General features: G+C 45.9%; 50 protein-coding genes and 2 pseudogenes (1 of these 52 running past the window's edge). 27 read left to right on the forward strand and 25 right to left on the reverse strand.

Annotation, left to right across the window (positions count from 1 at the left end; translation table 11 throughout):
• Nucleotides 1–457 precede the first annotated feature (457 nt).
• Nucleotides 458–1,197: pseudogene (locus tag NI461_RS06640) on the reverse strand (IS982 family transposase).
• A gap of 476 nt (nt 1,198–1,673) precedes the next feature.
• Between NI461_RS06640 and NI461_RS06645 the strand changes: the two are divergent.
• From NI461_RS06645 to NI461_RS06685, 9 genes and pseudogenes are all read left to right on the forward strand, one after another.
• Nucleotides 1,674–2,648: an alpha/beta hydrolase gene (locus NI461_RS06645; RefSeq protein ID WP_174659092.1), complete on the forward strand. Its 975-nt coding sequence runs from the start codon at nt 1,674–1,676 to the stop codon at nt 2,646–2,648.
• A 366-nt stretch (nt 2,649–3,014) separates the two neighbouring features.
• Nucleotides 3,015–4,130: a bifunctional 3,4-dihydroxy-2-butanone-4-phosphate synthase/GTP cyclohydrolase II gene (ribBA, locus tag NI461_RS06650; protein ID WP_174659091.1), complete on the forward strand. Its 1,116-nt coding sequence runs from the start codon at nt 3,015–3,017 to the stop codon at nt 4,128–4,130.
• An 18-nt stretch (nt 4,131–4,148) separates the two neighbouring features.
• Nucleotides 4,149–4,619 (forward strand): 6,7-dimethyl-8-ribityllumazine synthase, encoded by a 471-nt coding sequence (gene ribE, locus NI461_RS06655; protein WP_151205653.1) that lies wholly within the window; start codon nt 4,149–4,151, stop codon nt 4,617–4,619.
• Between the two features lie 4 nt (nt 4,620–4,623).
• Entirely contained in the window at nt 4,624–5,073 is a 450-nt protein-coding gene (nusB, locus tag NI461_RS06660) for a transcription antitermination factor NusB (RefSeq protein WP_151205652.1), read from the forward strand.
• An 18-nt stretch (nt 5,074–5,091) separates the two neighbouring features.
• Nucleotides 5,092–6,009: a thiamine-phosphate kinase gene (gene thiL / locus NI461_RS06665; RefSeq protein ID WP_253156839.1), complete on the forward strand. Its 918-nt coding sequence runs from the start codon at nt 5,092–5,094 to the stop codon at nt 6,007–6,009.
• The gene (locus NI461_RS06670; protein WP_174659089.1) at nt 5,987–6,517 is read left to right on the forward strand and encodes a phosphatidylglycerophosphatase A; all 531 of its coding nucleotides are present in this window, start codon (nt 5,987–5,989) and stop codon (nt 6,515–6,517) included. The genes thiL and NI461_RS06670 overlap by 23 nt, the downstream gene beginning before the upstream one ends.
• A 9-nt stretch (nt 6,518–6,526) precedes the next feature.
• Nucleotides 6,527–7,891 (forward strand): bifunctional UDP-N-acetylglucosamine diphosphorylase/glucosamine-1-phosphate N-acetyltransferase GlmU, encoded by a 1,365-nt coding sequence (gene glmU / locus NI461_RS06675; RefSeq protein WP_174659088.1) that lies wholly within the window; start codon nt 6,527–6,529, stop codon nt 7,889–7,891.
• Nucleotides 7,892–7,902: 11 nt separating this feature from the next.
• Complete coding sequence (gene glmS, locus NI461_RS06680; protein ID WP_151204689.1) at nt 7,903–9,741, forward strand: glutamine--fructose-6-phosphate transaminase (isomerizing); 1,839 nt, start codon at nt 7,903–7,905, stop codon at nt 9,739–9,741.
• Nucleotides 9,742–9,893: 152 nt separating this feature from the next.
• Nucleotides 9,894–10,106 (forward strand): annotated as a pseudogene (locus NI461_RS06685) (heteromeric transposase endonuclease subunit TnsA); the annotation flags it as partial.
• A 461-nt stretch (nt 10,107–10,567) separates the two neighbouring features.
• Here NI461_RS06685 and pyrE read toward each other — a convergent pair.
• Nucleotides 10,568–11,218: an orotate phosphoribosyltransferase gene (gene pyrE, locus NI461_RS06690; protein ID WP_151207218.1), complete on the reverse strand. Its 651-nt coding sequence runs from the start codon at nt 11,216–11,218 to the stop codon at nt 10,568–10,570.
• Nucleotides 11,219–11,258: 40 nt separating this feature from the next.
• On the opposite strand from pyrE, the gene NI461_RS06695 reads away from it, so the two are divergent.
• Nucleotides 11,259–12,077 carry an exodeoxyribonuclease III gene (locus NI461_RS06695; protein ID WP_174659087.1) on the forward strand — a complete coding sequence of 273 codons (819 nt, stop codon included), beginning with the start codon at nt 11,259–11,261 and terminating at the stop codon, nt 12,075–12,077.
• Between the two features lie 517 nt (nt 12,078–12,594).
• Entirely contained in the window at nt 12,595–12,957 is a 363-nt protein-coding gene (locus NI461_RS06700) for a Spx/MgsR family RNA polymerase-binding regulatory protein (protein ID WP_151207259.1), read from the forward strand.
• Between the two features lie 56 nt (nt 12,958–13,013).
• Here the strand turns inward: NI461_RS06700 and NI461_RS06705 are convergent, their stop codons facing one another.
• Entirely contained in the window at nt 13,014–13,451 is a 438-nt protein-coding gene (locus NI461_RS06705; protein WP_151204686.1) for a DUF2147 domain-containing protein, read from the reverse strand.
• Nucleotides 13,452–13,606: 155 nt separating this feature from the next.
• Between NI461_RS06705 and NI461_RS06710 the strand changes: the two genes are divergently transcribed.
• Complete coding sequence (locus tag NI461_RS06710; protein ID WP_174659086.1) at nt 13,607–14,518, forward strand: alpha/beta hydrolase; 912 nt, start codon at nt 13,607–13,609, stop codon at nt 14,516–14,518.
• A 58-nt stretch (nt 14,519–14,576) separates the two neighbouring features.
• On the opposite strand, the gene NI461_RS06715 is transcribed toward NI461_RS06710, so the two are convergent.
• Nucleotides 14,577–15,146, reverse strand: a complete 570-nt coding sequence (locus tag NI461_RS06715; protein WP_174659085.1) for an FMN-dependent NADH-azoreductase — start codon at nt 15,144–15,146, stop codon at nt 14,577–14,579.
• A gap of 263 nt (nt 15,147–15,409) precedes the next feature.
• Here NI461_RS06715 and NI461_RS06720 point away from each other — a divergent pair, with 263 nt between their 5' ends.
• Nucleotides 15,410–16,609: a GGDEF domain-containing protein gene (locus NI461_RS06720; protein WP_174659084.1), complete on the forward strand. Its 1,200-nt coding sequence runs from the start codon at nt 15,410–15,412 to the stop codon at nt 16,607–16,609.
• Between the two features lie 17 nt (nt 16,610–16,626).
• Here the strand turns inward: NI461_RS06720 and dsbD are convergent, their stop codons facing one another.
• The 4 genes from dsbD to NI461_RS06740 all read right to left on the reverse strand — a co-directional run bounded on the left by dsbD (nt 16,627) and on the right by NI461_RS06740 (nt 20,291).
• Nucleotides 16,627–18,456, reverse strand: coding sequence for a protein-disulfide reductase DsbD (gene dsbD, locus NI461_RS06725; RefSeq protein ID WP_253156866.1), 1,830 nt, complete (start codon nt 18,454–18,456; stop codon nt 16,627–16,629).
• An 18-nt stretch (nt 18,457–18,474) separates the two neighbouring features.
• Entirely contained in the window at nt 18,475–19,242 is a 768-nt protein-coding gene (locus NI461_RS06730) for a transporter (protein ID WP_253152093.1), read from the reverse strand.
• 23 nt (nt 19,243–19,265) lie between these two features.
• Nucleotides 19,266–19,808: an ankyrin repeat domain-containing protein gene (locus NI461_RS06735; protein WP_174659082.1), complete on the reverse strand. Its 543-nt coding sequence runs from the start codon at nt 19,806–19,808 to the stop codon at nt 19,266–19,268.
• Between the two features lie 126 nt (nt 19,809–19,934).
• Nucleotides 19,935–20,291 carry an HPF/RaiA family ribosome-associated protein gene (locus NI461_RS06740; RefSeq protein WP_174659081.1) on the reverse strand — a complete coding sequence of 119 codons (357 nt, stop codon included), beginning with the start codon at nt 20,289–20,291 and terminating at the stop codon, nt 19,935–19,937.
• Between the two features lie 1,111 nt (nt 20,292–21,402).
• Between NI461_RS06740 and NI461_RS06745 the strand changes: the two genes are divergently transcribed.
• From NI461_RS06745 to NI461_RS06755, 3 genes are all read left to right on the forward strand, one after another.
• The gene (locus NI461_RS06745; RefSeq protein ID WP_174659080.1) at nt 21,403–22,128 is read left to right on the forward strand and encodes an outer membrane protein OmpK; all 726 of its coding nucleotides are present in this window, start codon (nt 21,403–21,405) and stop codon (nt 22,126–22,128) included.
• 329 nt (nt 22,129–22,457) lie between these two features.
• Nucleotides 22,458–23,183, forward strand: coding sequence for a hypothetical protein (locus NI461_RS06750; RefSeq protein WP_174659079.1), 726 nt, complete (start codon nt 22,458–22,460; stop codon nt 23,181–23,183).
• A 61-nt stretch (nt 23,184–23,244) separates the two neighbouring features.
• Nucleotides 23,245–23,955, forward strand: coding sequence for a phospholipase D family protein (locus NI461_RS06755; RefSeq protein ID WP_174659078.1), 711 nt, complete (start codon nt 23,245–23,247; stop codon nt 23,953–23,955).
• Between the two features lie 119 nt (nt 23,956–24,074).
• Here NI461_RS06755 and parE read toward each other — a convergent pair whose 3' ends face one another.
• Nucleotides 24,075–25,955, reverse strand: coding sequence for a DNA topoisomerase IV subunit B (gene parE, locus NI461_RS06760; protein ID WP_174659077.1), 1,881 nt, complete (start codon nt 25,953–25,955; stop codon nt 24,075–24,077).
• Between the two features lies 1 nt (nt 25,956).
• On the reverse strand, nt 25,957–26,550 hold the full coding sequence (locus NI461_RS06765) for a YqiA/YcfP family alpha/beta fold hydrolase (protein WP_174659076.1): 594 nt from the start codon (nt 26,548–26,550) through the stop codon (nt 25,957–25,959).
• A gap of 239 nt (nt 26,551–26,789) precedes the next feature.
• On the opposite strand from NI461_RS06765, the gene NI461_RS06770 reads away from it, so the two are divergent.
• Entirely contained in the window at nt 26,790–28,121 is a 1,332-nt protein-coding gene (locus NI461_RS06770) for an alpha/beta hydrolase (RefSeq protein WP_253156840.1), read from the forward strand.
• 34 nt (nt 28,122–28,155) lie between these two features.
• On the opposite strand, the gene NI461_RS06775 is transcribed toward NI461_RS06770, so the two are convergent.
• Together NI461_RS06775 and gshA are read right to left on the reverse strand one after the other, a co-directional pair.
• The gene (locus NI461_RS06775) at nt 28,156–28,683 is read right to left on the reverse strand and encodes a disulfide bond formation protein B (RefSeq protein ID WP_174659074.1); all 528 of its coding nucleotides are present in this window, start codon (nt 28,681–28,683) and stop codon (nt 28,156–28,158) included.
• Between the two features lie 21 nt (nt 28,684–28,704).
• Entirely contained in the window at nt 28,705–30,282 is a 1,578-nt protein-coding gene (gene gshA / locus NI461_RS06780; RefSeq protein WP_174659073.1) for a glutamate--cysteine ligase, read from the reverse strand.
• Between the two features lie 213 nt (nt 30,283–30,495).
• On the opposite strand from gshA, the gene NI461_RS06785 reads away from it, so the two are divergent.
• From NI461_RS06785 to NI461_RS06795, 3 genes are read left to right on the forward strand one after another with little or no spacing between them, the layout of a single operon-like run.
• Nucleotides 30,496–31,035 (forward strand): DUF924 family protein, encoded by a 540-nt coding sequence (locus tag NI461_RS06785; RefSeq protein ID WP_151205615.1) that lies wholly within the window; start codon nt 30,496–30,498, stop codon nt 31,033–31,035.
• Nucleotides 31,036–31,086: 51 nt separating this feature from the next.
• Nucleotides 31,087–31,638 carry a hypothetical protein gene (locus NI461_RS06790; RefSeq protein WP_151207187.1) on the forward strand — a complete coding sequence of 184 codons (552 nt, stop codon included), beginning with the start codon at nt 31,087–31,089 and terminating at the stop codon, nt 31,636–31,638.
• 11 nt (nt 31,639–31,649) lie between these two features.
• The gene (locus NI461_RS06795) at nt 31,650–32,951 is read left to right on the forward strand and encodes a DUF445 domain-containing protein (RefSeq protein ID WP_174659072.1); all 1,302 of its coding nucleotides are present in this window, start codon (nt 31,650–31,652) and stop codon (nt 32,949–32,951) included.
• Nucleotides 32,952–33,047: 96 nt separating this feature from the next.
• Here NI461_RS06795 and NI461_RS06800 read toward each other — a convergent pair whose 3' ends face one another.
• Nucleotides 33,048–33,335: a DUF2798 domain-containing protein gene (locus NI461_RS06800; protein ID WP_151205460.1), complete on the reverse strand. Its 288-nt coding sequence runs from the start codon at nt 33,333–33,335 to the stop codon at nt 33,048–33,050.
• A gap of 270 nt (nt 33,336–33,605) precedes the next feature.
• Here NI461_RS06800 and argS point away from each other — a divergent pair, with 270 nt between their 5' ends.
• Entirely contained in the window at nt 33,606–35,396 is a 1,791-nt protein-coding gene (argS, locus tag NI461_RS06805; RefSeq protein ID WP_253156842.1) for an arginine--tRNA ligase, read from the forward strand.
• 311 nt (nt 35,397–35,707) lie between these two features.
• Nucleotides 35,708–36,322, forward strand: a complete 615-nt coding sequence (locus tag NI461_RS06810; protein ID WP_174659070.1) for an SPOR domain-containing protein — start codon at nt 35,708–35,710, stop codon at nt 36,320–36,322.
• A gap of 678 nt (nt 36,323–37,000) precedes the next feature.
• Here the strand turns inward: NI461_RS06810 and NI461_RS06815 are convergent.
• The 7 genes from NI461_RS06815 to NI461_RS06845 form a co-directional block, all read right to left on the reverse strand.
• Nucleotides 37,001–37,201 carry a hypothetical protein gene (locus tag NI461_RS06815; protein WP_174659069.1) on the reverse strand — a complete coding sequence of 67 codons (201 nt, stop codon included), beginning with the start codon at nt 37,199–37,201 and terminating at the stop codon, nt 37,001–37,003.
• A gap of 62 nt (nt 37,202–37,263) precedes the next feature.
• Complete coding sequence (locus NI461_RS06820) at nt 37,264–37,497, reverse strand: hypothetical protein (protein WP_151205464.1); 234 nt, start codon at nt 37,495–37,497, stop codon at nt 37,264–37,266.
• A 109-nt stretch (nt 37,498–37,606) separates the two neighbouring features.
• The gene (locus NI461_RS06825; protein WP_151205465.1) at nt 37,607–37,822 is read right to left on the reverse strand and encodes a cold-shock protein; all 216 of its coding nucleotides are present in this window, start codon (nt 37,820–37,822) and stop codon (nt 37,607–37,609) included.
• Between the two features lie 455 nt (nt 37,823–38,277).
• Nucleotides 38,278–39,393, reverse strand: coding sequence for a molecular chaperone DnaJ (gene dnaJ, locus NI461_RS06830; protein WP_151207175.1), 1,116 nt, complete (start codon nt 39,391–39,393; stop codon nt 38,278–38,280).
• 102 nt (nt 39,394–39,495) lie between these two features.
• On the reverse strand, nt 39,496–39,873 hold the full coding sequence (locus NI461_RS06835; RefSeq protein WP_174659068.1) for a hypothetical protein: 378 nt from the start codon (nt 39,871–39,873) through the stop codon (nt 39,496–39,498).
• A gap of 130 nt (nt 39,874–40,003) precedes the next feature.
• On the reverse strand, nt 40,004–43,141 hold the full coding sequence (locus NI461_RS06840) for an efflux RND transporter permease subunit (protein ID WP_253156845.1): 3,138 nt from the start codon (nt 43,139–43,141) through the stop codon (nt 40,004–40,006).
• A 2-nt stretch (nt 43,142–43,143) separates the two neighbouring features.
• A complete protein-coding gene (locus NI461_RS06845; RefSeq protein WP_174659066.1) occupies nt 43,144–44,247 on the reverse strand; it encodes an efflux RND transporter periplasmic adaptor subunit in 1,104 nt (367 codons plus the stop codon).
• A 147-nt stretch (nt 44,248–44,394) separates the two neighbouring features.
• On the opposite strand from NI461_RS06845, the gene NI461_RS06850 reads away from it, so the two are divergent.
• The 4 genes from NI461_RS06850 (at nt 44,395) to NI461_RS06865 (ending at nt 50,444) form a co-directional block, all read left to right on the forward strand.
• Nucleotides 44,395–45,021, forward strand: a complete 627-nt coding sequence (locus NI461_RS06850) for a TetR/AcrR family transcriptional regulator (RefSeq protein WP_174659065.1) — start codon at nt 44,395–44,397, stop codon at nt 45,019–45,021.
• Nucleotides 45,022–45,161: 140 nt separating this feature from the next.
• Nucleotides 45,162–47,846: a phosphoenolpyruvate carboxylase gene (gene ppc, locus NI461_RS06855; protein WP_174659064.1), complete on the forward strand. Its 2,685-nt coding sequence runs from the start codon at nt 45,162–45,164 to the stop codon at nt 47,844–47,846.
• Nucleotides 47,847–48,143: 297 nt separating this feature from the next.
• Nucleotides 48,144–49,442, forward strand: a complete 1,299-nt coding sequence (locus NI461_RS06860; RefSeq protein ID WP_151205632.1) for a solute carrier family 23 protein — start codon at nt 48,144–48,146, stop codon at nt 49,440–49,442.
• 96 nt (nt 49,443–49,538) lie between these two features.
• The gene (locus NI461_RS06865; RefSeq protein WP_174660529.1) at nt 49,539–50,444 is read left to right on the forward strand and encodes a LysR family transcriptional regulator; all 906 of its coding nucleotides are present in this window, start codon (nt 49,539–49,541) and stop codon (nt 50,442–50,444) included.
• On the opposite strand, the gene NI461_RS06870 is transcribed toward NI461_RS06865, so the two are convergent.
• The 5 genes from NI461_RS06870 to ilvD (NI461_RS06890) all read right to left on the reverse strand — a co-directional run bounded on the left by NI461_RS06870 (nt 50,441) and on the right by ilvD (NI461_RS06890) (nt 56,952).
• Nucleotides 50,441–51,178, reverse strand: coding sequence for a sulfite exporter TauE/SafE family protein (locus tag NI461_RS06870; protein WP_174659063.1), 738 nt, complete (start codon nt 51,176–51,178; stop codon nt 50,441–50,443). The two genes, NI461_RS06865 and NI461_RS06870, sit on opposite strands and share 4 nt — an antisense overlap.
• A 156-nt stretch (nt 51,179–51,334) precedes the next feature.
• Entirely contained in the window at nt 51,335–51,622 is a 288-nt protein-coding gene (locus tag NI461_RS06875; RefSeq protein WP_151205565.1) for a chorismate mutase, read from the reverse strand.
• Nucleotides 51,603–52,925 carry a hypothetical protein gene (locus NI461_RS06880; RefSeq protein WP_253156847.1) on the reverse strand — a complete coding sequence of 441 codons (1,323 nt, stop codon included), beginning with the start codon at nt 52,923–52,925 and terminating at the stop codon, nt 51,603–51,605. Before NI461_RS06880 ends, NI461_RS06875 begins: the two co-directional genes overlap by 20 nt.
• A gap of 153 nt (nt 52,926–53,078) precedes the next feature.
• The gene (gene ilvD / locus NI461_RS06885) at nt 53,079–54,764 is read right to left on the reverse strand and encodes a dihydroxy-acid dehydratase (RefSeq protein ID WP_174659061.1); all 1,686 of its coding nucleotides are present in this window, start codon (nt 54,762–54,764) and stop codon (nt 53,079–53,081) included.
• Nucleotides 54,765–55,122: 358 nt separating this feature from the next.
• Nucleotides 55,123–56,952 (reverse strand): dihydroxy-acid dehydratase, encoded by a 1,830-nt coding sequence (ilvD, locus tag NI461_RS06890; RefSeq protein ID WP_151205485.1) that lies wholly within the window; start codon nt 56,950–56,952, stop codon nt 55,123–55,125.
• Between the two features lie 401 nt (nt 56,953–57,353).
• Between ilvD (NI461_RS06890) and fmt the strand changes: the two genes are divergently transcribed.
• On the forward strand, nt 57,354–57,671 hold the 5' portion of the coding sequence (fmt, locus tag NI461_RS06895) for a methionyl-tRNA formyltransferase (protein ID WP_151205486.1). 645 nt of this gene lie beyond the right edge of the window; the window shows 318 of its 963 coding nt (coding positions 1–318); its start codon is at nt 57,354–57,356; its stop codon lies beyond the right edge, outside the window.

Raw genomic sequence — 57,671 nt, forward strand, 5'->3', positions numbered from 1 at the left:
GATCCTCTAAGCTCAATTTAGGTGGTCTGCCTTTGGCAGGAACATGCATCTTCAATTGCTCAACCATTAAATCAAAGGTTGACCATGAGATACCGGTGTATCGCTTGAACTGTGTTTCAGAAAGCTTCTTTGAATCGATGTATTTCATCCGCAGATTATGCATGAATATTGAAAATTCCTCGGTACAAATAAGCAGCAAAAAGTAGATCGTTTTTTGATTTATGAAAGAGATCTAATATATTGGATGAAAAAGCAGAAGATGTAGACGGTGATCAATTGTTAGATGGACGTCGTTATGGGGTAAGTTTAGTAGCTACGTACTAGAATTTTATTAAAAAGATAGCTAATAAAACTTAACGCGATGCTGACATATGGGGATCTATAAATAGCTTTGTACAATTGTTTTTTAAACTGAGGGTGTTCGCTTAGGCGATCACCTAATTAACCCGGATCCTGCTTAAGCCGATGATTCCTTAATTTGAATTGTTGGCTTATTTTGATGGGTTAATTGATATGCACATAGTGAGGCGTAAATTCCACTCAGAAATCCATGAAGACTACGTGCTTTACTCGTCACTAAATTGTATTGCCCCTTCAATAAACTGAATAATGTTTCTATCTTATTGCGTTGTCTTAGGTGATATTCATCAGATTCTTGTAGTTGAATAGCCTGCATATTCTTTTGATGATAAGTAATTAAATCAATACCTTGATCTTTCAATCTGATTTTTAATTCTTGGCTGATGTAACCTCGATCCCCGTAAAGTTGTGCTTCTATACCAGCAACCAATTGCTCAACCATTTTTATGTCAGCAACATGTCCATTCGATAAAGCAGAACAGGCAATTTCACCAAATTGATTCATCGCAATATGTAATTTACAGCCATAAAACCAGCCCATTGAGCTTCTACCACGTGATGCAATTTTGACCAATGATTTATGACATTAAATCATTGGTAATAAGGTAGACTTCTAAATAAGTGGTTTTTATCTTCCTTTAACCCTATGAAGAATGCTTTAAAAATTATTAAAATGAGAATACCTCTACCAAATGGCGATAAAACAGATTTCCGAGATCATCAGTTGAGCAGTTCTGATTCTTAAAGAATGGCAGTTTTGTTTGAGAAATTCCTAGTACATTTCTTCAAATTTAAGAAATCATCAATTTCACAGAATAATTTGGTACTACTAAACATCAGGACTAGAGCGTTAGGTTTGGTGTGGCAACTTAACTGATGGCTCTAGTCCTCTTATTTTCTCTAGTCAATTTCTTATCCGTGATTCGGGTTATAATACAAACATTGCAGACAAGTGATTTCAGAGCGTCACGCACCTGCAGTAACTCCACCAGAAAAAATGCACCATCCAGGTAAAAATAAAAAAAGTCGGAATCTTGAGCCAGAAATCAATAGTTGAAAACAGTCAGATGTCCAAAAAGCCAAAAAGAATGATTTGAAAAAAGTGGGCTGGCTATCGTCGACAGAGTTTGGCCAAAACCCAGAGGCATTACCTCAAAATAGATAGTATGCAACAAAGCCCTCCAAATTTAAAAAGCCCTGATCGAAAGATTGGGGCTTTTTTGTTGTTGATTTTATATTAAAAACTTTCAGCAGAGTTTGACAAACTCATACTTATCCTTAAGGATAATCTAAAAAATCATGAGTATAACAAAATGAAAAATAGTGCTCTGGCGCCAGTCTATCAGGCTGATATTTTAGGTAAGGGTTATGAGCAGACCACTTTCAATTTTCCTGAAGATTATGAAGGCCCGGTCATTGCCACGCTGGTGCGTAAAAAAGCAGCCCAAACCACCTCTAAGGCCGTGCTTTATATCCACGGTTTTATTGATTACTTTTTTCAAACTGAAATGGCAGAACGCTTTAATCAGCAAGGTTTTGATTTTTATGCTCTGGATTTAAGAAAATATGGGCGCTCCCATTTATGTCACCAGAAGCTCTACAATGTCTACAGTCTCTCTGAATATGATGCTGAAATTAATCAGGCACTCGAGCTGATTGGCCAAGAAGGCCATGACCAGATACTTCTATGCGGGCATTCAACCGGTGGATTAATTACCACCCTTTATACCGCCCGGCATCCCAATCACCCTCTAATCAAGGGACTCTGGCTCAACAGCCCATTTTATGACTTCAACATGCGCTATCTAGAGAAAAAGATTTTATTGCCCCAACTGAGCCGTTTAGGAAAACGCTTTCCAGACCTGCAGTTTCCAAGCCGTCTTAATCGCTGGTATGTACCCAGCTTGCATATCAGTTATCAAGGAGAATGGAATTTCAATCTGGAATGGAAAAAACCAAGCTATCCTCTGGTACGTTTAAGTTTTGTGTATGCCATTTATGAGGCCCAAAAACATCTTCATCAGGGAGTTTATCTTACAGTCCCTACTTTAATCATGCATGCCCATCAAACCCGCTATCCTTTACGCTTTAATCACGCTGCACAAAGCAGTGACGTAATTCTTCAGGTGCAAGATATAATTGACCATGCTCAAAAGCTACAGGGCGATGTACAGCTGTGTTCCATTCAAAATGCTGTCCATGATCTGGTACTTTCAGAAAAACCGGCCAGAGAGCAGGTATATCAGCAACTGTTTCAATGGCTGGAACAAAAATCTCTTTTGGCCTGACCAAAATAGATCAGACCATTCCTAACAGCAGGTCAGGCTGTCTGGTTTTATGAGCACTTTTAAAGGTTATTCTTAACAACCCTAAAACAGTAAAACTGCGAAAATTCTATAAAAACCAATTTACTTTTAACAGCTGGCATTTTATCCAGATTTTTCATTTTTCTTGCTTTGTAACTGTGCAAAAATACAGCACAAAGCTGAGCTTTACTTTAAAGTCGACTTTCCATCATCTGCAAGACTGTGTATAACAATGAACGCTACAGGCAAAGTAATAGGCATAGGCAAAATTGCTTAAAAAGCGTTAGACTATGCAGCAATAATGTCATGATTCGGTCTGATAAAGATCAAAGAAGAAGGTGAAGATTGATGCCGCTCAATACAGTTGAAGAGCTTGTCGCAGATATCCGTGCAGGAAAAATGGTCATCCTGATGGATGATGAAGACCGTGAAAATGAAGGTGACCTGGTTATTGCTGCCACGCATGTCCGCCCGGAGGACATCAACTTTATGATCACCCATGCGCGTGGTCTGGTCTGCCTGACGTTGAGTAAAGAGCGTTGCCAGCAGCTGAATTTACCGTTAATGGTCGATGCGAACGGTGCCCAGCACGGCACCAACTTCACGCTGTCTATTGAAGCAGCAGAAGGGATTACCACCGGCATTTCAGCCGCTGAACGTGCTCACACGATTCAGACTGCAGTGGCGGCACATGCCAAGCCAACAGATATTGTACAGCCCGGCCATATTTTCCCTTTAATGGCACAGCCAGGTGGGGTATTGCACCGCGCAGGTCATACCGAAGCAGGATGTGATCTGGCCCGCCTTGCCGGTCTGGAACCCGCATCGGTAATTTGTGAAATTATTAAAGAAGATGGCACCATGGCGCGCCGTCCGGATCTGGAAGTATTTGCCGAAAAGCATGGTCTGAAAATTGGCACCATTGCCGACCTGATTCATTACCGTATGACCAATGAACAGACGGTTGAGCGTATTGATCATCAAGTCATCGAGACTGAATATGGTAGCTTTGACTTGTATCGTTACCGTGAGCTCGGCAATCCGGATATTCATTTAGCCTTAGTAAAAGGCGAGCCTAAACAAGGTGTCACGACGGTACGCGTACATGGTTTTAACCCGACCCGCGATCTTTTAAAAGTCAAAAAACCGGACAGTGAAAGTACCTGGAATCTGGACCGAGCACTCAAAGAGATTTCTACCAGCGACCGCGGTGTACTGGTCTGGATCGGCCAGCGCCATTTACAGGACTTAGGCCCGGCTTTAGAGACCCTGAAAGCACCGAAAAATGTCAAATCCAATGCTGCACTGTCTCAGCAATATCAAACCATTGGGGTGGGCGCACAAATTTTACGTGATCTGGGCGTGGAAAAAATGAAGCTGCTCAGCTCTCCATTACGTTTCAATGCCCTGTCCGGCTTTAACTTAGAAGTGGTGGAATACATCACTGCACAACAAACATCTTAAGAAATAATCGAGGTTCCTATGGCTATTCGCCGTATTGAAGGTATGTTGCATCTCGCGAGCGAAGGCCGTTTCGCGATTTTAGTTGGTCGTTTTAATAGCTTTGTTGTTGAACATCTGTTAGAAGGTGCTATTGATACGTTGAAACGTCATGGCGTATCAGAGGATAATATTACGGTTGTTCATGCACCGGGTGCCTGGGAACTGCCGGTAGTTGCAAAAAAACTGGCTGTTTCGGAACGTTTCGATGCCATCATTGCACTTGGCGCAGTGATTCGTGGTAGCACCCCTCATTTCGATTTTGTAGCGGGTGAATGTGCCAAAGGTTTGGGCGTGGTTGGCCTGGACACTGGCTTACCGGTCATTAACGGTGTACTCACTACGGACAGTATCGAACAAGCGATTGAACGCTCGGGTACAAAAGCAGGAAATAAAGGCAGTGAAGCTGCTTTAACTGCGATTGAAATGGTTAACTTGTTAAAGGCTATCTAACGCTATGTCGCAAACACTTCAAGCAACTTATGCAGCAAAACGTAAAGCACGTCGTTTTGCTGTGCAAGGAATTTATGAATGGCAGATGAGCCACAATCCGGTGCATGAGATTGAAGCACGTACGCGTGTGGAAAATGCCATGCATAAAGTGGATCTGAGCTATTATCATGAATTGTTGACTCAAGTGGTTGCCAATCATGAAGCACTGGATGCGCTCTTAATTCCGGTACTGGATCGTGAAATTACCGTACTGGACGGCGTTGAGCTGGCTACACTGCGTTTGGGCGCCTACGAATTGAAAGAACATCTGGAAATTCCGTATCGTGTGGTTTTGGACGAAGCAATCGAACTGGCTAAACATTTTGGCGGTGCAGACAGCCATAAATACATCAACGGTGTATTGGACCGTTTAGCCACGACGCTACGTACAGCAGAAAAACAGCAAGCCCACTAGTTTAAGTCGCATTGTTGTATGGCTGAGTTCTCGATTATTGATAGCTATTTTAATCGGCGGAATCTCAATTCTGTCGATTTAGGCGTCGGTGACGACTCAGCCGTGCTCACCCCTCCTCCACAGCAACAACTGGTGATCTGTACCGATACTTCAGTGGCTGGACGACATTTCCCCCTAGAGACTGACCCGCATGCGATTGGCTGGAAATCGGTTGCTGTTAATTTGTCCGATATTGCTGCCATGGGTGCCACCCCGCACAGTATTTTGCTGGCCTTGAGCCTACCCCAAATTGATCATGCCTGGCTCAAAGCCTTTAGTCAGGGCCTGTATGATTGCTGCGATCAATTTGGGGTGAGCTTAATTGGTGGCGATACCACACAAAGCCCTCACCTGACCATAAGCATCACTGCACTTGGCTGGGTCGATAGCGGACAGGCTATTCCGCGCTCAGGTGCCCAACCGGGTGACCTGATCTGTGTCAGCGGTACCATCGGCGATGCAGCTTTTGCCCTGAATCATCCCGGCCACCCCTTACAGCAGCGGCTGGATTATCCGAGCCCACGCTGCCAGCTCGGTGTTGCCTTAAAAGGCCTGGCACATAGCATGATTGATGTTTCGGATGGCCTGGCTCAAGATCTGGGACATATTCTTCAAGCTTCTCAAGTGGGTGCAACCCTGGCACTGGATAAGCTCCCGCTCAGCCCTGCCCTGCACACCTTGCGTGATGAGCAAAAATGGCAATATGCGCTCGCCGGTGGCGATGATTATGAATTATGCTTTACAATAAGTCCGCAAAATTATGAAAAATTATTGCAAAAACAAATTGATGTTTCGATTAGTATAATCGGCACTGTTCATTCTTCACTCGGTTTAACTTTTGAAAAAAATGGCATAGATCATTTGCTTCAATTTAATGGGTATCAACATTTTGCATAAACCTGCAATAAATTTTAAAGCGATGTCCTGGAAGGACCGATTGATTGTATTTAGTGGAGTGGGCTTTGGTTCTGGCCTGGCACCGAAAGCGCCGGGGACGTTTGGCTCAGCTTTTGCGCTGTTATTTGTGCCGTTCTGGCTCTCTCTGGGTTTTTTAAATAGCTTTTTTGCCATGGTGATCATGTCACTGATTGGCATCTATATCTGTGGCAAAACCGCTGAGCTGATGGGTGTACATGATGATGGCCGGATTGTCTGGGACGAATTTGCTGGGCAATCCATCACGTTTCTACCCGTTCTCTATATGGGGCAGATGAACTGGCTGTGGCTTCTGGTTGGCTTTGCCCTGTTCCGTTTGTTTGATGTCTGGAAACCTTGGCCAATCCGGGTCATTGACCGCCAAGTCGGCGGGGGATTCGGCATCATGCTGGATGATATTATTGCCGGCCTTTGGGCAGCTCTCTGTATTCTGATTTATCTTTTTTTACCATGGCCTAGCTACATTTAGGATGAGAACATGTCAACGACTGTCATTATTCTTGCTGCAGGTAAAGGAACGCGTATGCGCTCTCATTTACCCAAAGTATTACAACCTCTTGCAGGACGCCCCTTACTTGGTCATGTGATCGAAACGGCGAAAAAGCTGAATGCTAATAATATTATTACCATTTATGGACATGGCGGTGATCGTGTCCAAACTGCATTTGCAGATCAAATTATCCAATGGGTGAAACAGGCGGAACAGCTGGGTACCGGTCATGCGGTACAAATGACGTTACCGGTCTTGCCACAGGATGGCATCTCCCTGATCCTATCGGGTGATGTGCCTTGTATTAGGCCGGCTACCTTGCAAAACCTGCTGAATGCTACCCAAGAGACAGGCATTGGCCTGGTAACCTTAACCTTGCCAGATGCAACAGGTTATGGTCGTATTGTCCGTAAAGATGGCCAGATTCAAGCGATTGTTGAACATAAAGACGCGACTGACGCACAGCGCCAAATTAAGGAAATCAATACCGGGATTTATGCTGTTAGCAATGCCAAATTGCATGAATGGCTGCCACGTTTAAGCAATGATAATGCACAAGGCGAATATTACCTGACGGATATCGTGGCGATGGCGCTAGCCGATGGCATGCAGGTGGCCTCGGTAGAACCTGAGCTGGCTTTTGAAGTCGAAGGCGTCAATGACCGCGTACAACTGGCTGCCCTGGAGCGCCAGTTCCAGGCGTATCAAGCCAAGCAGCTGATGCAGCAAGGTGTTCATCTGATTGATCCCAACCGTTTTGACCTACGTGGCCATTTGACAGTCGGTAAGGATGTGAAAATTGATATCAACGTGATTATCGAAGGTGATTGCGAACTCGGCGACCAGGTTGAAATTGGCGCAGGCTGCGTGATTAAAAATACCAAAATTGCTGCGGGCACCAAAGTACAGCCATATAGCGTATTCGATCAGGCTGTTGTCGGTGAAGATGCACAGATTGGTCCCTTTGCACGTTTACGTCCAGGGGCGAAACTGGCCAATGACGTACATATTGGCAACTTTGTCGAAGTCAAAAATTCAAGTATTGGCCTAGGTTCCAAGGCCAATCATTTCACCTATTTAGGTGATGCCGAAATCGGCAGTGGTTCTAATATTGGTGCCGGTACCATTACCTGCAACTACGACGGCGCCAATAAATTTAAAACCATCATTGGAGATAATGCCTTTATTGGTTCCAACAGCTCCTTGGTTGCTCCGGTACAGATTGGCAACGGTGCCACTGTCGGTGCAGGCTCAACCATTACCCGTGATGTGGCAGAGAACAGTTTAGCGGTGGAACGTTCCAAGCAATTTGCCAAAGAAAATTATCCACGTCCGCAAAAGATCAAGAAATAAGGGGAAATATTATGTGTGGTATCGTCGGTGGCATTGCGGAACGCAGCATTACCAATATTTTAATTGAAGGCCTGAAACGTCTTGAATACCGTGGCTATGACTCAGCCGGCTTAGCCCTGATTAACCAGAATCAGGTTCTACGTGAACGTCGTGTCGGCAAGGTTGCCAACCTTGAAAATGCAGTCAATGAATCACAGATTATTGGTTCGCTCGGGATTGCCCATACCCGCTGGGCCACACATGGCAAGCCGACTGAGAACAATGCCCATCCGCATATCTCCGGCAATGTGGCTGTGGTACATAACGGCATTATCGAGAACTATCAAGAGCTGAAAGATGACCTTGAAGCTCTAGGTTATGTATTCACTTCACAGACTGATACTGAAGTCGTTGCCCATCTGGTCAATGATGCACTGAAATCGACCCCGATTTTACTGGAAGCGGTAAAACAGGTGGTGCCACAACTAAAAGGCGCGTATGCACTGGGTATTGTTCATACCGATCATCCGGATGAGTTAATCACGGTGCGTGAAGGCTCACCACTGGTGATTGGGGTTGGAATTGGTGAAAACTTTATCAGTTCTGACCAGTTGGCCCTGCTGCCGATTACCAACCGCTTTATCTACCTGGAAGAAGGGGATATTGCCCGTTTGACTCGTAGCACGATTGAAGTGTTTGTGGATGGTCAACTGGTTGAGCGTCCGGTGAAAGAACTGGATGCTGCGGTGAGTAATGCCTCTAAAGGCGAATACAAGCACTATATGCTCAAAGAAATTTATGAGCAGCCTGAAGCCATCCAGCAAACCATTTCCCAAGCACTCAATGGAAATGCCCTGCGTGAAGACTTTCTGGTTAGTGCAGAGCAGGATTTTTCCAAGATCCAGCAGATTCAGATCATTGCTTGTGGGACCAGCTACCATGCCGGTATGATTGCCAAATACTGGTTTGAGCAGCTGATCGGCCTGCCTTGTCAGGTTGAAATTGCCAGTGAATTCCGTTACCGCACGCCAGTGATTGTAAATCACACCCTGTATGTCTGTATTTCTCAGTCCGGTGAAACCGCAGATACCCTGGCGGCCTTACGCGATACGCAGAAACGCGCTCAGGCCAAAGGTTTAGACATCAGCACAATGACCATCTGTAACGTGGCTACATCGTCGATGGTACGTGAAACTGAGCACAGCTTGCTGACCTTGGCAGGACCTGAAATTGGGGTCGCATCGACCAAAGCTTTTACCACCCAGTTGACTGCATTGATGTTGCTGGTACTGAAAATCGGTACTGTCAAAAACACGATTTCAACGGAACAGGTTACCGCGATTACGACCGGGCTCTGGCATACTCCTAAAGTGATTCTGGACACCCTGCGTTATGATGATGAAATTCTGCGCCTGTCTGAACTGTTTGTAGAAAAAAACCATTGTCTGTTCCTCGGCCGTGGGACGCATTTCCCGATCGCGCTTGAAGGTGCGTTGAAACTGAAAGAAATTTCCTATATCCATGCAGAAGGCTATGCAGCAGGTGAACTGAAACATGGCCCGCTGGCACTGGTGGATAATGATATGCCTGTGGTCATTCTGGCACCGCAGGATGACATGCTGGACAAATTAAAATCCAATATGGAAGAAGTTCAGGCACGTGGTGGCGAGTTATTTGTCTTTGCTGATGAGCATAGCGGCATCAAGGCCAAAGAACGCCAGCATGTGGTGCATATTCCTGAAATAGATCCACTTTTAGCCCCTATCGTCTATAGCATTCCGGTTCAGTTGCTGTCTTATCATGTAGCCGTCCTGCGGGGTACGGATGTAGATCAACCGCGTAACCTGGCAAAATCAGTGACCGTAGAATAATCAGAATTGAAGCAAGGCTGGTTATTGTATGAGAGTAATAAAGCTTCATACCAAGTAATAAAGTCTCATACTGAGTAATAAAGTGTAATACTATATTGCTCAAAAAATCCACACAAGATATGCTCTAAAAAGCATGTTGTGTGGATTTTTTTATGGCTAATTCTAAGAACACACAAAATCATGAACTCAAAATTCAAAAGTGGATTAAAGAAGGACGAGGGCAGGGTTTTGGAAATAACTATAAGCCTTGGCTCACAATTCGAGATGTGAGTTTAGAAGGTCGATCTCACCGAGTTTTTGGTCATAAAAGCCAAAGAACTCATCACTTGCTCTCTGATCTAGAACTGTCCACTTTTCTATTACTAAGGCGTGTCATCAATTAACTTGAGAGAAACCACCTTGTGCCCACTATACTTTTATGAGTAAACGCTAGGTATTAAGAGATAATCAGTGGGGGGCAAATTAAAGATCTGTTCCCTGGACGAACGGATCCTGTTGGAGTAACGGCCGGAGATAAGCGACTATCTGTTGAAGCGGTTCAGCTTTTGGGTTGGCTAAAGAAATTAAAAGAAAGAGGGTCTCAACAGTTAAGTCAATAAAAAGCTATAAATAGACTATATTTTTATCCGATGTTCCCCATTTAAAATGATAATTCTCCTTAACACTTTTTGCTCAGAATATGCCCATCAGGTCGACAGATACGATTTTTTTGGCCAGCAAAATTGTCTAGGTTTTCATGGATAGTGAGACAATCAGGTGTTCTGGCTGCTTTAAAGTCATAAAAAAGGAAGCCTGAGCTTCCTTATCCACTGCTAGCTATACCGGTTTAAATACCGTATTTAACGCGATAGGCTTCCATTTTTGCCAGTGCTTCCTGCTCGCCTTTACCATCCAGATAATCCATTAAGTCTTTCATGGTGATCAGTGCATGTACTGGAATTTCAAGTTCTTTTTGGACTTCTTGGATTGCAGAAAGTTCGCCCTGACCTTTTTCCTGACGATCTAACGCAACCAGTACCCCGGCAATTTGTGCACCGGCATTTTTCAGAATAGTGACCACTTCACGGATCGCAGTTCCGGCAGTAATCACATCATCAATAATCCAGACTTTTTTACCTTCAACCGAAGCTCCGACCAATACGCCACCTTCACCGTGATCTTTAGCTTCTTTACGGTTAAAGCCCCAAGGTATACTCACACCATGATTTTGCGACAGTGCGACCGCAGTTGCAGCAACAAATGGAATACCTTTATATGCCGGACCAAAAACCACTTCGACCTGATCACATTGCATCAGCTTGGCTGCATAGCCTGATGCCAAGAGAGACAAGGCTTCGCCATCATTTAACAAGCCGGCATTAAAAAAATAAGGGCTCACACGACCCGATTTTAAAGTAAACTCACCAAATTTAAGCACACCACGTGATAATGCGAGTTCGATAAAAGCTTGCGGGTTAAACTGAGCTGGCGTTGACATGAGGTGCTCCTGAATCCATTAATTAAGGTAAGACTTGCGCATGATACCAAAGAGTAGCTATCCAAGTGATCAAAAAATTCTTCGTGTCGTTTCAATTAACGTCAACGGCTTACGTTCCTCTGTAAGCAAGGGTTTGCTGGAATGGATGGAAAAGTCCGATGCCGATGTGATCTGCATGCAGGAAAGCCGCATTACCCATGTTCAGTGGACCGATAAATTTAAGCCTGAAGGCTGGTACACCCATCTCTTTCCAGCCGAACGTCCAGGCTATGCCGGCACCGCCATTTATAGCCGTCTGCCTTTTGTCTCCCTCACCGATGGTCTGGGTTTTGAACTGGCAGACTCACAGGGCCGTTTTATTGCCGCTGAATTCGATCTGGGCCTAGAACAAACTGTATATATCTGTTCGCTTTATCTGCCATCCGGTTCATCGGGTGAAGAAGCTCAGGCCCGTAAAGACCACTTTTTAGAAGAATATCAAAAGATTCTGAAACAATGGCGCGATGAAAATAAATCGGTCATTGTCTGTGGGGATTACAATATTGTGCATAAACGGATTGATATTAAAAACTGGTCGGGCAACCAGAAATCTTCCGGTTGTTTACCGCATGAACGCGCCTGGCTGGACCATATTTATGATGAACTGGGCTATGTAGATACCTTCCGTGAAGTACGCCAGGAAGCCGAGCTATATTCCTGGTGGTCGAATCGTGGTCAGGCCCGCGCCAAGAATGTCGGCTGGAGGATTGACTACCACGCCTGTTCTCCAGACTGGAAAACCCGTACGGTGAATGCCTGGGTCTATAAAGATGAATGGTTTAGTGATCATGCACCGGTCATTATTGATTACAAATTGTAAAAAGGCTTGAGAACTGAGTAAACAATTGTTTACTCAATTAAGGTGAATTGCTTACATGCCATGACGTATTTCTTGGATTTCTTTGAGTTTAAGAACATAGCATGATAGCTGCACGGCACAGGGATATGTCAGGATGACACATAAAGGACAGGAAGCCGTAGGAAGAAAATAAAACAGACCATCAAATTTAGTTTGTTTTTCATGGATGTGACATTGGACGTTATACTGAGACCCGCATAATCAGGATGATTGATGCGGGTTTTCTCATATTATAATGACTCTTATTCTTGATTATTGTTTTGATTTTTTTATATATCCGCTGATTGTTCTCTTATTTAAAACTTTATTTCTTATTGTTCTATCCAGAATCTTATCCCCTCCTTATGTCAGTTTCATGACAGCTTGGCCCTGATTCGAAATTTTCCTATGCAGACGGACACTCCTGTTTTGCAGCCCCCCGTGGCCGTCTTGACTAAATTTGGTTAAGCTAGTCCAAGACTTTAAATGAGTGATGATGATGTTAAGAATTTATGGTATTAAAAACTGCAATTCAATGAAAAAAGCCTTTGATCTGCTCAATGAACTGGGGTTGAGCTATGAATTCCATGATTATAAAAAACAGGGCATTGATGCAGAATGTGTAAAAAGCTGGTTGGATGCACTCGGTCAGGACGTGGTTCTGAATAAAAAAGGCACCACCTGGCGTAAACTCAGTGCAGAAGAGCAGCAAACCGCACTGGCCAGTGAAGATCATCTGGTGCAAGCCTTAACCACGCATACCAGCTTAATTAAAAGACCGATTTTACAGACTGCTGATGGCTTTATTGCCGGATTTGACGAAGCTGCTTATCGCGCTCTAGTTGAAGAAAAACAGGATTAATCAGCATATAAAAAAAAGCCTGACAGATGTCAGGCTTTTTGCATATACAGGATGGATTAGTTTGCACGAATCCAGGTCTGGTTACGACCCAAAGCAGAAATCCCCATAAAGCCACGCAGCTCCAGCTTCTTGCCACCCTCCGCCAGATTGCCTTTTAGCTTATAGGTTTTGCCAGATTGTGGGTCCAGAATAGAACCACCTTCATAGCTGGTGCCACCCACATTTTTCAGACCTTTCACAATGGTCAAGCCTTTTAATGACTTGTTATGATAAGGTCCTTCACATTTTGTACAGGCATTCTCTTCACCCGGAGTCAATACCGATTGAATACTGGCAGATAAAGTACCATTCTTCTGTTCAGTAAACTTCACCATGGCTTTTGGCTGTTTAGTTTTGTCATCAATCGTTTTCCAAACGGTACCATTCAGAGGATCTGCGGCATTTGCTAATACCGATAAGCCAAGTAATCCTAAGGTTAGCGCGATTTTTTTCATTTTTTTTCATTTCCCTAGTCTGTTGATAGACCAATTTAGTATTAAAAAGACACAACAATTTTGCAATTTTTACGTGTGACTATTTAGTGTAACCTTGTAAATCAGGTTGGTAAATAATCTCATTTTGAATAAAAGCATAAAAATATGGAAGGATAATGAAGATGAGTCCCCTCACGAAACAACTCATTACAGAAAGTTTTTTAAAAGCCGCCATTCGTGCGCCAAGTCGTCTGAACCTTCCTCCTAGCTCGCTGCGTATCGCCTTGGAACAGCTATGCAAACTGTTCCCGCAAGACCCGTCTGTACAAATTCGTTCCTTGCGTCTGGCCGGTTTACGTGCTGAAGAGATCAAACCCCAGCAGCAATCGACCCAGATGATTTTTCATATTCATGGAGGAGCATTCTATTTAGGTTCACTCAATACCCACCGGGCCTTTATGACCCAAATTGCAGCCCGTACCCAGATGCAGGTCTTGCATGTGAACTATCCGCTTGCACCGGAATCGGCTTATCCGGAGCCGCTTGAGGCGCTATATGATGTTTACAACCTGTTGCTTGATCAGGGAATTCAGCCCAAAGATATTATTCTGTCCGGTGACTCGTGTGGCGCTAACCTGGCCTTGGCCCTCGCTTTAAAAATCAAACAGGAAGGTCGCCCGCAAGTTAGTGGACTTATTCTGCTTTCTCCACTGCTGGATTTGACTCTGAGCAGTGAATCTTTACGGTATAACCAGAAACATGATGCCTTGCTGTCAATCGAAACGCTTAAAACCGGGATCGAATATTATGTGCCCAGCGCCATAGACCGAGGTGATCCCGGCGTTTCTCCTTACTTTGCCGAGCTGAGCGGATTACCTCCTATCCATATTCAGGTCGGTTCTAAGGAAATTTTGCTGGATGACGCCACCCGTTTCAAAGAAAAGGCCGAGCAGGCCCATGTTGAGGTTGAGTTTAAAATCTATACGGGCATGTGGCATAACTTCCAGATGTTTAGCGCCTGGTTTGATGAAGCCCGACAATCTCTGGCTGACTTGGCAGAGTTTGCACATCGTCTGGATCAGGACTAGGCTCTCAAGTCCTGATATAAAAAAGGTCAGCCCAGGCTGACCTTTTCAATTTTCTGCCTTAGAGCGCGCTGATCATCTGGTGTGCAGTCTCCAGAGCTTGCTGCTTGCTTGCATCGCCCATATTCACGCCTTCGGCACGAATCACCTGAATATCACTCACCCCGGTAAAATTAAACACGGTTTTCAGGAATGCTTCCTGAAAGTCAACCGGACTCTGTTCACCATAGATCCCCCCACGGCTGCTGGCAATATAGACTTTCTTGTCACCCGCCAAACCAATCGGGCCATTTTCAGTATATTTAAAACTACGCCCAGCCACACTGATACGGTCGATCCAGGCTTTTAAAGTAGAAGGCAGGCCAAAGTTATACATTGCCGCTCCCACCACGATAATATCCGCACGCAAATACTGCTGCAAAATCTCTTCCCCCAGAGCTGTCTGTTCTGCATCCTGCCCCATCAGAATCTCGGCAGTCAGATGAGGAATCGGTTGTGTCGCCAGATCTAGATACTCTACCTGTAAGGTGTCTTTATGCTTTTGTTGCAACTGGCTCACAATGGCCTGACTCAACTGACGGGAAATTGAAGCATCACCTAAAATACTTGAATCAATATGTAAAACTTGCATCTATTTTGCCTGTATGAATTGGTCTGTCTAGAAATAGGCATAGTTTAATGATTTTTCAACAATGAGATAATCCCAGCCCATAAAACAGAACATTCCAAATACGGAACAAAAGGCCTATACAGACAAATGTAGCTTTATCTTTTTTGTGGTAAAACAGGAATTTTTTAATCAATTTTAAGTTATGTTATAGTCAGTTTTATAAAGATATCCATGCTAAAAAGTAAAGCGCTTTCATAATAACGATAAAGTTTAAGGCGAAATAGATGAAGCAGATAAGAGGATTATTAGCAAAAATCCTGCGGCTGAGAATCAAAAAATATCTGATCGAAGATGAAGTCGTCATCAATTGGGGGATTTTAAAAAAATGTATCTTGATGTTGGTACTGGGCTGCATTGTCCATCTGAGCTGGCTTAGTTGGGATCTGTTTGTGCTGTTTCATCCTGAATATTGGCAATATGTACAGATTAAACTAATTCACTTACAGCTCATCCTCGACAGCAGTTTTTTACTGGTTTTGCTCGCTCTGATCTATCCTTGTTATAAGTGGCAAGGCCATGCGCGCGCTGAACGCTATCTGCCTCATCTGACGGTCGGTGTTTTTGTCATCTCCCTCTGCCGGGATGCTTATGTGGTGGGGGTCATGAGTCCCGTTTCGACCCTAGCCTGTGTGTGCCTGATGACAGTGGGTCTGGTGCTGTTTCATCGCGCCCTGATCTATAGCATATTGATACCGGCATTCCTGTTTCTGACGGTTTGCACCTATCTGAGCTTTCGTCATCAAATTCCCTATTCGCCCCTGTTCAATATACAGGGCAAGTTTTTTGATAATGGCTTTTGGCTGGGCTCCATGCTGTATTTTATGTTACCCATTCTGGCCATCTGCACCATGCTGTTTGAAATCCTGCTTAGCCAATGGCGGCACCGTGAACGGCTGATTCAGCACCTGAGCCAACTTGATCCCTTAACCAGTCTGTTTAACCGGCGCAGTATCAATCAATGTCTGGAAAAATTAAATCATAGCGCCTGTTTAAGCTATGCCTTGGTCCTGCTAGACTTGGACCATTTTAAAAAAATTAATGATCAATATGGTCACCACAAAGGTGATGAAACCCTGATAAAGGTCAGTGCCGTACTGAGCCAGCAATTACGTAAAAGTGATGTTGGAGGCCGTTTTGGTGGTGAAGAGTTTATTTTGGTACTTAAAGATACCAATATTGAAATGGCGCAACAGATTGCAGAACGTTGCCGTCTTGCTATTCAGCAGCTTGAGATTCAAAGTGATGAGGGTACCAAAATTTCTGTCACGGCCAGTTTTGGTATTGCGATTTCTCAAGCAGAATTGCGCCCGCAGCAGCTACTCAGCCAGGCTGATCGGGCACTGTATCAGGCCAAAGCCAGAGGCCGGAATCAGGTCAGAGCCTATATTACATCGACCCAACCCGAACTTGAGCTATATTCTTAACACGGTAATCCAGCAGGTTAATGGAATTGTGCCAGACGTTTCAGCTGAGCCAATAATTCCGCTTCATTAAATGCCCCGGTTAAACGCAAACCACGGATTTCCTGCTGCTGGCCATCCAGAAACAAATAGGTCGGTGGCCCCAGAATTTCCCACTGATTAAACAACGACTGATGGGCTGCATCATATTGGCTTAAATCGAGTTTGATCAGCACGTACGGTGCCAGTGCCTGCTGTACCGTGGCTGATTTTAAAACACGCTGCTCGATCGGCTGACAGGCCACACACCAGTCGGCATAGATATCAATAATGACCTTTTGGCCATGCGGTATCTGTTTTAACAAGGATTCAAATTCGGCAGCTGTTTTGGCCACTTGCCACGTGGCAGTGCTGTGACTTTGCTTAACAAAAAAACGCTGGCTCTGTTGATATTGGCTATATGCCAGATAAGGCAGCACGACGACTAGACACAGGATATATAACCATCTCAGGCCAGTACGCTGCCAGAAAATACGGCACAGCACATAGACAATAAAGGCCATGCCTAAGCCCAGCGACACCCCCTGCAACATAGCTTCAGAAATCAGCGGGCGTATAAAATACAGCGCCAGCCCCAGCATGATAAAGGCAAATAGCACCTTGATCTGATTCATCCAGTGTCCGGCACGCGGTAATATCCGGGCCCCCAGAATACTGGCCAGCAGTAAGGGTGTCCCCATACCGAATCCGAGACCAAAGAGTAACAAGGCACCCTGCCATTGACTCTGGGTCTGGGAAATGAACAGCAATGCTCCTGCCAGGGGTGCTGTCATACACGGCCCCACCAGCAAGGCGGAGATAATGCCCATGACTGCGGCACTGATCAGGCTCCCTCCATGCTGCATGGCCTGAACCTGATCCAGACGCTGAATCAGGCGCTGCGGAAGTTTAATTTCAAACAGGCCAAACAGGTTTAGGGCAAACAGCACAAATAGAGCACTAAAAGCAATCAGGGTACCCGGCTGCTGTAGCCAGCGTTGGAAATTCAGCCCGGCCGATGAGGCGATTAAACCTAATACAGCATAGACGGTGGCCATACTAACCACAAAGGTTAAGGCGATCATCCAGGCTTTTAAGCCTTTGCTATCACGGACCAACAACGAGGTCAGGATCGGGAGCATAGGCAACGAACACGGGGTAAAGGCCAGTAAAAGCCCTAAACCAAAGAACAGCAGCAAACCATAGGCCCAGGAGCTTTCTGCCAGACGCACTGACCACTTCTGGTCTTGGGCGGTTATAGCTTCTTCGATATCTGGATCAGATTGGTCTGAGCGTTGTAGCTGAGTATCAGCCAGAGTATCAAGCAGACGATTCTGGGCAGTTGTAGAGCTGTTTAAATCTAATAGACGTGTGTTCCCGGAAGCTGCGGTGTCATATTGCACCAGACCGGAAAGATTGGTTTTAAACTGCGCGGTTTGCGGTGGATAGCACAGCCGATCCTGGGCACAGCCTTGCCAGCTGACCTGATAAGACTGTCCGGGCTGAGTCGGGATCTGAAATTTTAACTGCTGATAATAAACCTGGGTATGCCCATAGTTGTCATCATAGATTTCTTCAGCGGGCGGCAGTTCCAATGTTAGCGGCTGATTGCCCTGTCGGACTTCAATCTTGTGCTGATACAGATAGTAGTGTTCAGGAATATCCCAGCTGAGTTCCGCCTGCTCAGCACTGTCCGAGACTACACTCAGAGGAAAGGCCTGCTCAGGTGACAGTAACGCCGTTTCGGCCTGAGCTGCTATACTGAACAGTACACTGCCTAACAGGAAAGGCGCACATAAAGCGCTCCATTTCTGAACTACTAAAAGTTGCATCATACCGAGTGCGATAGATCAAAAGAGAAAGGATACACCCAGACCGGAGAAGTAACTGTTTTCCTGCCCGTCCAGATCTACCCCCATACTGGCATCCAGCTGGATCCGATCGTTGAGGGCATACATTACGCCCGTGCCGAGTGCATATTCATTGGCTTGGCTTTCGGCCTTACGATAAATCAATTCCGAATAGCCCGACCAGCGATCCGTAAACTGATAGTCTACAGATGGAATTGCGCTAATAGCCCAGTTTGAGTCCTGCCATTCATAACGCATGGTGATAGAGGTCGAGACCAGATCACTATATTGATAGGCCACCGCCGAGCTCAGGCTATATATATCTTCTTCATTGCTAAACCCCTTATTACCGGTTGCAATAAGCGCTTCAGCCATCACGGCCATGCTCAGTTTGTCATCGTCCAGATCAATGGCTTTTTTCAGGCCAATACTGACATCTCCCAGCCCATCATTTTCTTCAGTGTGTCCGTTCCATTTCTGCTGGCTCCATGCCGGTCCATCCCAGCCCAAACGTAATTCCAGGCTATCGGTTAAACCTGTGCGCAATAATATATCGGCATTTAAAGTGGTTTCTTTAAGCTTGCTTCCTTCTACCATTGACTCGCGATAGTTCAGCGTTGGCAAACCCTGCTCCCATGCCAGCTGCCCCACAGGGATAGTGCCGGTTCCCATACCTTCACCCGGACGATCAAATTCGACTTCAGCAAAAAGTTGGGCACTGACACTGGTCAGCGCAATAAAACCCAAGGTTGTTAATGTTGTCTTCATCTGGTTAGGCTCTTTATTCAAATTTAATTCAGTTCTTTGGTCATTTTTGCGCCGTGGTCACGCAACAGTTGCAGAGTCTGTTTTTCTTCTTCAAGGGCCTCTGACCAGTTAATTTCATCGAAATCACAATCAAAGAATAAATCGCTAATAGAGGACAAAATGGTCTGCCCATCTTCATCTTTGGTGTTTGGATTGACCTGTTCATCCAGCAGGCGCTGTACTGCAGGAACACAGGCGGCACTCGCTGCGTCCCAGAGCGGTCCATAAATTTCTTCAGCATCCCACAGATGTAAATTGACTTTGGCCTGAATCAATGCTTCCAGAATCTGCAAATGAATATCCAGACGTGCCTGTTTTTCTTCATCTGAAAGCGGGCTATTTGCTTCATAAGCCTCACAGACGTCTTCCCACCATTTGAACAATCCATCCGACCAGACCGAAATGACTGGACCTTTTTCAAGGTCAATAAAATTCGGATTGAGTCCATCCGCCAGGAGTTTTGTTACCTGTTCCAGATCTAAATCTTCGATGGCTTGCACAAAAAGCTGTTGTTGCGCAGTTAACATGATGGAGCTCGCTTCAATTCGTTTTTCCCTATTATGCCGAAGAAAGCAAAATTTGTTGTCTTTCCCACAACTATTTTTCATTTTATATAAAAAAAGCCCCGCAGGGCTTTTTTTCAGGATTCCAGATCAGACTTCGTCTTCCATCTCTTTAATTTCCAGGGCACCCGGACGTATGGTATCTTTTTTCTCAATAACATGCTCTAGACTGCGTTTTAAACGGTCAATGGCACCACGAATGGCGGTATCAACATTATGACCACGATGATTCACCACCACCGGTTTTAGACCTGCCGGACGTGCCTCGATCATGCAGCGGATATCGTCATCACCACCTTTGGCACCGTTTTCATCACTCAAATGGACTGAAAAATGGGTAATACGCTCACTGTGGCGCTGGAATTCCTGACTTAATTCTGCACGTACATAACTAATTAAACGATCGCTACTCTGAATGTGTTTATCTGTACGAAGTTCGATATTCATAAATTACCATCCTCAATCTTTTTAACTTTTCTTAGTGCAAAATTTTTATCTTGGCACGTTTCTGGTTTGCTGTATCGCAACGCATTTCACTTCTTCAAATGATTGGAATATCTCCTCCATTTTGAATGGATGAACACCTTTATGAATCTGCAGAATCATGTCCTTATACCTTGAATATCGGCTCTATCCAGAAAATATGCAAGTGCTATTTTGGTTTTTTTAGCAAAAGAATAACTAATTGTGACAGGTCCTTACTTAGTAAAATAAAGCCGCTTTCCAGTTCGTTCATCACCATCTTATTCACGTGATTGGATTCGGCCAATGAGAAAATTGCTTATCCCGACCACTTAGAATCAGCCTAAATTTTCTTCCGAATGATAATGAGAATGCAGAGAATTATCCGGTAGATCCCCGCTGCTAGCTTTAAATATTTTTTCTCTAAGTCTGTGAGCGTATAGGGTTGTGACGATGGCTTCCGCTATAGAAGTAATAAACATGTATGCTTTAATTACTGGTTTACCCCCCCCTTCGGTTTCGAGTTCAGTACGAGGGAGGAGCACCGCCCATTTTGAGAGTGGAAACAGGTTTTTCTTCACCGCTACATGCCATCTAAAATGATGAAACCTGCTCTTCAACCGATGAAATACTGACCACAGTGCCTCTCATCCCCCGCCTCAAGGGCATCGCCGTTTAATCTGATCAAGGTACATGCTTGCCTTTGCGATCAGCCAGATTTTTTAGCAAACTTAGGGTAAAAATCCCGATTTTGATTATAGAAAATAGGTGGTAAATGGCTTCTGACTGTGCCCACTTCTATTGCACTCCGCCAATTATTCACTGTTGAGTATGCTTTAACTAGAATAACGGACATAAATTTTCTTTAATTTTGGCAGCAGCTCAACCGACTCTTACTGTTTTCTGATCATTTAAATTTCTTTAAGCATAGCTATTTAGTCCCTATTTTTGAAAGTATTGAAGAACCCGTAATAAGAAAACAGACAAGGAGACCAAGCAAGATTTTTAATATATTTCTGTCATCGATCAATTTTAACTTTATTTTTACTTATTAATCTGTATCCTTTACCTGCTTTCTTGGGGGAAGAGATTTTAAATGAAACTTACACAAATCGCGGCATTGTGTGCTTTGGCTTCAACTGCTGCTTTGGCACAAGCAAAACCAGTTTGGCAAGATTTTAGCGTAACCGGTCTTTATGGTGAAAACTATGAAGCGGTAGACGAACAGCAAAGCACTCTAACCGTTGAATACGCTGCTAAAGTAAAATATGCAGATGTGTTTTTCTTCATGGATCGTATGCGTGGGGGCGATGATGCTAAAAGCACTTATTTTGAATTATCGCCACGCTTAAGTTTAAGTGAAGTAAGTGGCCAGAAACTTGCCTTTGGTCCTGTGAAAGATGTATTAATTTCCACAACGTGGGAAGGCTCAGACAATGCAGATAACTTCCTGTATGGTTTAGGTTTTGATCTTGACCTTCCATATTTTCAATATGCAAGCTTAAACTTTTATCGTGCCAATAATGAAAAGGTGTTTGGTAATAAAGACGATTATCAAATGACTTTCACTTATGGCGTACCGTTTAGCTTGGGAGCAGAAGACTTCCTGGTGGATGGTTTCCTGGACTGGTCTACTGCTGAAAAAGATGCTCAAGCGAGTGAACTCAACTGGACCACACAGTGGAAATGGAATGCGGGCAAACACATTTCTCCAGAGACACGCTTATATGTAGGTATTGAACACTCTGTTTGGAACAATAAGTTTGGTCGTAAAGATCAAGACGAAAACAATGTGAGTGCGCTGGTGAAATATCACTTCTAAGCCAAAAAAAAGCAGCTCATAAAAAGCAGAACCCGGGTTCTGCTTTTTTATGGCAAAAATCAGCTGTATTTTTTAAAGTGTTGGTCTCTGCTACTGCTTTGACTTGATCCAAATCCGGTTAGACCGGCGCTACCCTACCTAATGTTTCCTGGTAAACTTGAATCTATTCAATTAAAAATTCAGAGATTAGCCATTTCTGATTAGAATTACTTAAAAATCACTTCTACTCAGACTCAATAAGCCTGTATAAAATCTAAATTTTAAAATCCGCCTTTACTTGATACTTCTGCTATGTTTTATTTGAAATAAATACCAAGTTGAGTAGCACAATGAATAAATGGCTTATCTGCATGAGTATCTTTTCTCTCAGTAGCCTGAGTTTTGCCGATTCCAGCTTTGAAACTCAACTCAGATCAGAATGTGCCCAGGTTAAAAACTATGCAGCGAAGGGCAAGAGATTGTATGACCAGAAACAATATAGCAAAGCCCTTGAACAATTTGAGCAACAGGCGGCATGGTCTGCATTTTGTGACATGCATAGCGAAGAAAGTGGTGTTTCTTTTTCAGAAAGCAGCATTGTAACAGCGTTTAATAATGTCGGACTCAGTTATGCCAAACTGGCCAAGCCGCAGTGGGCACGAGCCTGGTTTTCGATTTATCCTCAAGCCAAGAGTAGCCAGTTTAATCTGCAGCAGCTGCCTGCACCTCAAAAAAACTCCAATCTGGCAGGCAAATATGTTCGCCATGCCGGTTTTGGCGCCTGGAGTAGTATTGAGGTAAAGCCCCATCAGCAATCTTATCAAATTCAATTTAATGGTCTATATATGGGTTTAGGCAGCCTGATTTATGGCCCCAATATAGGTGAATTTGAAACAATGATGCCCCTGCATCACACCCAGACCCGTTATCAGCAAGATAACTGTAAAATTGAGCTTAGTTTTGCTTTTAATCCTCGCGCTGGGCAACAGCTTATTTTAGAGCAAGACAGTGGAGATTCAGCGTGTGGCTTTGGGCATAATGTCTCTGCCAGCGGTGTATATTTGAAGGTAGAATAATTTTTCTTTTATTTGTATTTTAATATACAAAATAAATATTTGAGCATGATCAGGGGAGTCCATGGCCAAGTTTTTAAATACCAGTGCAACGAATTTCTTTTTAGAAGAATTAATTAAAAATGCCAAAGAGCGTTTAATTTTAATCAGCCCTTATTTGCGTTTAAATGATCGTATTAAAGAACTCTTAGAAGATAAAGATCGGCTCAAAATTGATATTCGCATTATCTATGGCAAAAGTGATTTGCATCCCGATGAAATTAAATGGCTGCAAAAACTGGATTATGTACGTCTAAGCTTTTGTAAAAATCTCCATGCAAAATGCTATATCAATGAATCAGAATGTATTATTTCAAGCTTGAACCTCTATGAGTTTAGTCAGGTCAATAATAATGAAATGGGGATTCTGGTACGTAAAGATGAAGATCAAGAGGTCTTTAAAGATGCTTATGAGGAAGCTCAACGTATTATTCGTATTAGTGATGAAGTACGGATTACTCTGGATGAAATTAAGACGGAACCAGTACCACTTGCTGAGAGCGAAGTCAGAACTGAGGAAAGCAGCGGTTATTCCAAACTGACCACTGCAAAACTGGCCGCAAAACTTGGTTTAAAAACACCTGATCTGTTTGAAAATTTAGTCAATCAAGGATATTTAAATCTGACAGAAAATGGAAAACATTTCCTCACCGATGCAGGCAAAGCGATGGGTGGAGAGTTTAGAACAGGACAATTTGGTATTTATTTTTTATGGGATGAACATACCAAAATTTAACTGACGAGTTTTTAAAAAATATATTGGGATACAATAAAAATTCCCCTAACTGGAGAAGTTCAGTCAACTAATCGACTGAAACTCTCCGGATGAGGTTTTTTTGCTTTCAAGCCAGCATCCTAAACCACAATATCTGCCAGATTACCTTTTTGCTCTAACCAGTCTTTACGGTCACCCGAACGTTTTTTGGCCAGCAGTTTATCCAGTAAACTTGCGGTGACATGCACATCATCCAGATCCAGCTGTACCAGACGGCGGGTATTTGGATCTAAAGTCGTTTCCCGTAGCTGGCTGGCGTTCATCTCGCCCAGACCTTTAAATCGGGTAATCTGCGGATTCTTGGTTTTACACTTTTTCAAGATGCCCTCCAGCTCTTCTTCATCCAGAGCATAGTGCACCTCTTTACCATCATCAATCCGGAACAGTGGCGGCATCGCCACATATAGATGCCCCTCTTCGACCAGTACCGGGAAATGTTTCACGAACAATGCACACAGCAAAGTGGCAATGTGCAGACCATCCGAGTCGGCATCCGCCAGAATACAGATTTTGCCATAACGCAGCTCAGACAAGTCATCAGAGCCAGGATCTACCCCAATTGCGATAGCAATATTGTGCACTTCCTGCGATGCCAGAACCTCATCTGAGGATACTTCCCAGGTGTTCAGAATTTTTCCGCGAATGGGCATGATGGCCTGGAAATTCTTGTCACGTGCCTGTTTGGCCGAACCACCCGCCGAATCCCCTTCCACAATAAACAGTTCCGACTGATCCAGCTCATGGCCGACACAATCCGACAATTTGCCTGGCAAGGTCGGACCAGCAACAATCTTTTTACGCTCTACTTTCTTTGCCGCTTTTAAACGACGCCCGGCTTTGGAAATTGCCATTTCTGCCAATTGCAGGGCAATATCCGAGTTTTGGTGCAACCACAAGGCAAAGGCATCTTTGGCAATATTCTGAACAATGCCAGCAGCTTCACGACTGGACAGACGCTCTTTGGTCTGACCTGAAAACTGGGGCTCCTGGAATTTTAAGGACAGGATATAGTTTACGCCGTCCCAGACATCTTCCGCCGACAGTTTCATATTACGCGGCAGCAAATTACGCAACTCACAGAACTCACGCATGGCATCGGTCACTCCGGAACGCAAACCATTCACATGCGTACCACCTTGCGCGGTTGGAATCAGGTTAACGTATGATTCCTGAATGCTGTCTCCCCCTTCGACATTCCAGCAAATTGCAAATTCGGCACTGGCACGTTCTGCCTCCCCCATTGCAACAAAGGCCGGTGCCGGAATAATTTCACGGTCTTCCAGCTCATCCATCAAGTAGTCCACCAGACCGTTTTCAAACTGCCAGGTGATTTTTTCGTTATTAATCTGGTCAATATAGTTAATTTGCAGACCAGCAGCCAACACTGCCTTGGCCTTTAGATTATGTTTTAAGGCTTTCAGGGCAAATTTAGGAGAATCGAAATATTTTTCTTCTGGCCAGAATTGTACTGTAGTGCCCGATGCACGTTTGGGCGCTTTGCCTTTCAGCACTTCCAGCGGGCCGGTCGGTTCGCCCTTTTCAAAGGCCATTTTATACAGGTTGCCCTGACGCTGAACTGACACTTCAATCCGGCTGGACAAGGCATTGACGACAGAGATACCCACGCCATGCAGGCCACCAGAAAACTGATAATTATCGGTGCTGAATTTACCGCCGGCATGCAGTTTGGTCATAATGATTTCAATCCCGCTTTGGCCATATTCCGGATGAATATCCACGGGCATGCCGCGACCATTATCTTCTACAGACAGCGAGCCATCCTTATATACCGTCACTGTGACCTTGTTGGCATATCCGGCCAATGCCTCATCTACCGCATTGTCAATCACTTCCTGCGCCAGATGGTTCGGACGCGAGGTATCGGTATACATGCCTGGGCGACGGCGCACCGGATCCAGACCAGATAAAACTTCAAGAGATTGAGCCGTATATTGAGACACGTTATTCGGTTTCCTTTTTGACGCAGTCGGATAAAAACTGTAAAAGCAGCGGAATTTTCTCCGCAAAATCATCCATCCCGTGATTGCCATGGGCTTCTGTCATTAACATGGCCGGAGGACGGGCAGCACTATAATAACGATGTGCTTCACGATAATCCAAAACTTCATCGCCTTGTTGCAGCAGCACCAGTATTTTGTCTGCATCTTGAGCAGGATTTAGCGCCAGTTGCTCCAGCTGTGCCAGATCTGCCACCTCCAGACTCCAATTCGGATGCACAGGATAGGGCAACTCCGCCTGAAACAGTTCACGAAACAGCTGCCATGGTCGCATTGCCGGGTTAATCAGTACAGCCGGAACCGCATGTTTTGCGACTAGATATGTCGCATAGAATCCGCCCAGACTGCTGCCGACCAGTGCTACCTGAGGCAAACTGCGGATCAGTTCCGAAACCTTTTCAACTGCAGCCTGGGGCGGCATATTTAAATCTGGTAAATGTAGGGTGATTTCAGGATATTTTTTACAAAATTGTAGTAATAACTGTCCTTTAATGGAATGGCTTCCACTCTGAAATCCATGTAAATAAATAATATTCATCAGTATTTAATCATATTGATCAATGATTGAAATTTCTCTGGAAAATGTGAAATACCTCGCATTTTTCTCAGCTGAAATTGCTTAAATTGTCAGACAAAAAAGCCCTGAATGTTGTGTAATTCTCGCTATGTTAAAAGTATTGCAAAGGATTCAGACTCTTTACAGAAAAAGAATTTATACCGTGAAGTACTTTAAAAAGAAAGAGATCTCTACACGGTTGATTAAAAGGACAGAAGCAAATGCCCAGTTTAACACCATTGCATGAAACTTACTGCCGATGGGATCGAACGCCACCCAGCCAGGCAGATGTACTGGAAGGTCTGGCCCAGCTGGTGACCATGCGCCTGAACGATGTGGCCCAGGAACTGATTAAAACCATTCAGCGTGAAATTTTACTCAGCATGTTTGGCCTTAGTGACCAGAACGCCAAAAGCCTGCAAAATATCCCTTATATTGCCCGACTGTACCAGTCGTCGTACGACATGATTTTTCATTATGGCAATACTCTGATTGCACCCGGTTTGCGTCAAATTATTGAACACTTTCCCAAATTGCATCATAAGCCTTTAACTCCGACCCTGCATTTTTTAGTCAGTGCCTTGAACGGTATTATTGGTGACTATTTGATAAAACATCAGAATCCGCTGGCCCTGCCAATGCTCATTTATGATCATTATGGTTCTTTACAGCAAGGTGAGCTGACCGGACGGATTAGCCTGTTTGTGCATGGACTCTGTATGAATCATTTAGACTGGTCCAACCACAAATATGAAGGAATTGGTGAAAAACTGCTGGCGAAACGTGACCGCAATACCATGCTCTATCTGCACTACAATACCGGACGACGGATTTCTGCCAATGGTCATAGTCTGGCCAACACCTTGCAGGAACTTGTCCAGTGTAATCCGGGGATTACCAGCATTGACCTGATCGGCCACAGCATGGGGGGACTGGTCTCCCGAAGTGCCCTGTTTTATGGCAAGCAGAATGTTCATGACTGGATTCCCATGGTCGAGAATCTGGTCTGTCTGGGTTCGCCTCATCATGGGGCAGTACTGGAACGTTTCGGTTTTAACCTCCAAGACAAACTCGGACATTTTCCTTTGGTGAAAATTGTCGGGCATCTCGTCAATATTCGCAGCAACGGTATTCTGGACTTGCGCTATGGCAGCGTACGCGATGATGACTGGGAGCATAATCCGGTACGGATTGGCTTTATGGATGACAACCGCAAACCGGCACCGATTCCTTCACATATCGATGCCTATCTGGTGGCCGGAACGATCGAACTGGAAAAGCGCAAGAACAAGACCCGTAATGTGATTGGAGACTATCTGGTCAGCGTCAAAAGTGCGCTGGGAGAACATCCAAATCCACGCTACGATCTAAAAGTTCCAGATGCCCATAAGGCAATTTTCTATGGCCTGAACCATTTTGAAATTCAATACCATCCCTTGGTGGCTGAACAGATTGCACGCTGGTTTTACCCAAGTGTGGAGGATGAGAATTGTACCCAGATTTATCAGCACCTGGTCGATCTGAACAGTATTGAAGGCATTGCCTTAACCTGAAAAAAAGCCCTCTGATGAGGGCTTTTTAGATTGCTTAGTATTGATCTCGCAGGCGTTTTAGCGGCTTGGCCGGATATTTACGCAAGAGCTGCCACAGGCTAATCAGTAATAATACGCTGAAGAATACCAGTGACCATAGCGGCAAGGACTGCCCCAGAAAGCTCCAGTCAACCACTGCACACTCCCCTGAACCATTCAGTACCTGCTGTAATACTGCCTTCATCGGCAGGGTATCCAGCCAGTACTCCAGACCGGGACCACAGCTCGGCACCTTATCCGGTGGCAGACTCTGTAGCCAGACATGCCGTGCAGCCACCCCGGCTGACCATAACATGCTCAAAGCACCTAACAAGGCATACAGACGCTTGCCCAGACTGGAGGCTGGATTGTGCAAAAAAGCGATCAGGGAGATGAGTCCCAAGCCAATAAGCCCGATGCGTTGAAACACGCAGAGCGGACAAGGGGCCAGTCCCTGGACATGTTCAAGATAAAGTGCAAATACCATCCCGACCACGGCAGCCAAAAACAGCATGCCGCTTACCCCGCGATAACTCCATTGCATGGTCAATCCTCTTTTCTTGTTTTATCGATATTGCGCTAAATAATCACTGAAGTTGATACTGCACGCTTGCTCGAGCTGCTGTTGTTGCTGCAATGAGCTTTGTGATATTTCATCAAAATAAGCTGCTGTTTCGGCACTGAGCGGATGCGATTCATAGACTTGACTATGCTGCTGGGCCAGATGCTGTCCAAAATGCCACATGCTGCTTGCAGCACGGATATCTCCGACAATTAAGGCAGATAAAGTGGCATCGACTTCATCCACCCGACCTTGCATGATCTGCATGGCATGCTGATAAAGTCCTGTGTCATAAGTCTGGTCAAGCAGCTCAGCCAAGGGCTGCATACGTGTCAGCAGCTGGGCACACCAGTCTTCAATCGGATAATGCTGGCCATCTTCGACAATAGCGGCATTGAAGGCACGGCCACGATTGACCACTTCGGTCTGATTTCGTTCAATAATTTCCTGCTCTGCAGCCAACAATGCCGGGCTGTCTTGCAGCAGACAGTACAATGCAACCACTTCCAGGAAACCGGCAGTATCTTCATTAATACCAATCGGGCTATACGGGTTGACGTCTACCGCCCGTAGCTCGACATAGCCAATCCCGCGGTTTTGCAGGGCCTGTGACGGGGTCTCACCGGCTTCGGGGACCTGTTTGGGACGCACCAGACTGTAATATTCATTTTCAATTTGCAGTACATGATCATTGATCTGGATTGGCTGTCCCTGCGGGTCATTCAGGCCCAGACGACTAAATGGCTTATAAGGGGTTTTGACGGCTTTTTGCAGTCCTTCCAGATAGCCTTGCAGGTCATTGTAGTGAATGCCCAGTTGCTTCTGTGCAGAGTTCTGATAGCCAAAACGTCCCATGCGCAAAGCGGTCGCATACGGGGTATACAGGGTGCCTTTAACCAGCGGCAGTAAATGATGATCTCGGCCACTCATAAAGCACTGGCAGACCGCCGGGCTGGCCCCGACCAGAAAAATTACCAGTGGCGTCAGGCGGATAAAGTTACGGATCAGCCCCATATAACGGTGACTGCGATAGTCCTGCAAGCTGAGTGCCCGTAAATTTTCATCGCTTTCTTGCTGTTGCAGGGCTTCAAAGAAATGATCCGGGAAAGACAGGTTATAATGCACCCCGGAAATGGTCTGCATACGGCGGCCATAACGCACCCCCAAGCCATGACGGTACAGGGTTTTAAACAGCCCGATATTAGACGTCCCATATTGGGCCAGCGGAATATTTTCATCACTGTGGTCCAGCATGCACGGCATCGACAGCGGCCAGAGCTTTTCATCATTCTCCAGCTGGCGATGCGCGACGGCATGAATATCGGTCAGATAGTCCAAGGCTTTTTGAATGCTGCTTTGCGGTGGAGTGATAAACTCCATTAAGGCTTCAGAATAGTCAGTGGTGATATGTGGATGAGTCAGGGCTGAACCTAGGGCACGAGGATGCGGCGCTTGGGACAAGAAACCGTTGCTTTGCATACGCAAGCTTTCGCGCTCGATACCGCGCAGCATTCCTTGGATGAGCGATGAATCCACCCAGTCAGGTAATACATCGTGGGCGGTCGATTCAGGTTGACTCATTACAATCTCGCTTCATGGGGGTAACTATTAATAAAGTAGAATCATCAATTTATAGCAGTATAACGTGATTTCTGGTCGGCACATTACATCCTGCCGGGTTTTCAGGCAAACTATTGATTTTTAACTGGGCAATTTTTTAACACAAAGTTCCTCTATAAGACATGTGAAATTTGTGATTTATTAACCAATACAGACTAAAGAATTGTAAATACTATGAATTATCAAGATGTTTTAGACTTTTGGTTCCACGCCGACCATCAGCCCTTCTGGTTTAGCAAAAGTCTGGAATTTGATCAGCATATTGCACAACAATTCATGAGTATCCATCAACAGGCAGCTCGTGGCGAACTCTGGTGCTGGCGCAAAAGCATAGCAGGCCGACTGGCTGAAATTATTGTGTTGGATCAGTTTTCCCGTAATCTGTTTCGTGACTCTCCTCAGGCCTTTGCTCAGGATCCCTTGGCTCTGGCTCTGGCTCAGGAGACAATTAGCCTGGATCTGGACAAACAGCTCAGCCCGGAACAATGCAGTTTCCTGTACATGCCGTTCATGCATAGCGAATCCAGACTGATTCATGAATATGCCTTGGAGCTGTTCCAGCATCTGGGCAATCCGGTTAATCTGGAGTTTGAAAAAAAGCATAAGGTGATTATTGACCGCTTTGGGCGTTATCCTCACCGTAACCGGATTTTAGGTCGCCCATCGACCGCTGAAGAGTTAACTTTCCTGACCCAGCCAGACAGCAGTTTTTGATTCTCCCTTTCAAGCTCTGCGACTGCTGGATCATCTATCAGGAGATTGGAGATGAAAAACACCCTATTAGGACTTGGTCTAGTTGTTGCACTTGGCCTGAGTGGCTGCGCAACCACACCCTCCAAACCTTTGACCTTTGATCAGTTAGGGCGCTATAACACGACGCCCTTAAATGCCACGACTTACCGGATTAGCTTTCAGGCCCGTCCCAATATGAGTTTTGCTACGGCAGAAGAAATTACCCTGCTGAAAGCCGCCCAAACGACGGTACAGAATGGCTTCCAGTTTTTTCGCGTTCTGGATGATCCAAGCAACCGGACTCAGCAGCCCCCCCGCCAGGCGATTGTCTATCCTGCACCGAGCTTCTATCCCTCTGCTTACTACCGCCGTTATCCGGGGTTCTGGCCAGACCCATTTTATGACCGCCCTTATACCGTGACTCTGGACCCGGCCCAGGTGGCCTATACCATTGAGTGCTTCCGGGCCGGCCAGGCACCTCAGGATGCCTTTGATGCGCGCTTGATTTTACAGTCACTTGGGGCTAAATATGGAGTGAGTCCATCCGGTACAGTCCTGCAACCCCAGCCGGCAACTCCTCAATAACAGGATCATGTATGCAGAAAGAACAACCATCACCGAGCTTACAACGCAGTAAACGTTTTGCCACGATCGCTCTGGTGGTGGCGGTACTGGCCTGGTTGGCCCTGATGGTTGCTGCCAAGCTGCTGCCTGAATATGTCTGGCTGATTCATATCTTGATGCTTTCAGCCGAAGCGGGCGTGGTGGGTGGACTGGCTGACTGGTATGCCATTACGGTGCTGTTCCGCAATCCTTTTGGCCAGCTGCCTATTCCAAAATTCCTGCGGGATCATACCGAAATTATTCCGCGCAACAAGGCCCGGATTGCCGAGTCGATGGGACGCTTTGTTCAGGAAAATTTCCTCTCACCCCAAATTGTCGAGCGCAGCCTAGCCGATACCGATTTGAGTCTAGCGGCGGGACGCTGGCTGGCCAACCCGCATAACAGCACTCAGGTCACCCAGGTCATTCAACAGACCGTTCCTAAAGTGTTTGAATTTGTCGGACAGCAGCAAATTGCCGGATTTGTCCACAGCAACAGTGTGCAATGGGTCAGAAACACCCAGATCAATACCCTGGCCAGTGAAATGCTACGCGCCGTTTTAGAAAATGATTTCCACCAGGATGTATTACAACGCGGTCTGGATGTGGTACATGCCTGGATGACCTCGCATCCGGAACAGACCCGCGAACTGACCCGTACCCTGTTTAAGGAAATGGGAGTCTGGCGACTGGCCAAAGGTGCCAGCTGGATCGGTATTGATGTGCAGCAGCGCAGTATAGACTCCGTCATCCAGCGGGTGGAAGCCATGCTGGCAGATCCGGCTCATCCTTGGCGTCTTCACATTGAGGCCGCAGCTCAGGAACTGATGCTGCAACTGGCGGATCATGACAGTCTGGCCAGCCAGCGTTTGAATAACACTAAAAATGCCCTGCTTGACAGTCCGCAGGTACTGAACTTTATCAGTGGTGCGGTGGTGATTTTATGCGATGCGATCAAGGACGATCTACAAAAACCGGACTCGGGGATTGCAGAGAACCTGCGCGTGGCCATACAGCAGGTCGGGGAAAATATCGTTTCCAATACGGCTGTACGGGAGCTGCTCAACCAGCGCCTGAGTAGCCTCGCGGTTGAGCTCAGTGACCAGTATAGTGAAAAAGTGATTCGTTTTATCAGCGAACGCATTCACGAATGGGATTCAACCGAGATGATCGACAAGATTGAAAATGAAGTGGGTGGCGACCTGCATATGATCCGGGTTAATGGCGTTGTGGTGGGTGCCTGTATCGGTTTAGTACTGGGCATTATCCGTGCTGTGGTTGAGCACCTGATTTAGCTTGACTCCGCCTCCTACACGCCTCTGCCCTAAAACAGCCGGACCTTATTTTTTATTGAGCAGGATTCAGTAGCAGGAGGGTTGCCGGATCAATGTTTATTTGGAGGGTGGATTGCCCGACATATCCACAAATAAACCTGTGAATTTACGTACAAAAGGCAATAGCGTTACCACAATAGGAAAGGCAATGGCCCAGGAAATCATCCAGTTGTGAAACCAGAGTGCCATAAAGCCTTCGATCCAGCCTAAATTGCGCAGCATGTTGATCATGGAAATAATGCCGCTCATCAGGCAGGACAAAATAAAAGGTACTATAATTAAGGCCCATTTCGCCGGAAGTTTAGGAATATTGCCGATCAGGACCGGGCGTTGTTGCGAATTCATACTGACTCTTAGACTGTGTGCAGAATACTCATATTAAGCCAAATTCATTCCTTTGAAAGCAGTGTTTGGGCCTTAAAGTAGAGCATTCGAAATTATCATGATTTTCACATGATACCTATTTTGATTTTTTCAAGTTTAAATAAAAAAATTTCTGGATGAGTGATTTTTTCTGCATTGTCATAAATTGTATTTCGTCCAAATGGTTTTACCTAAAGAGCATGAAATTTGCTATATTTGCTGTTTTTCTGCGATATCTATTTTCGACTGATTATGAATACGGCAATACAAGCAGCTCTCGATCATGCAGTGCAAACTTTACAGGCACAAGGCGTACTCCCATCTGACTGGAACAACACAAGTAGTTTGACGCGTACCAAGGACCGAAGCCATGGTGACTTTGCCTCAAATATTGCCATGATCGCGTCTAAAGCTGCCGGTATGAAGCCACGTGATTTAGCAGAAAAAATCCTGACTGCGTTACCTGAAGTGGCAGATATCAGCAAGGCCGAAATTGCAGGTCCGGGCTTTATCAACTTCTTTCTGAATGCCAATCAGCGCTTTGCCGTACTGGATCAGATTCAGGCCCAACAAGCGACTTATGGCCGTACTCAGGCCAATGCGGAAAAACGCATTCAGGTCGAATTTGTTTCGGCTAACCCGACGTCTAGCCTGCATGTAGGTCATGGCCGTGGGGCAGCTTATGGCATGACTGTGGCTAATTTACTTGAGGCCACCGGTGCCAAAGTAGACCGCGAATACTATGTCAATGATGCCGGCCGTCAGATGGATATTCTGGCAACGTCAACCTATTTACGTTATCTGCAATTAAACGGTCAGGAACTGGTGTTCCCGAAAAATGCATACCAAGGCAATTACGTTAAAGAAATCGCACAAAGTATTATCGACCAAGATGGCGATGCACATGTACGCCCTGTGGCTGACGTGTATAAAGACGTGCCTGAAGATGTGCAATACGCCGCTGAATTAGATGCTGAAGGCAATAAAGTGGTTCTGTCAGGCGATAAAGAAAAACATATTGATGGCCTGATTTTTAACTCACAAACCCTGCTCGGTAAAGGCTACCGTGTCTTCCATCAGGCTGCGCTCAAAGCCATTCTGGATGACATTAAAGATGACCTGGGCGAGTTTGGAGTTACTTTTAACCAATGGTTCAGTGAAGCCTCCTTGACTGAAAAAATTGAAGAAGCATTACAAACGCTGGATCAGCGTGGTTTCCTGTATGAAGCTGAAGGCAATATCTGGTTCAAGTCAACTGAATTTGGCGATGAAAAAGACCGTGTGGTCAAACGCCGTAACGGACAGACCACTTATTTCGCTTCTGACATTGCCTACCACCTGAACAAATTACAACGTGGCTATACCGATATTATTGATATCTGGGGTTCAGACCACCATGGCTATATTGCACGTGTGAAAGCAGCCATTGATGCGCTAGGTTATGACTCAAAGAAACTGACCGTACTTTTGGTACAGTTCGTCAGCTTATGGCGTGGCGGCGAAATGGTGCAAATGTCATCCCGTTCAGGCCAGTTCGTGACCTTGCGTGACCTGCGTAAAGAAGTGGGTAACGATGCGGCCCGCTTCTATTATGTCATGCGTAAATCTGAACAGCACATCGACTTTGACCTGGATCTGGCAGTATCGCAAAGCAAAGACAATGCGGTGTATTACATCCAGTACGCACATGCCCGTATCTGCCGTATGTTAGAAAAAGCTGTGACTACCGGAGTGAACTTTGATGCAGCGAGTGCACGTACTCTGGCTGCAAAACTGGAACTGGAGGCCGAAACTGAAATTCTGGCCAAACTGGCTGCCTATCCTGAAATTGTACTGCGCGCTGCCAACAGCTATGAACCGCATCAGATTGGGAACTACCTGAAAGAACTGGCTGCCCTGTTCCATGGCTGGTATAACGAAAACAAGGTACTGGGTAATGATGCAGAATTAACCCAGGCACGTTTGCTGTTATCGGTCAACGTACGTCAGGTTCTGCATAATGGTCTGGAACTTCTGGGCGTCTCTGCACCCGAGTCAATGTAAAGCACTGCTTTTACATTGACGCAAGACGAGAGCTTGGCACGAAAAAAGTCTATAAAGCAAAGCACTGCTTTACATGCTTAGAAGATGAAAGCTGTGCAGAGCCAGCAGGCGACCTTTTGCCATTGCTCTGCCTTGCTCATGGTTTTCCTGACTTTTATATCTATTTGAAAGTTCAAGTAAATTATAAAATCTTGAAAGTTTGCAATCTAAATAAGAATATTTAGATCCTGATGTCTCAGGATTGCGCTATAGTAAGGGCATAACTGCTGTTATGCTTTTCCTATCAAAATATAAAGAAGAGGAAATCCCCAGTGTTTGGAAAAACGCAGCGCGGTGTATCTCAAAGACCGAATAAGCCTAAAAAGCCACTGATTCCAGCTTGGCTTGGCACACTCGTGATCATTTTAATCGTGTTAAGTTTTTTAATGGCTCTCCTGTTGTGGAAACCCTGGGAGCCCGTCAAACCTAAAAATCAGGTCACTTCCCAGCATTATCAGGAAGAAGAGACCAATGAGGATTACCGTTTTTATGATCTGTTGCCACAGCAACAAGTTACCCCAATTCCAGAGCAGGCCGTTCCTGAAGCCAAATCCCAAGATACCATTGTGATTGTGGAAGCTCCTAAGCCTGAAGTGACTGAACCTGAAAGCACACTAGAACCCGGTCAGGAAATGACGGAAGCACCACAACCCGCACCCGCCAGTTATATTCTGCAGGTCCGCAGTTTTGATGATCCGGATCAGGCAGATGCACGTCGTGCTGAAATTATTTTAAATGGCCTCTCAGCAGATGTGGTACGTAGTGTGGAAAATGGCAAGATCTGGTACCGTGTTGTTTCCGGCCCTTATGATTCAGCCGAAGCCGCCATTATTGCCCAGCAAACCTTGCAAAATAGTGGTATCGATTCCATCGTGGTCAAACGCTAAAATTTCGATCTTAAAAAAAGCGCCAAATGGTGCTTTTTTTATTGCTTGAATTTTCAAATACAATGCAACAGAGCTTAAAATAGGGAAAGGAAGAAAAATATCAGATTTATGCCCTATCCGATGGAGGGCTTTTCTGGAACCCGTCACCCGTTGAGTAAGTGTAAACGTATTCAGGATCGGCTTATTAAAATTGAGCAGTAGACTGGCTTTGCTGATCTGGAAATAGATAAATGGTGGGCAAGAAAACCATTCGCAAGCACTGGTTTCGATTGAAGATCGGCAGACAGGCTATCTCTGGTTGAATAAATTGCCGCTCACCTCAGGCAGAGAAAATCTGCCAAACCACAATCCGTCTGTTCCAACCTATCCAAGATCTGCTAAAAATCATTACCGCAGACAATGGTAAGGAGTTCAGCCTGCATGAACCTGCTGCTGAAGAAAGAGAGATAAATGAATATTTTGCTGATGTCTATAGCGCTTGGCAACAAGACTCGAAGAAAAATACCAATGGCTTAATCAGAGGATTATTAGAAAAGTCAGCGATTTGGATGACGATACGGATGCATAGCTTTCAAAAACCATGCCATGTTTGAATCATCGTTCGAGAAAAAGACGCGGCTTTAACAGCCCGAGTCAGGCAGGATGACAACAACATGGTATTACACTTCACATGCAAATTTAAATTAAGGATAAAATTTTGAAAATTTTCCCACTTAACCCACTTTTAAACAACATTTCAAGACTGGGGCGGATATTTTCACCCTCTACCGTGATATGTTTTACATTAGAATGAAAATTAGAAGCATGATCATTAAAAGTAGCTTGTATGGAGTATTTAACCCCAAACTGATCTTTAACACAGATATTTTGTTTAAGCATTTTTTTCTCTGGAAATATTATAATAAGGAAATATCAATATAAGGTGTTAATACTAAAAGATTTTAAATTTTAGAAACTCTATGATTGAGCTTAAATAAATTATTTGAAGAAGTGTAGAAACTACGCCCATCTAGATTTAAGTCAACTTCAATACCTGACTCTAGAAGAACTCTTTTACCGACTTCCACTGTTTTTAAACCTTGACGTGTATTTTGCATTTTATTTAACGGGGTTAACGATACTAAAATTTCAGTACCATTTTGAGATTTTGCAATTAAATTATTATTTTTTAACAATTTATATCCTAGTTGTTAGATTTTCCCAATGGGTAAAGCTCTTATTAAATTTAAACATCATAAAAAAAGCACTCATAAGTGCTTTTTTTATAGTACTACTTACAATTACTTAGATAGCAACAATATTTACAGCATTCGGGCCTTTTTGTCCTTGTGCTACGCTGAATTCAACTTGTTGGCCTTCAAATAAGGTTTTAAAACCTGAGTTCGCAATTTCACTAAAATGAGCAAAAACGTCTGGACCAGCTTCTTGTTGAATAAAACCAAAACCTTTAGTTTCATTGAACCACTTTACCGTACCTTTAACGACATTAGAGTTTGACATATATATATCCTATTAATTTTTAATAATTTTTAGCCAAGCTATTGACTGAGTATAACTTTGAAATAATAAAGAATGAGACTTAAAATCTGAAAAAACGAAGGATTATAAATAAAACTGCGATACTTAAAGAAGATTTACCGAAACAAGACTTTTTTCTAGTTAAAACCACTATACACTAAAAATAAAAATAATCAAGTTTTCTTATATATATATTTATTTATTTTATAAAAAGGCCACTACGCAAAAGAATAAAGTCATCCAGCTTCTTGAAGCAGACATTTACACGACTGGATACGCCTATCAGAGAGATTATAAAAACAAGCCAACTATTCAAGTGTATAAAACCTGGGCCTAAGCAGGATTGAGATTAAAATAGAAACCTATCTAAGGTGAAAATTTCTTATAGCCCATAAAAAGGACGCCTAAGCGTCCTTTTTAGTGCTCTGAAAGCTGGATCAGTCAAATAAGCGGTCAAAGAATGATTTTTTCTTTGGGGAGGTCTTACTTCCCTCACCTTCCATAGTCGCTTGCAACTCTTTCAGTAATTCACGTTGACGTGCGGACAGATTGACAGGTGTTTCCACCACGATACGACAGAGCAAATCACCTTGCATGGTCGAACGTACCGGCTTCACGCCCTTACCCCGTAAACGGAACAGTTTACCGGTTTGAGTGCCTTCAGGAATTTTCAGACTGACACGCCCATCCAGAGTTGGAATCTGCACTTCTTTACCCAAAGCTGCATCCGCAATCGAAACAGGCACATCCATATACAGGTCGGCCCCATCACGCTGGAAGATTTCATGCTCACGCACCACCACTTCAACGTATAGATCGCCTGACTGACCATCACGGATCGCTTCACCTTTACCGGTCAGACGTACACGGTCGCCATTGTCCACGCCCGCAGGAATAGTCACTTCCAGCGTTTGCTGACGTTCAGATACACCCGAGCCATGACATTTATTACATGGATTCTTAATGATCTTGCCCTGACCACGACAGGTGCTACAGGTTTGCTGTACCGAGAAGAAGCCTTGCTGCATACGCACCTGACCGGCACCATGACAGGTCGGACAGGTTTCTACATCATGTGGGTTTTTAGAACCTTTACCATCACAAGCCTCACAAGGTGCCGGTGCAGTAAAAGTAATGGTTTTTTTGACGCCCTTGACCGCTTCTTCCAGCGTCAGTTCCATCACATAGCGCAGGTCTGAACCACGGCGCTGGCGTTGCTGGCCACGGCCACCTCCGCCAAACGCTCCCCCGAAAATATCACCAAACTGGCTGAAAATATCTTCTGCGCTGAATCCGCCAAAGCCGCCTGCGCCGCCCCCCATGCCACCTTCAAAGGCCTGATGGCCCATACGGTCATACATGCTGCGTTTTTCACTATCGGACAGCACTTCATAGGCTTCCGCAGCTTCTTTAAACTTCTCTTCAGCTTCAGGGTTGTCCGGGTTACGGTCTGGATGATATTTCATCGCCAACTTACGGTAGGCTTTTTTAATTTCATCATCACTAGCGGTTTTAGCGATACCCAAAACCTCATAATAATCACGTTTAGCCATGTCTGGCGATGCTCCTCACGGAATTTATTTCATACTCAACTGTGGTCTGAAATTGGGGTCAAACCAAGTTTTACAAGGGGAATACTGAAAAAAATGTAGATTTTAGAAAACAGCTTTTCTTTGCGTAAATTTATGAATGCCTTTAAACCAAGCATTAATCAGGAAAATAAAGGCAATAAAGCTGAAGATGACACCAGTTACCGTACAAGCTTTTACCCAAAGCTGACTGTCCCAGGCAAAGAAAAACAGAGGAATAAACCACAGTGCTGCAAAGGCTGCCAGAACGATATAAATCACGATATTGCGCATGATCCACAAGGCCTGTGCCTGTAACCAAACTTCGGCATAATCCAGCTGGCTGACTTTACGTGCCAGCCAGTAGGCCAATAAACCACTGACCACCGTAAACAAGGCCAAAAACATGAACACATAAGCCATCCCCAGGGAACGTCGCATCTTGGTAAGAGTGTCTGAATTCATGTTTTTCAACCTTAGTGTGCTGTTCAGCACAGCGCCAAATTTACAGCAGCGTATCTTGTTCGAATTATTAAAATAGCAGGCCCTACTATATTGAAATTTTCAATATTTCGCACCTAAAATTATGACAAATTTAAACAGAATCTACACTTTTTCTTACTTTAAACCACTGCGCATATAAGGCAGGCAGGAAAAATAGCGTCAATAAAGTCGCTACAATCAATCCTCCCATGATGGCAACGGCCATCGGTCCAAAAAAGATACTCCGGGATAAGGGAATCATAGCGAGAACTGCCGCCAAAGCAGTCAGCACAATAGGCCGGCAACGGCGCACCGTGGCATTGATAATGGCATCCCACTGCGATTCCCCGGCCCGAATATCCTGTTCAATCTGGTCAATCAGGATGAGTGAGTTCCGCATGATCATGCCCGACAGCGCAATCGTGCCGAGCATGGCAACAAAGCCGAAAGGTTTATTGAAAATTAACAAGAATAAGACCACACCAATCAGCCCCAGTGGTGCGGTTAAAAACACAATCACAGCCCGGGAAATACTCTTGAGCTGAATCATCAGCAGAGTCATAACCACAGCTAAAAATAACGGCATACCAGCATTGACCGAACGCTGGCCACGGGCAGACTCTTCTACAGTCCCCCCTACCTCCAGCAGATAACCACTCGGCAGCTCAGTACGGATTTGGTCCAGCTCATCTTGCAACTGCTTGACCACCGTTGCAGGTTGCAACTGGCTGCGAATATCGGCACGTACGGTAATGGTGGGCAAGCGGTTACGATGCCAGATCAGACCTTCTTCAAAGCGATATTCAATCTTGGCAATTTGCGCCAGAGGCACCGCATGACCTGTTGCAGTCGGCACCGCCAGACTGCTGAGTGAACCGACATCGACCCGTTCAGCTTCATCCCCCCGCAACCGGATTTCAATCAGCTCGCGTTTTTCCCGGAACTGGTCTATGGCTGCCCCTGAAATCGAGCTGTTCAGGAAATTGGCCAGGTCTGTACTGCTGACTCCGAGCTGACGGGCACGGTCCTGATCAATCTCCAGCTGAATCATTTTGCTCGGCTCACCCCAGTCCAGATGGACATTGGTACTGTTCGGGTTTTGGCTCACCGTTGTCGCCACTTTCTGTGCCCATTCACGAACCTGAACCAGATCTTCTCCCGAAATCCGGAATTGCAGCGGATAGCCAACAGGTGGGCCATTTTCCAGTAAAGACACACGTGTCCTGACCTCGGGCAATAGCACCCGAATCTGGTCACTTAAGGCTGTGCGGATTTCATTCCGATCTTCCAGGGAAGAAGCCAATACTACAAACTGGGCAAAACTGGTCTGGGGCAACTGCTGGTCCAGCGGCAAATAGAAACGTGGCGAACCGATGCCCACATAGGCCACATAATTGTCGATGCCCTCCTGCTTGGACAGGAACTGCTCGACCTTCCTAACCGCTGCTTCGGTGGCTTTTAGTGAAGCCCCTTCTTCCAGTTTTAAATCCACCAGAATTTCAGCACGATTCGAGGGCGGGAAGAACTGCTGAGGAACCAGTTTAAACATCACAATCGATAAGATAAAAATACCCAGGGTCGCAGCAATCACGGTTTTGCGATAGGTCACACAGGTATTGACCCAGCGCCGAAAGCCCTGATAAAACCGGGTCTGATAAGGATCATGCACTTCCCCGGCCTGATGCACGACCGGTGCAGGTTCAGGCTGTTTGCGCAGACGTGCCCATATACGCTGATACCAAGGCGCTTTTTGCACTAAATCCTGATTAAAGTCCGGCAGCAGCTTGTCCCCCAGATAGGGCACAAACAGAACTGCAGCCACCCAGGACATCAATAAGGCAATGGTCACCACCTGGAAAATGGAACGGGTATATTCACCGGTACTGGACGCGGCTGTTGCAATCGGCAGGAAACCGGCAGCAGTAATCAAGGTACCGGTCAGCATCGGAAAAGCGGTCGTACGCCAGGCATGACCTGCAGCCTGTAAGCGATTGAAGCCCTGTTCCATCTTGATCGCCATCATTTCAATCGCAATGATAGCGTCATCTACCAGCAGACCGAGGGCCAGAATCAAAGCCCCCAGAGAAATTTTATGCAGCCCGACATCAAATAAATTCATGCCGGCAAAAGTCATGGCCAGCACCAGCGGAATCGAAAAGGCCACCACCAGACCGGTCCGGAAACCGAGAGAGAAAAAACTGACCAGCAGCACAATAATTACGGCCTCAGCCAGCACTTTCATAAACTCGTGGATACTGCGCTTGACCGCAACCGGCTGATCGGAAACTTTCTGTAGCTGCATGCCCAGTGGCAAGGTTTTTTGCAGACGGGCAAATTCCTGTTCCAGATTTTTACCCAGGGCAATAATATCGCCGCCTTTGCGCATCGACACCGCAATACCAATCCCTTTCTCGCCCATAAAGCGCATACGAGGCTGGGCCGGATCAGTAAAACCGCGATAAACCTCCGCCACATCTCCCAGCTGGATGGTCTGTCCATTGACATACAGTGGCAGTTGTTGCAGCTCTTCCACACTCTGCAATGCACCACTCACCCGAACCTGAATCCGGTCTGAGGCGGTTTCAAAAAAACCGGCATGGGTCATGGCATTTTGCTGCTGTAGTGCCTGTTGAATGGCAGTCACCGGAATACCGAGCTGGGTGGCTTTGGTATTGGAGATTTCAATCCAGATTTTCTGGTCCTGCAAGCCAATCAGTTCCACCTTGGCCACATCTTTAACACGCTGCAGCTGGAGTTGCAGACGGTCTGCATAGTCTTTTAGCGTGGCATAATCAAAGTCTGCGCCCTTGATTACATAGATATTCCCGAAGGTATCGCCAAACTCATCATTGAAAAATGGGCCTTGTACACCTTGCGGCAGTTCATGGCGGATGTCATTGATCTTTTTACGAACGTTATACCAAACATCGGCAACTTCATTGGAATGTAAAGAATCCTTGGCAATAAAGGTCACCATGGATTCACCCGGACGTGAATAGGCCATGATCCGCTCATATTGCCCGGTGGTCATCAGCTCTTTTTCAATCCGGTCCGTGACATGCAAAGAGACTTCCTTGGCGCTCGCGCCCGGCCAGTAAGTCTGTACCACCATGACTTTAAAGGTAAATGGCGGGTCTTCGCTCTGTGACAGCTTGGAATAAGAGACGATCCCGATCAGACCCAGCAGGATCATAAAATATAGCACCAGCCCCTTATTTTTTAAGGCCCATTCAGACAGGTTAAAGTTCATGTTTAACTCCCTGCCTGAATTGTCACGCTACGGTTTTCCCGATCAATCGGATGGATTTTCTGCCGTTCATGCAGTAGATGCACACCGCCCACCACCACATAATCAGTGGCATTCAGGCCACTTAATACCGCGACACTGTCACGGCCATAGGCGCCCAGTTGCACGGGCAGCTTCTGCACCGTATGGTCCGGCTTGACCATCATCACATAAGCCTGCTGTCCATGGGCAGACACACTGGACAGGGGCACACTCAATATATTGTCATGCTGGTGCTGAAAGAAGACCCGGGCACTTTGTCCGAGCTGAATCTGACTGTTGCCTTCGCGCAGGGCAACCTTGACCCTAAAGGTACGTGACTGATCCGCAGCAGGTGAAATCTCGCGTACAAAAGCGGCAAATTTCTCTTCGGGTTTGGACCAGAGCGTGACCTCGGCGGCCTGTCCGGTTTTGATTCCGGCAATTGCCTGTTCAGGCACTCCAATGACCACCTCACGCTCTCCGGCAATCGCCAGCTCAAAGGCTGCCTGACCTGCGGCCAGCACCTGGCCAACTTCGATATGGCGTGCGGTAATCACCCCCGTCTTATTGGCAATCAGCTGGTTATAAGCCGTCTGGTTCATGGCAGTCTCATAATTGGACTGGGCCTGTTTCAGATGAGATAAAGCCGCCTTGTATTGATTATCTACGGCGTCATATTGCGAACGACTGACGGCATTGGATGGCAAGAGCTGCTTGAAACGCTGTAATTCGTCTGATGCAACCTTACTGGCCGATTGCGCGCTTTCCAGCTGCGCACGTGCTGCATTGAGCTGTAACTGGGCATCTTTAATATCCAGCGTCGCCAGAACCTGGCCGACTTTGACTTGATCCCCCACCTCGACAAAACGCTGGGTGACCTGCCCCCCGACCCGAAAAGCCAGCGCCGTTTGCTGACGTGCCTGTACTTCTCCAGCATAACTTTTCAGTTCGTGCTGTGAATTTTTTGGCATCGTTACCATTACAAAAGGAACTTCCTGTTCGGTAGCCATCGTCTCTTTGCTACATCCGGCTAAGGCTATGCTACAAAGAATAATCATGCTGGCCAAAGCGCTCTGAATCCTGCTCATCGTGTTCGCTCTTATCTAATCATCATTTTTAGGGCAAAATAGGCTGATATATTAAACTGATCATTTTTTAATTAATATACCACTCGGTACACTAATTAAAATAGCACCCTTAATCATTGGCTATATTGATTTTTTTTGGATGAAGTTGTGCAAATACCTGTGGGGCGACCCAAAGATCTGGAAAAGCGTCAACGTATACTAGAGGCCGCCAAGGCACTATTTCTGGCGCATGGCTATCAGGGTTCCAGCATGAACCAGATTGCGCGTGCAGCCGGCGTCACGAAGCTAACGGTATATAACCATTTTCAGGACAAGGCGACCCTGTTTAGCTGCGCGATTGAACATACCTGTGAAGCCATTTTGCAGGAACATCCTCAAGTACTGACGCCAGACAGCGATTTTATCCAGGCGCTGTATCAAGTCTGCAGCCGCTCTTTAAATATTGCCAACCGGCCGGAAGCGATCAAGCTGGATCTGCTGCTCATGGAGCTGGCCGCAGAGCAAAGTCCGCTGACCGAACGCTTTTATCAGGCCTCGCATAGCAAGCTGCACCGGGTCTGGAATGAGTTTTTTTCCCGTGCCCAGCAATTCGGGCTGATCCGGGCAGATGAACCCCAACAGCAGACCGAACTGATGGTTTCTTTACTGATGGGCATGCGTCACCATCAAGTGCTGCTCGGCCTGTGCCCACCACCGAGCCAGACTGAACAGCATCAGATCATTCAGCAGGCGATTGAGATCTTTATGCTGAAATATGCCCCTGCTCCTGCCTGAGGACTTGGCTGTTTTTTATTCTCCTGTTCCAGATCTGCTAAAAATTACAGCAAAAATCCGCTAACTTTTAGCTTTATAGGGCTTGGATTGTCACCTATTCGGGGTATAGTCAAATGATGTTCTGGGAGGGAAACACAAGAATGATTCAACAGATTGATGCGCCACTACGCGAAGACGTACGTTTACTGGGAAACCTGCTGGGAGAAACCCTAAAACTCCATGCCGGACAAGATTTGTTTAATCAGGTCGAGCAGATTCGGGCTTTATCCAAAGGCGCACGTGATGGCCAGGTGGAAGCTGAAAAGCAGCTTGAACAGTTATTTCTGAGTTTGGAAGATCATGAAATCCTGCCTCTGACCCGTGCTTTTACCCATTTTCTCAACTTTGCCAATATTGCCGAGCAATACCATGTGGTGCGCCGCCGCCGTCAAAGCGAGTTTGATGAAACGGCTGAGTCTCCTAATCCGCTGGTACCCTTATTTGAAAAATTCAAGCAGCAGGACATTAGCGCAGACATCCTGTATCAACAGATCTGTGAATTAAAAATTGAACTGGTGCTGACTGCACATCCAACCGAGGTCAGCCGCCGTACCCTGATTCAAAAATATGATGACATCAATGACTGCCTGTCAAAATGTGACCAGCAGAAATTAACACCACGCGAGCATCAGGCTGTACTGAATGAACTGAAACAGCTGATCACCTCTGCCTGGCAAACGGATGAAATTCGTCAGCATCGCCCGACACCGATTGATGAGGCAAAGTGGGGCTTTACCACCATTGAACAGACCTTGTGGAATGCCGTACCCAAATTCATTCGTGAGCTGGATGGCCTGGTACAGGAACACTGTACCCAGCCTCTGCCTCTGAGCGTCGCACCAGTACGCTTTGCTTCCTGGATGGGCGGCGACCGCGATGGTAACCCGAATGTGACCCATCAGGTAACTCAGGAAGTACTTTGGCTGTCACGCTGGAAAGCCGCAGACCTGTACCTGCGCGATATTGAAGATTTACGTTGGGAACTCTCGATCCAGCAATGTAGTGAAGAGCTGCAACAGGCACTCGGACAAGCACATCCGGAACCGTACCGTGAATATCTACGTGATACCCGGGAACGTCTGAAAGCCACCCGCAACTGGCTGGCCGAGAAACTGCACAATAAAGATGCCGATGATAGCCGGGTCATCAAAAGCAAAGATGAGCTGCTACAGCCTCTGCTGCTCTGCTATCGCTCATTACAAGCCTGCAATCTGCCTGAAATTGCCAATGGCAAACTGCTTGATTTTATCTACCGGGTAAACAGTTTCGGAATCGAATTGCTAAAACTGGATATTCGTCAGGAATCGGGCCGCCATCGTCAGGCGATTTCTGCCATTACTGAATATCTGGGACTGGGTAATTTTGAAACCTGGACCGAACAGGCGCGTCAGAACTTCCTGTTGCAGGAATTACAGAGCAAGCGTCCGCTGCTGCCTAAACATCTGAATGAACCTGTAGGCAGCCTGATTCAACACCCGGATGTGCAGGAAGTCTTTGCCACCATGCGTACTCTGGCGGAACAGCCAAGTGAATGTCTGGGGGCCTATATTATTTCCATGGCGGAATATCCAAGTGATGTACTGGCCGTGCTGTTACTGCAAAAAGAAGCCGGCATTAAAACTCCGTTACGGGTTGTGCCTTTATTTGAAACCTTAAAAGACCTCGACGGCGCAGCCAGCACCATGTCGACCTTGTGGAATATGCACTGGTACAAACAGCATATTCAGGGCAAACATGAGGTCATGATTGGCTATTCAGACTCAGCCAAGGATGCCGGCTTTATGTCTGCCAACTGGGCGCAGTATCGTGCCCAGGAAGAGCTGACCGTGGTTGCCAAACAGCATGGCATACAACTGACCTTATTCCATGGTCGAGGCGGTTCAATCAGCCGGGGCGGTGCACCTACCCAGCAGGCGCTATTCTCGCAGCCACCCGGTTCAATTTCCGGTACCATCCGTGTCACTGAACAGGGGGAAATGATTCGCTTTAAGTTTGGTCTGGAAGGCATTGCCCTGCAAAATCTGGAAATTTATAGCGCAGCAACCCTAGAAGCCACCCTGTTACCCCCCCCTGAGCCTAAACCGGAATGGCGTGAACTGATGCACCAGATGACTGATCTGTCGGTTCAGGTCTATCGCCAGACAGTTCGTGAAAACCCTCATTTTGTCAAATACCTGCGCACTGTAACGCCAGAGCTGGAATTGCAGATGTTGCCACTCGGTTCACGCCCGGCCAAACGTAAAGTTAGTGGCGGGATTGAATCCCTACGCGCCATTCCCTGGGTATTTGCCTGGACTCAAATTCGTCTCATGTTGCCGGCTTGGCTAGGCACAGGCGCTGCCATTAATCAGGTGATCGATCAGGGGCAAAAAGAGCTGCTGAATGAAATGCTGCAACAATGGCCGTATTTCCAGACCCTGATTGATATGCTGGAAATGGTACTTTCCAAAGCAGATGGTCATGTGGCGCTGTATTATGAGTCGCATTTAACCGAGGATGAGGATCTAAAAGTCTTGGGCAATGAACTGCGTCAACGTTTAAAAGACGCAGTACAAACCCTGCTGGCGTTAAAAGGCGAATCAAAACTGCTGACCAGTAATGACATCCTGGACCAGTCCATGCGTGTGCGAAAGCCTTATCTGCTTCCCCTGCACCTGTTACAGGCCGAACTGATGAAACGCCGCCGCAGCTATCTGGCTGAGCAAAATGCCGAGCATACCCCGGTTGACCATGCCTTGATGGTCAGTATTGCCGGAATTGCTGCCGGTTTACGCAACACCGGCTAATCTGTTTGAGTTAACTAAAAGCACATCTACCCGATGTGCTTTTTTATTGAGCAGTCAATTGCAGAAATAATATTTATTTCATAAATCGAATAAAATTTATTTATACATGACATAAAGCCATAATCAATTAATCAATCCACTGATTTAGTTTTGTTTTTAATATAAATACTTTTACCGATTGGTAAATTATTTAAGAAAGTCAGTGAATTAATTTGAACAAAATACGACTGGCAGCAATTAAATCTTCTACAGAACCAGAGTATGATGTGCACAATTTATCTTAAGAGTGCTCATTTTATGGCCAACTGGTTTCCAAAATGGCGCCCCTATCAGGGCAATATTGATGCACGACCGGTAGGTACTGCAGAATATTTACCTCCTGCACAAACTGTGGTGCTTGGTGTCCAACATGCCTTTGCCATGTTTGGTGCAACCGTGCTGGCGCCTTTCTTAATGGGATTTGATCCCAATCTGGCCATTTTAATGTCCGGCATCTGTACCCTGCTATTTTTTCTGATCACCGGGGGACGTGTTCCAAGTTATTTGGGTTCCAGTTTTGCCTTTATTGGTGTGGTGATTGCCGCAACCGGTTATGCCGGTGCAGGCGGCGGTTTAAATCCGAATATCGGAGTGGCAGCAAGCGGGATTATTGCCTGCGGTATTTTATATGCCTTGATTGGGGTGGTGGTTATGGCCACCGGTACACGCTGGATTGAAAAACTGATGCCGCCAGTGGTGACTGGCGCTGTGGTCATGATCATTGGCCTGAATCTGGCACCTGCCACCGTGAAAAACGTGATGGGCAATGATTTCAACTCCTGGATGGCCTTGCTGACCGTGATGTGTATGGGGTCGATTGCCGTCTTTACCCGTGGCTTGCTGCAGCGTTTGTTATTGCTGATTGGTCTGCTGCTGGCCTATTTGGTCTATTACCTTCTGAGCAATGTCATGGGTTATGGCACCGCCATTAACTTCTTGCCGGTTCAGCAAGCCGCCTGGTTCGGTATTCCCGAGTTTCATTCTCCGACCTTTGATGCCAATGCCATGCTGATCATTGCACCGATTGCATTTATTTTGGTGGCCGAGAATCTGGGGCATATCAAAGCCGTAGGTGCTATGACAGGTGAAAACCTTGATCCGCACATTGGCAAAGCCTTCGTGGCCGATGGCATCGCCACCTCGCTTGCAGGCAGTGTCGGTGCTCCGGGTATGACCACCTATGGTGAAAATATCGGGGTGATGGCTGTGACCCGGGTGTACTCGACCATCATTTTTGCCGTGGCCGGTGTTTTTGCCATTTTCCTCGGATTATCGCCCAAGTTTGGTGCCATTGTGCATACCATTCCAACCGCCATTCTGACCGGGGCATCGATTGTGGTATTTGGTCTGATTACCATTGCTGGTGCAAAAATCTGGATTGAAAACAAAGTCGATTTTTCACAAAATAAAAACCTGATGGTCGCAGCCGTGACCATTATTCTGGGCACAGGAGACTTTGCCCTGAACTTCGGTAATTTTACGTTGGGCGGTATTGGCACAGCAACCTTTGCAGCGCTCTTTCTGAACTGGTTCTTTGCTTTGGGTGAAAAAAAATAAGCCAGATTCATATAAAAAAAGCAGCCATAAGGCTGCTTTTTTTATATCGCCAGAATTGTTTAAATAGGCTTAATCTTTTATATGAGCATCCTGCCGATGCGTCTGGATTTTTTTGATTTACGTCTTTTTCTCAATATAGTCGATACCGGTAGCCTAACCAGAGGGGCTGAACGCTCTGCCATTTCTTTACAAGCGGCCAGTGAACGGATTAAAAAGCTGGAACAGCAATATCAGGTCAGTCTGTTCAGCCGCCATTCGGGTGGGGTAAAAATGACTTTTGCAGGACAGGTCTTTGCTGAGCATGCCCAAGCCCTGTTGCAACAAGGACAACAACTGTCTCAAGCCATGGCCGGCTTTAGTGAAGGACTCAACTCCAATATCAGCTTATGGTGTAACTCCTCAGCACAAAGTGAGTACCTGCCCCTATTATTACCCCAGTATTTGGTAAATAATCCAAATATCCAGATCGATTTAAAAGAAGCAGAAAGCAATGACATCATTGCAGCTTTGGTGAGCGGCACTGCCAAGCTAGGACTGATCTCTAGCTTTTTTCCTGCACCCCAATTACAGACTCTGGAATTTTCAGATGATCCTCTGGTACTGATCTGTCCTGAACAGCATGATTTGGCAACGAATCCGGCATTAAAATTAGCAGACTGTCTGAATTATCCCTTTGTGGGCTTGATGCAATATTACTCTTTGCAGCAGTCGATTGAAACCCAGGCTCGCTTGCTGAACTGTGAGATTCAATACCGCTTGCGCTTACCGAATTTTGCGGCCATTGCCCAAGTTGTAGCCAATGGGGTAGGTATTGCAATTATGCCAAAACGCGCTGCACAACATTTATCAAAACTCTATGCATTTCAGCAAATCCAACTGACCGGAGATTGGGCCAACCGTAAGTTATTGTTAGCTGCAAAGAGCTTTGATGAACTGAGCACGGCCTATCAGCACTTTAGCCAGTTCCTCATTTCTGCGGATGTACAAAAAATCCTGAATTAAATCCAGCCGAATTGATGCAACGCCATATAGCTGCCTAAGGCAATCAGGCCGATAAAAAATACGGTACGGAATGTCTGTTCAGGGATACGGGAACGGATGTTCTTGCCGAACCACATTCCGATCAAGGCAGGAAGCAGTGCAATTGCGGACATGGCATAATCAATCGGTATATCTTCTACCGGGTTTCGGTGCAGGAAAATGGCCAAACATACCGTCGAGGTAGTAAATACAAGACCCAAGGCCTGTACCAGATCATCACGTTTTAAATGCAGGGTCTGCAAATAAGGCACCACTGGAATCACCACCACACCCGTCGCCACGGTCAAGGCACCGCCAAGATATCCCATCATCGGAGAAAGCCACGTTTCATACTGGCTTAAATCTGGCATCCGTTTCGCCAGTAAACCATATAGACCATATAGGGCAAGCATCGTGCCCAATAAGGCTTCACTGTGAAATTCAGAATGGCCTAACGTCGGAAAAACACTCCAGACCGAACCCACGATAATGCCGGCCAGCAATAGCCAGAAACGGCGAATCAGTTTCAGCACATGACCTTCAGCAAAGAGTTGCCAAAAATTGGTCAGCATTGAAGGTACAATGAGTAAAGTTGCTGCCTGAAATGGACTCATAAATATAGTCAGCAACCCCATAGACACCGCAGGCAAACCCAAGCCAATGGTGCCTTTAATCAGACCAGCCAGCGCAAAAATAGCAATAACAAAAGCAGTCATCTGATGACCCTAAATTGATTTAGGTCCATGCTATAGAAATCACGGATAGAGAAAAATCAGGGTTTTAAGAAAGAAGCCTCAAGTAAATCTTGAGGCTTTAGATAGATGTGCTGAAAATTAGCAGACGGATCAGCGAAAATCGGATTTAAAACTGGTTTAAGGACGAAATTCTTTTAGCTCCCGCTGAATAAAATACTGGAACATTTCCCGGTACAGATGCTCAATAAATTTCTGGTCCACACCCTGCTGTTGGGCCAAAGCCCTTACCTTTTCCACAATCTGTTCCATACGCTCCGGTGATTGCAGATCGGTTTCAGTTTTTTTAAAACGTGTGGTTTGATCAACATAGAATTGACGCGCAGCAATCAGCTCAACTAAAGCTGTATCAATGGCATCGATCTGGTGACGTGCATGTTGTAATGATTCAGCTTTGATTTTTTCCATATTGATTCAGTTCATGCTCAGTTTGATTATCACTTTTATACTTTTCTTCTAACACATTACTGAAAATACTTTCAATCATCCAGACACGATATAGGCTATTAAATGTGTAACTTTGCCCTTCAATCCGCAATTCCAGCACCGGGAAATCAGGCTGGGACTTCATTTCACACAAAGTGTCGTTTTCTTGTAATTTGGTCTGAATATCTTCCTGAGTCAGCTCGTCCAGCTTCAACTCCTGTTGTAGGCGCTTGATATGCGGCGCATAGGACAAGTCATAGCCACGCGTCCAGACGGCTTGCAGAATTTGGTACATGGCATCAATGCGCTGCTCTTCTGGACAGCTATAGAATAACTGTGCCATCGGTACAATGGCCTGCTCAGTCGGTCGGCAAAAAGGGGTAAATTTGACCTCGGTACGTTTGGATAAACGGGTCGCCAGATTCCATTCAAACCAGTCCCGTCCACGATAGGATAAGGGATAGACATTCAGCCGGATATTATAAAAATCGGCCAGCTCTTCCTTGATATAAGCCAATAACAGCCAGGAAATCGGATCTTCCAGCGCAATATACAGATCCAGTTCCGGATTCATTGACTGGATTTCATTCAGCTCTTCTGCATCACTGATCAAATGCTCACGCCATTCAATATGATTGATCAGGAAAATCGGATTATCGGTCAGCAGCTTTTGCTGTTTCAAGCGCCGGGTCAGACGCAGTAAATCATCTACCGCATGATACTGACGTCCGCCAAAAGTGAAATAGCTGGCCAGAATAGGGGTGGTATTGAAAATCCGTTCAGGAAAATTTTGCGCGGCATGATGGCGACTGGCCATGATATATAAGGTGCGTAATTTTCCGTTCTGTTTTTGCCACAGCATATGAAACACATCTTCGAGCAGATACAGAAAATTCTGTCCACGTAAGGGGGTGTTTTTCAGAATGACTGCGGCCTGTTTCAGGGCTTCCGGACTGGGCAGCTCAGGCTTATCGTGAAAGCTGAAACGATGCTGCTTGGCCAGAATTTTCGCATCATGAATGCAGTAATGCTGCCATTCATCAAAGGACATCTGGTTGGGGGGTTCAGCGCGCTGTTCGGAAATCACGACTTTGAGAGGCTTGAGCTGCGGGCTTAAGATCTCTTCCAGCTGGGGCAACTGCTGTACGGCCAGATAACTATAGACATCATCCAGTCTTAAATGGATGCTGAGACCATCTTCAATAGATAACACCGCTTGACGAACTGGCTTCTGGTAAAACCAGCTCGATCGGATTGGATCAAACCAACGGCGTAACAGGGACATGAGATCAGCCTCGAATAATGTCTTGTCGTGCCAACCCCTGCTGGCACGCTTGCGCTATGCAAGCCCCTATTATGAAGAGATTTGCATAGAGATATAAGTCTTGTGCAAATTTTATATCAAGTCATGAACAAATGTTCAATATTTAACAATGAATTAGACCTCGAGATTGAGGTCAGTGACTGCCCCTTTTTCAGCACCGGTGGTCAATTTGGCAAACTTTGCCAAAGCACCAGAGCGATAATGGGGTGCAGGTTTGACCCAGGCGGCACGGCGTACTGCCAGTTCTTCATCGGAAATATGCAGGGTCATTTCACGGGTTTCGGCATTGATCGAGATTTTATCGCCATTTTTAACCAGTCCGATCGGGCCGCCTTCATAAGCTTCTGGCGTCACATGACCAATCACAAAACCATGACTGCCGCCGGAAAAACGGCCATCGGTAATTAAAGCCACTGAGTTGCCCAGTCCTTTGCCAATAATGGCCGAGGTCGGTTTGAGCATTTCAGGCATGCCCGGACCGCCTTTCGGGCCTTCACCACGAATTACCACCACTTCACCGGGCTTGACTTCGCCATCTAAAATCCCACGCATGGCACCGATTTCTCCTTCAAACACCCGCGCCGGGCCCTCAAAATACAGCCCCTCCTTGCCGGTGATTTTGGCCACCGCTCCTGTAGGAGACAAATTGCCTTTTAGAACCACCAGATGCGAATCTTTTTTAATCGGCGCATCAAATGGCAGGATAATCTGTTGCCCTGGTGGATAGTCTGCGACATCCGCCAGGTTTTCTGCCAAGGTTTTACCCGTTACGGTCAGGCAAGAACCCTCCAGCATACCGGCATTCAGCATACGTTTCATCAGCGGTTGAATACCGCCAATGGCGATCAGTTCTGACATGAGGTATTTTCCGGATGGCCGTACATCGGCCACCACAGGAATATCTTTACCAATCCGCACGAAATCATCCAATGACAGCGCTACACCTGCGCTATGGGCCATCGCCAGTAAATGTAGCACCCCATTGGTCGATCCACCCAGTGCAATCAGTACTTTAATGGCATTTTCAAAGGCGGCTTTGGTCATGATGTCACGCGGTTTAAGGTCTAGGCGTAACAAGTTCATGACCGCCTCACCCGCACGCATACAGTCAATTTTTTTCTCTTCGGAAACGGCTTCCTGTGCCGATGAGCCCGGCAAGCTCATGCCTAAAGCTTCAATGGCAGAGGCCATCGAATTAGCAGTATACATTCCTCCACAAGATCCCGGCCCCGGCAGAGCCACCTCTTCAATCTGCTTGACCTGAATTTCGTTAATCTCCCCCTTGGCATATTGTCCTACTGCTTCAAACACCGAAATCATGTCAGTATGCCCAGCTCCCGGTTTAATGGTCCCGCCATAAATAAACAGGCCGGGACGATTTAAACGGGCCAGTCCCATAATACAACCCGGCATATTCTTGTCGCAGCCACCAATAGCAATCACGCCATCATAGGCCTGACAACCGACCACCGCTTCAATGGAGTCAGCAATAATTTCGCGTGAGACCAAGGAGTATTTCATCCCTTCAGTCCCATTCGAAATTCCATCAGAGATAGTAATGGTATTAAAGATAATGCCTTTGCCATTGGCAAAATTCACCCCTTTTTCAACTTCACGGGCCAGCCTGTCAATATGCATATTGCAGGGTGTGACATTGGCCCAAGTCGAGGCAATACCAATAAATGGACGCTTAAAATCTGCATCTTTAAAACCGGTTGCCCGCATCATGGAACGTGCCGGGGCATTTTCTATACCATCGTAAACGGGGGCTGAATGTTCGCGGATATTGTCTTTACTCATTATTTTTTCCTTGGCGATGACCGATTTTCAGCTTCAGTCTTTGGCAATTTATTCTAAGCTCATTGTATAGAAGGCATACGATATATAAAAGAAATTACCTTGCAGAAAAATATTTTGATTAACTCTTAAAATGCTTTAATCACATGACCGAGCGACATGGATGTCGCTGTTTTGCTGTGCTACAGGGATGGAGCATCAGCAAAACAAAAGATTTTTGTTAGTTTTGATCTTACAACAGTAAAACTCTGCCTGCACAAAGATCATAAGAACTTTTGAATCCATTTGAAGCAGTGAAGTTTTTCAAAGCCATAAAAAAGCACCCCCTCTGGAGTGCTTTTTGTACTGTAAAAATTACAGCTTAGATTTCACGTACCGCACCTTTTGCCGCACTGGTGGTATGCATGGCATAGGCTTTCAGTGCTTTTGAAATTTTACGTGGGCGTTCTTCTACCGGATGCCAGCCTTTGGCTTCCTGCGCTGCACGGCGGGCAATCATGGTTGCCTCATCGACTGCCAGGTGAATGGTACGGTTTGGAATATCGATTTCGATACGGTCGCCATCTTCTACCAGACCAATAGCGCCGCCCTCGGCGGCTTCCGGAGACACGTGACCGATAGAAAGACCGGATGAACCGCCCGAGAAACGACCATCGGTTAACAATGCACAGTCTTTACCCAGACCTTTCGATTTCAGGTAGCTGGTTGGGTACAGCATTTCCTGCATACCCGGGCCACCGCGCGGCCCTTCATAGCGGATCACGACCACATCACCGGCTTTAATTTGGTTCCCCAAAATCGCATCCACTGCTGAATCCTGACTTTCAAATACGCGTGCCGTACCGTTAAATTTCAAGATAGAATCATCTACACCGGCGGTTTTCACGATACAACCATCCAGTGCAATGTTACCGTACAGGACCGCCAAACCACCGTCTTTCGAGAAAGCATGTTCAGCATTACGGATCACGCCATTTTCACGGTCACCATCCAAACGTGAATAGTAACGGTCTTGCGAGAATGCGGTTTGTGTCGGTACACCGCCCGGTGCTGAACGGAAGAACTGATACACGTCTTCATCTTCCGTACGGATGATGTCCCATTTGTCCAACGCATCTTTGAGGCTTGCTTCATGCACGGTTGGAACCGATGTATCGAGTAAACCTGCACGGTCAAGCTCGCCTAGAATCGACATGATACCGCCGGCGCGGTGCACATCTTCCATATGCACATCTTGTTTCGCTGGGGCAACTTTACACAGCACCGGTACTTTACGCGATAAGCGGTCGATGTCATTCATGGTAAAATCAACGCCAGCTTCGTTCGCGGCAGCCAATAAATGCAGGACGGTATTGGTGGAGCCCCCCATGGCAATGTCTAAAGTCATGGCATTTTCATAAGAGGCTTTGGTGGCAATCGAGCGTGGCAATACGCTGTAGTCATCTTGTTCATAATGACGTTTAGCCAGTTCAACAATTAAAGAACCTGCACGTTCAAAGAGTTTTTTACGGTTGGCATGGGTTGCCAGCGTCGAGCCATTCCCCGGCAGTGACAAGCCTAAGGCTTCAGTCAAGCAGTTCATCGAGTTTGCTGTAAACATGCCTGAACATGAACCACAGGTTGGACAGGCGGAGCGTTCGTATTCTGCGACTTCTTCATCGGTGTAGCTGTCATCTGCTGCCACAATCATGGCGTCGATCAAGTCGATGGCTTTCTCATTGCCGCGGATTTTTACTTTACCCGCTTCCATTGGCCCCCCCGATACAAAAACCACCGGAATATTCAGGCGCATTGCCGCCATCAACATCCCCGGGGTAATTTTGTCACAGTTTGAAATACAGACCATGGCATCGGCACAGTGGGCATTCACCATATATTCGACCGAGTCTGCAATCAGGTCACGTGAAGGCAGGGAATACAGCATGCCGTCATGCCCCATCGCAATGCCGTCATCCACAGCAATGGTATTGAATTCTTTGGCTACACCGCCTGATGCTTCAATTTGACGCGCCACCAACTGACCTAAATCTTTGAGATGAACGTGACCGGGTACAAATTGCGTGAATGAGTTGACCACAGCAATAATCGGTTTACCAAAATCTTCGTCTTTCATACCGGTCGCACGCCATAAGCCACGTGCGCCAGCCATATTTCTTCCGTGTGTTGATGTTTTTGAACGATAGTCAGGCATGGTGTTATTCCAACAAAGTTTGTGCAGGAGTGGGAAAATTCATCCACTCTGGCGAAATCTTACTAATCAAGAGCATGAAATCAGTCGAATTTTAAACATATCATAAATTAGCGATTCATTTAAAAAACTGGCTAAAAATACAGGACTTACTGCAATATGCTCAACTGGCAAGTTTCAATGCATATACGATGACATGCTGAAAACTACTATACCGCTAAGGCTCTGTATTAAATACAAAACTTTCATGAATAATTTTTAAAATTTACATGATTTATTTTTATATAAATATCCACTAAAAATCCATCGGGATAAAGCCTTGTAACAGATAAGTGTGCCGATTGATTAGGCTGGAATTTGGCTTTTGGCTTATACTAGGCTCAAGTTTTTTTGGAATTTCATGCGTGAAAATCATCTTTGCCGGCACACCAGAATTTGCAGCGGTTGCGTTAAAAGCCCTCATTAATACCCAGCACGAGATTATGGCGGTGTATACCCAGCCAGACCGTAAAGCAGGTCGTGGGCAAAAGTTAACTGCTTCGGCAGTCAAACAGCTGGCATTGGAGCATCAACTTCCGGTCTATCAGCCTGTACACTTCAAGTCTTCGACTGAAGAAGGACTGGCGGCTCAGGCTGAACTGAAAGCCCTGGACGCTGACGTAATGGTCGTCGCGGCTTATGGTCTGATTCTACCACAAGTGGTTCTCGATACCCCGAAATAT

Origin of the sequence: Acinetobacter sp. S4400-12, from assembly GCF_024129495.1 — a bacterium.
In the GTDB taxonomy this organism is placed as follows: domain Bacteria; phylum Pseudomonadota; class Gammaproteobacteria; order Pseudomonadales; family Moraxellaceae; genus Acinetobacter; species Acinetobacter lwoffii_C.

Excerpts from the sequence above, each read along its gene's own strand:
- NI461_RS06730 (WP_253152093.1), bottom strand. The coding sequence starts at position 19,242 with ATGAAGACAACATTAACAACCTTGGGTTTTATTGCGCTGACCAGTGTC.
- NI461_RS06695 (WP_174659087.1), top strand. The coding sequence starts at position 11,259 with ATGATACCAAAGAGTAGCTATCCAAGTGATCAAAAAATTCTTCGTGTC.
- glmU (WP_174659088.1), top strand. The coding sequence starts at position 6,527 with ATGTCAACGACTGTCATTATTCTTGCTGCAGGTAAAGGAACGCGTATG.
- NI461_RS06720 (WP_174659084.1), top strand. The coding sequence starts at position 15,410 with ATGAAGCAGATAAGAGGATTATTAGCAAAAATCCTGCGGCTGAGAATC.
- NI461_RS06870 (WP_174659063.1), bottom strand. The coding sequence starts at position 51,178 with ATGACTGCTTTTGTTATTGCTATTTTTGCGCTGGCTGGTCTGATTAAA.
- pyrE (WP_151207218.1), bottom strand. The coding sequence starts at position 11,218 with ATGTCAACGCCAGCTCAGTTTAACCCGCAAGCTTTTATCGAACTCGCA.
- NI461_RS06800 (WP_151205460.1), bottom strand. The coding sequence starts at position 33,335 with ATGAATTCGCAACAACGCCCGGTCCTGATCGGCAATATTCCTAAACTT.
- NI461_RS06670 (WP_174659089.1), top strand. The coding sequence starts at position 5,987 with ATGGGTATCAACATTTTGCATAAACCTGCAATAAATTTTAAAGCGATG.
- ppc (WP_174659064.1), top strand. The coding sequence starts at position 45,162 with ATGATTCAACAGATTGATGCGCCACTACGCGAAGACGTACGTTTACTG.
- NI461_RS06785 (WP_151205615.1), top strand. The coding sequence starts at position 30,496 with ATGAATTATCAAGATGTTTTAGACTTTTGGTTCCACGCCGACCATCAG.
- ribBA (WP_174659091.1), top strand. The coding sequence starts at position 3,015 with ATGCCGCTCAATACAGTTGAAGAGCTTGTCGCAGATATCCGTGCAGGA.
- NI461_RS06845 (WP_174659066.1), bottom strand. The coding sequence starts at position 44,247 with ATGAGCAGGATTCAGAGCGCTTTGGCCAGCATGATTATTCTTTGTAGC.
- ribE (WP_151205653.1), top strand. The coding sequence starts at position 4,149 with ATGGCTATTCGCCGTATTGAAGGTATGTTGCATCTCGCGAGCGAAGGC.
- NI461_RS06795 (WP_174659072.1), top strand. The coding sequence starts at position 31,650 with ATGCAGAAAGAACAACCATCACCGAGCTTACAACGCAGTAAACGTTTT.
- NI461_RS06755 (WP_174659078.1), top strand. The coding sequence starts at position 23,245 with ATGGCCAAGTTTTTAAATACCAGTGCAACGAATTTCTTTTTAGAAGAA.
- argS (WP_253156842.1), top strand. The coding sequence starts at position 33,606 with ATGAATACGGCAATACAAGCAGCTCTCGATCATGCAGTGCAAACTTTA.
- NI461_RS06840 (WP_253156845.1), bottom strand. The coding sequence starts at position 43,141 with ATGAACTTTAACCTGTCTGAATGGGCCTTAAAAAATAAGGGGCTGGTG.
- glmS (WP_151204689.1), top strand. The coding sequence starts at position 7,903 with ATGTGTGGTATCGTCGGTGGCATTGCGGAACGCAGCATTACCAATATT.
- NI461_RS06740 (WP_174659081.1), bottom strand. The coding sequence starts at position 20,291 with ATGAATATCGAACTTCGTACAGATAAACACATTCAGAGTAGCGATCGT.
- NI461_RS06645 (WP_174659092.1), top strand. The coding sequence starts at position 1,674 with ATGAAAAATAGTGCTCTGGCGCCAGTCTATCAGGCTGATATTTTAGGT.
- ilvD (WP_174659061.1), bottom strand. The coding sequence starts at position 54,764 with ATGAGTAAAGACAATATCCGCGAACATTCAGCCCCCGTTTACGATGGT.
- thiL (WP_253156839.1), top strand. The coding sequence starts at position 5,092 with ATGGCTGAGTTCTCGATTATTGATAGCTATTTTAATCGGCGGAATCTC.
- NI461_RS06765 (WP_174659076.1), bottom strand. The coding sequence starts at position 26,550 with ATGAATATTATTTATTTACATGGATTTCAGAGTGGAAGCCATTCCATT.
- NI461_RS06775 (WP_174659074.1), bottom strand. The coding sequence starts at position 28,683 with ATGCAATGGAGTTATCGCGGGGTAAGCGGCATGCTGTTTTTGGCTGCC.
- NI461_RS06700 (WP_151207259.1), top strand. The coding sequence starts at position 12,595 with ATGTTAAGAATTTATGGTATTAAAAACTGCAATTCAATGAAAAAAGCC.
- NI461_RS06825 (WP_151205465.1), bottom strand. The coding sequence starts at position 37,822 with ATGTCAAACTCTAATGTCGTTAAAGGTACGGTAAAGTGGTTCAATGAA.
- NI461_RS06715 (WP_174659085.1), bottom strand. The coding sequence starts at position 15,146 with ATGCAAGTTTTACATATTGATTCAAGTATTTTAGGTGATGCTTCAATT.
- NI461_RS06880 (WP_253156847.1), bottom strand. The coding sequence starts at position 52,925 with ATGTCCCTGTTACGCCGTTGGTTTGATCCAATCCGATCGAGCTGGTTT.
- NI461_RS06815 (WP_174659069.1), bottom strand. The coding sequence starts at position 37,201 with ATGCTTAAACAAAATATCTGTGTTAAAGATCAGTTTGGGGTTAAATAC.
- NI461_RS06770 (WP_253156840.1), top strand. The coding sequence starts at position 26,790 with ATGCCCAGTTTAACACCATTGCATGAAACTTACTGCCGATGGGATCGA.
- ilvD (WP_151205485.1), bottom strand. The coding sequence starts at position 56,952 with ATGCCTGACTATCGTTCAAAAACATCAACACACGGAAGAAATATGGCT.
- gshA (WP_174659073.1), bottom strand. The coding sequence starts at position 30,282 with ATGAGTCAACCTGAATCGACCGCCCACGATGTATTACCTGACTGGGTG.
- NI461_RS06875 (WP_151205565.1), bottom strand. The coding sequence starts at position 51,622 with ATGGAAAAAATCAAAGCTGAATCATTACAACATGCACGTCACCAGATC.
- NI461_RS06705 (WP_151204686.1), bottom strand. The coding sequence starts at position 13,451 with ATGAAAAAAATCGCGCTAACCTTAGGATTACTTGGCTTATCGGTATTA.
- NI461_RS06750 (WP_174659079.1), top strand. The coding sequence starts at position 22,458 with ATGAATAAATGGCTTATCTGCATGAGTATCTTTTCTCTCAGTAGCCTG.
- NI461_RS06710 (WP_174659086.1), top strand. The coding sequence starts at position 13,607 with ATGAAGATGAGTCCCCTCACGAAACAACTCATTACAGAAAGTTTTTTA.
- NI461_RS06790 (WP_151207187.1), top strand. The coding sequence starts at position 31,087 with ATGAAAAACACCCTATTAGGACTTGGTCTAGTTGTTGCACTTGGCCTG.
- nusB (WP_151205652.1), top strand. The coding sequence starts at position 4,624 with ATGTCGCAAACACTTCAAGCAACTTATGCAGCAAAACGTAAAGCACGT.
- NI461_RS06835 (WP_174659068.1), bottom strand. The coding sequence starts at position 39,873 with ATGAATTCAGACACTCTTACCAAGATGCGACGTTCCCTGGGGATGGCT.
- NI461_RS06735 (WP_174659082.1), bottom strand. The coding sequence starts at position 19,808 with ATGTTAACTGCGCAACAACAGCTTTTTGTGCAAGCCATCGAAGATTTA.
- NI461_RS06860 (WP_151205632.1), top strand. The coding sequence starts at position 48,144 with ATGGCCAACTGGTTTCCAAAATGGCGCCCCTATCAGGGCAATATTGAT.
- NI461_RS06865 (WP_174660529.1), top strand. The coding sequence starts at position 49,539 with ATGCGTCTGGATTTTTTTGATTTACGTCTTTTTCTCAATATAGTCGAT.
- NI461_RS06745 (WP_174659080.1), top strand. The coding sequence starts at position 21,403 with ATGAAACTTACACAAATCGCGGCATTGTGTGCTTTGGCTTCAACTGCT.
- dsbD (WP_253156866.1), bottom strand. The coding sequence starts at position 18,456 with ATGCAACTTTTAGTAGTTCAGAAATGGAGCGCTTTATGTGCGCCTTTC.
- dnaJ (WP_151207175.1), bottom strand. The coding sequence starts at position 39,393 with ATGGCTAAACGTGATTATTATGAGGTTTTGGGTATCGCTAAAACCGCT.